The 55,790-nt window shown below is 70.7% G+C and carries 53 protein-coding genes, 3 pseudogenes and 1 riboswitch (1 of these 57 only partly in view); of the genes and pseudogenes, 34 read left to right on the forward strand and 22 right to left on the reverse strand.

Annotated elements, in window-relative coordinates:
• Window positions 1-691: the 5' portion of an acyl-CoA dehydrogenase family protein gene (locus DCW30_RS38000; RefSeq protein ID WP_076687948.1), read on the reverse strand. The gene continues 488 nt to the left of window position 1, outside the view; 691 of the gene's 1,179 nt are visible here — the first part of the coding sequence; its start codon is at window positions 689-691; its stop codon lies beyond the left edge, outside the window.
• 37 nt (window positions 692-728) lie between these two features.
• The gene (locus DCW30_RS34960) at window positions 729-2,384 is read right to left on the reverse strand and encodes a class I adenylate-forming enzyme family protein (RefSeq protein WP_076687950.1); all 1,656 of its coding nucleotides are present in this window, start codon (window positions 2,382-2,384) and stop codon (window positions 729-731) included.
• A 132-nt stretch (window positions 2,385-2,516) separates the two neighbouring features.
• On the opposite strand from DCW30_RS34960, the gene DCW30_RS34965 reads away from it, so the two are divergent.
• Window positions 2,517-3,113: a TetR/AcrR family transcriptional regulator gene (locus DCW30_RS34965; RefSeq protein WP_076687952.1), complete on the forward strand. Its 597-nt coding sequence runs from the start codon at window positions 2,517-2,519 to the stop codon at window positions 3,111-3,113.
• Here DCW30_RS34965 and DCW30_RS34970 read toward each other — a convergent pair.
• Complete coding sequence (locus tag DCW30_RS34970; protein ID WP_076687954.1) at window positions 3,080-4,453, reverse strand: MFS transporter; 1,374 nt, start codon at window positions 4,451-4,453, stop codon at window positions 3,080-3,082. The two genes, DCW30_RS34965 and DCW30_RS34970, sit on opposite strands and share 34 nt — an antisense overlap.
• Before the next feature lie 322 nt (window positions 4,454-4,775).
• On the opposite strand from DCW30_RS34970, the gene DCW30_RS34975 reads away from it, so the two are divergent.
• The 14 genes from DCW30_RS34975 (at window position 4,776) to DCW30_RS35035 (ending at window position 21,265) form a co-directional block, all read left to right on the forward strand.
• Window positions 4,776-5,621, forward strand: coding sequence for a tRNA-dependent cyclodipeptide synthase (locus DCW30_RS34975; RefSeq protein ID WP_079250269.1), 846 nt, complete (start codon window positions 4,776-4,778; stop codon window positions 5,619-5,621).
• Window positions 5,618-6,856, forward strand: coding sequence for a pentapeptide repeat-containing protein (locus tag DCW30_RS34980; RefSeq protein ID WP_076689774.1), 1,239 nt, complete (start codon window positions 5,618-5,620; stop codon window positions 6,854-6,856). Before DCW30_RS34975 ends, DCW30_RS34980 begins: the two co-directional genes overlap by 4 nt.
• A gap of 433 nt (window positions 6,857-7,289) precedes the next feature.
• A complete protein-coding gene (locus tag DCW30_RS34985) occupies window positions 7,290-8,192 on the forward strand; it encodes a helix-turn-helix transcriptional regulator (RefSeq protein ID WP_237283483.1) in 903 nt (300 codons plus the stop codon).
• A gap of 162 nt (window positions 8,193-8,354) precedes the next feature.
• Window positions 8,355-8,627, forward strand: a complete 273-nt coding sequence (locus DCW30_RS34990; protein WP_123985642.1) for a hypothetical protein — start codon at window positions 8,355-8,357, stop codon at window positions 8,625-8,627.
• A gap of 293 nt (window positions 8,628-8,920) precedes the next feature.
• Entirely contained in the window at window positions 8,921-9,091 is a 171-nt protein-coding gene (locus DCW30_RS36945) for a hypothetical protein (RefSeq protein ID WP_162933607.1), read from the forward strand.
• Window positions 9,092-9,205: 114 nt separating this feature from the next.
• Window positions 9,206-10,243, forward strand: a complete 1,038-nt coding sequence (locus DCW30_RS34995) for an asparagine synthetase A (protein ID WP_237283484.1) — start codon at window positions 9,206-9,208, stop codon at window positions 10,241-10,243.
• 63 nt (window positions 10,244-10,306) lie between these two features.
• Window positions 10,307-11,920, forward strand: coding sequence for a B12-binding domain-containing radical SAM protein (locus tag DCW30_RS35000; protein ID WP_103557561.1), 1,614 nt, complete (start codon window positions 10,307-10,309; stop codon window positions 11,918-11,920).
• Window positions 11,921-11,936: 16 nt separating this feature from the next.
• Entirely contained in the window at window positions 11,937-13,241 is a 1,305-nt protein-coding gene (locus DCW30_RS35005) for an MFS transporter (RefSeq protein WP_076687964.1), read from the forward strand.
• A gap of 52 nt (window positions 13,242-13,293) precedes the next feature.
• A complete protein-coding gene (locus DCW30_RS35010; RefSeq protein WP_076687966.1) occupies window positions 13,294-14,553 on the forward strand; it encodes an ATP-grasp domain-containing protein in 1,260 nt (419 codons plus the stop codon).
• Window positions 14,554-14,636: 83 nt separating this feature from the next.
• On the forward strand, window positions 14,637-15,482 hold the full coding sequence (locus tag DCW30_RS35015; protein ID WP_062768029.1) for a methyltransferase domain-containing protein: 846 nt from the start codon (window positions 14,637-14,639) through the stop codon (window positions 15,480-15,482).
• A gap of 22 nt (window positions 15,483-15,504) precedes the next feature.
• Window positions 15,505-16,695, forward strand: coding sequence for a cytochrome P450 (locus DCW30_RS35020; RefSeq protein WP_076687968.1), 1,191 nt, complete (start codon window positions 15,505-15,507; stop codon window positions 16,693-16,695).
• A 4-nt stretch (window positions 16,696-16,699) separates the two neighbouring features.
• The gene (locus DCW30_RS35025) at window positions 16,700-17,641 is read left to right on the forward strand and encodes a phosphotransferase (protein WP_076687970.1); all 942 of its coding nucleotides are present in this window, start codon (window positions 16,700-16,702) and stop codon (window positions 17,639-17,641) included.
• Between the two features lie 24 nt (window positions 17,642-17,665).
• Window positions 17,666-19,828: a S66 family peptidase gene (locus DCW30_RS38005; RefSeq protein WP_079250271.1), complete on the forward strand. Its 2,163-nt coding sequence runs from the start codon at window positions 17,666-17,668 to the stop codon at window positions 19,826-19,828.
• A 165-nt stretch (window positions 19,829-19,993) separates the two neighbouring features.
• Window positions 19,994-21,265, forward strand: coding sequence for a valine--pyruvate transaminase (locus DCW30_RS35035; protein ID WP_076687972.1), 1,272 nt, complete (start codon window positions 19,994-19,996; stop codon window positions 21,263-21,265).
• A 638-nt stretch (window positions 21,266-21,903) separates the two neighbouring features.
• On the opposite strand, the gene DCW30_RS35040 is transcribed toward DCW30_RS35035, so the two are convergent.
• Window positions 21,904-22,362, reverse strand: a complete 459-nt coding sequence (locus tag DCW30_RS35040) for a TIGR03618 family F420-dependent PPOX class oxidoreductase (protein ID WP_076687974.1) — start codon at window positions 22,360-22,362, stop codon at window positions 21,904-21,906.
• Between the two features lie 511 nt (window positions 22,363-22,873).
• On the opposite strand from DCW30_RS35040, the gene DCW30_RS35045 reads away from it, so the two are divergent.
• From DCW30_RS35045 to DCW30_RS38335, 4 genes and pseudogenes are all read left to right on the forward strand, one after another.
• Window positions 22,874-23,425 carry a YciI family protein gene (locus DCW30_RS35045; protein ID WP_076687975.1) on the forward strand — a complete coding sequence of 184 codons (552 nt, stop codon included), beginning with the start codon at window positions 22,874-22,876 and terminating at the stop codon, window positions 23,423-23,425.
• A 64-nt stretch (window positions 23,426-23,489) separates the two neighbouring features.
• The gene (locus DCW30_RS35050) at window positions 23,490-24,641 is read left to right on the forward strand and encodes a GDSL-type esterase/lipase family protein (protein WP_076687977.1); all 1,152 of its coding nucleotides are present in this window, start codon (window positions 23,490-23,492) and stop codon (window positions 24,639-24,641) included.
• A 228-nt stretch (window positions 24,642-24,869) separates the two neighbouring features.
• Entirely contained in the window at window positions 24,870-25,058 is a 189-nt protein-coding gene (locus tag DCW30_RS37800; RefSeq protein WP_237283485.1) for a nucleotidyltransferase domain-containing protein, read from the forward strand.
• Window positions 25,042-25,146: pseudogene (locus DCW30_RS38335) on the forward strand (nucleotidyltransferase domain-containing protein); the annotation flags it as partial. The gene DCW30_RS37800 and the pseudogene DCW30_RS38335, both read left to right, overlap by 17 nt.
• 52 nt (window positions 25,147-25,198) lie before the next feature.
• Here DCW30_RS38335 and DCW30_RS36950 read toward each other — a convergent pair.
• Entirely contained in the window at window positions 25,199-25,402 is a 204-nt protein-coding gene (locus tag DCW30_RS36950) for a hypothetical protein (protein ID WP_162933522.1), read from the reverse strand.
• 67 nt (window positions 25,403-25,469) lie between these two features.
• Entirely contained in the window at window positions 25,470-26,150 is a 681-nt protein-coding gene (locus DCW30_RS35060) for a TetR/AcrR family transcriptional regulator (RefSeq protein WP_076689779.1), read from the reverse strand.
• Window positions 26,151-26,251: 101 nt separating this feature from the next.
• Here DCW30_RS35060 and DCW30_RS35065 point away from each other — a divergent pair, with 101 nt between their 5' ends.
• The 3 genes from DCW30_RS35065 (at window position 26,252) to DCW30_RS35075 (ending at window position 29,005) form a co-directional block, all read left to right on the forward strand.
• Window positions 26,252-27,217, forward strand: a complete 966-nt coding sequence (locus DCW30_RS35065; protein ID WP_076687981.1) for an NAD(P)-dependent alcohol dehydrogenase — start codon at window positions 26,252-26,254, stop codon at window positions 27,215-27,217.
• Between the two features lie 100 nt (window positions 27,218-27,317).
• The gene (locus DCW30_RS37805; protein WP_076687984.1) at window positions 27,318-27,689 is read left to right on the forward strand and encodes a hypothetical protein; all 372 of its coding nucleotides are present in this window, start codon (window positions 27,318-27,320) and stop codon (window positions 27,687-27,689) included.
• A gap of 503 nt (window positions 27,690-28,192) precedes the next feature.
• Window positions 28,193-29,005: an SAM-dependent methyltransferase gene (locus tag DCW30_RS35075; protein ID WP_076687987.1), complete on the forward strand. Its 813-nt coding sequence runs from the start codon at window positions 28,193-28,195 to the stop codon at window positions 29,003-29,005.
• 92 nt (window positions 29,006-29,097) lie between these two features.
• On the opposite strand, the gene DCW30_RS35080 is transcribed toward DCW30_RS35075, so the two are convergent.
• Both DCW30_RS35080 and gad read right to left on the reverse strand, forming a co-directional pair.
• Complete coding sequence (locus tag DCW30_RS35080) at window positions 29,098-29,967, reverse strand: class II glutamine amidotransferase (protein ID WP_076687989.1); 870 nt, start codon at window positions 29,965-29,967, stop codon at window positions 29,098-29,100.
• Between the two features lie 76 nt (window positions 29,968-30,043).
• Window positions 30,044-31,474 carry a glutamate decarboxylase gene (gad, locus tag DCW30_RS35085; RefSeq protein ID WP_076687990.1) on the reverse strand — a complete coding sequence of 477 codons (1,431 nt, stop codon included), beginning with the start codon at window positions 31,472-31,474 and terminating at the stop codon, window positions 30,044-30,046.
• 201 nt (window positions 31,475-31,675) lie between these two features.
• Here gad and DCW30_RS35090 point away from each other — a divergent pair, with 201 nt between their 5' ends.
• The 3 genes from DCW30_RS35090 to DCW30_RS35100 all read left to right on the forward strand — a co-directional run bounded on the left by DCW30_RS35090 (window position 31,676) and on the right by DCW30_RS35100 (window position 34,221).
• Window positions 31,676-32,299 (forward strand): TetR/AcrR family transcriptional regulator, encoded by a 624-nt coding sequence (locus tag DCW30_RS35090; protein WP_076687992.1) that lies wholly within the window; start codon window positions 31,676-31,678, stop codon window positions 32,297-32,299.
• Window positions 32,296-33,159 carry an alpha/beta fold hydrolase gene (locus tag DCW30_RS35095; RefSeq protein WP_076687994.1) on the forward strand — a complete coding sequence of 288 codons (864 nt, stop codon included), beginning with the start codon at window positions 32,296-32,298 and terminating at the stop codon, window positions 33,157-33,159. Before DCW30_RS35090 ends, DCW30_RS35095 begins: the two co-directional genes overlap by 4 nt.
• 408 nt (window positions 33,160-33,567) lie before the next feature.
• Window positions 33,568-34,221: a hypothetical protein gene (locus tag DCW30_RS35100; RefSeq protein WP_241743569.1), complete on the forward strand. Its 654-nt coding sequence runs from the start codon at window positions 33,568-33,570 to the stop codon at window positions 34,219-34,221.
• Between the two features lie 13 nt (window positions 34,222-34,234).
• Here the strand turns inward: DCW30_RS35100 and DCW30_RS35105 are convergent, their stop codons facing one another.
• Window positions 34,235-34,483, reverse strand: coding sequence for an SCO4226 family nickel-binding protein (locus DCW30_RS35105; protein WP_062767985.1), 249 nt, complete (start codon window positions 34,481-34,483; stop codon window positions 34,235-34,237).
• Window positions 34,484-34,739: 256 nt separating this feature from the next.
• Here DCW30_RS35105 and DCW30_RS35110 point away from each other — a divergent pair.
• A pseudogene (locus tag DCW30_RS35110) lies at window positions 34,740-34,956 on the forward strand (IS5/IS1182 family transposase); the annotation flags it as partial.
• Between the two features lie 65 nt (window positions 34,957-35,021).
• On the opposite strand, the gene DCW30_RS35115 reads toward DCW30_RS35110, so the two are convergent.
• The 3 genes from DCW30_RS35115 to DCW30_RS35125 all read right to left on the reverse strand — a co-directional run bounded on the left by DCW30_RS35115 (window position 35,022) and on the right by DCW30_RS35125 (window position 39,077).
• Window positions 35,022-35,777 (reverse strand): class I SAM-dependent methyltransferase, encoded by a 756-nt coding sequence (locus DCW30_RS35115; RefSeq protein ID WP_076687997.1) that lies wholly within the window; start codon window positions 35,775-35,777, stop codon window positions 35,022-35,024.
• 67 nt (window positions 35,778-35,844) lie between these two features.
• A complete protein-coding gene (locus DCW30_RS35120) occupies window positions 35,845-37,458 on the reverse strand; it encodes an amidohydrolase (RefSeq protein ID WP_076689783.1) in 1,614 nt (537 codons plus the stop codon).
• Between the two features lie 107 nt (window positions 37,459-37,565).
• On the reverse strand, window positions 37,566-39,077 hold the full coding sequence (locus DCW30_RS35125; protein WP_079250273.1) for an APC family permease: 1,512 nt from the start codon (window positions 39,075-39,077) through the stop codon (window positions 37,566-37,568).
• Window positions 39,078-39,241: 164 nt separating this feature from the next.
• On the opposite strand from DCW30_RS35125, the gene DCW30_RS35130 reads away from it, so the two are divergent.
• Window positions 39,242-39,877, forward strand: coding sequence for a TetR/AcrR family transcriptional regulator (locus tag DCW30_RS35130; RefSeq protein WP_076687999.1), 636 nt, complete (start codon window positions 39,242-39,244; stop codon window positions 39,875-39,877).
• 159 nt (window positions 39,878-40,036) lie between these two features.
• Here DCW30_RS35130 and map read toward each other — a convergent pair whose 3' ends face one another.
• Window positions 40,037-40,819 carry a type I methionyl aminopeptidase gene (gene map / locus DCW30_RS35135; protein ID WP_076688001.1) on the reverse strand — a complete coding sequence of 261 codons (783 nt, stop codon included), beginning with the start codon at window positions 40,817-40,819 and terminating at the stop codon, window positions 40,037-40,039.
• Between the two features lie 90 nt (window positions 40,820-40,909).
• Between map and DCW30_RS35140 the strand changes: the two genes are divergently transcribed.
• Both DCW30_RS35140 and DCW30_RS35145 read left to right on the forward strand, forming a co-directional pair.
• Window positions 40,910-41,215 carry a helix-turn-helix domain-containing protein gene (locus DCW30_RS35140; RefSeq protein ID WP_062767974.1) on the forward strand — a complete coding sequence of 102 codons (306 nt, stop codon included), beginning with the start codon at window positions 40,910-40,912 and terminating at the stop codon, window positions 41,213-41,215.
• 263 nt (window positions 41,216-41,478) lie between these two features.
• A complete protein-coding gene (locus tag DCW30_RS35145) occupies window positions 41,479-42,189 on the forward strand; it encodes an N-acyl homoserine lactonase family protein (RefSeq protein ID WP_076688003.1) in 711 nt (236 codons plus the stop codon).
• Between the two features lie 71 nt (window positions 42,190-42,260).
• On the opposite strand, the gene DCW30_RS35150 is transcribed toward DCW30_RS35145, so the two are convergent.
• The 3 genes from DCW30_RS35150 to DCW30_RS35160 all read right to left on the reverse strand — a co-directional run bounded on the left by DCW30_RS35150 (window position 42,261) and on the right by DCW30_RS35160 (window position 44,906).
• Window positions 42,261-42,824, reverse strand: coding sequence for a dihydrofolate reductase family protein (locus DCW30_RS35150; protein ID WP_076688006.1), 564 nt, complete (start codon window positions 42,822-42,824; stop codon window positions 42,261-42,263).
• A gap of 158 nt (window positions 42,825-42,982) precedes the next feature.
• Window positions 42,983-43,813: an NmrA/HSCARG family protein gene (locus DCW30_RS35155; RefSeq protein WP_076688009.1), complete on the reverse strand. Its 831-nt coding sequence runs from the start codon at window positions 43,811-43,813 to the stop codon at window positions 42,983-42,985.
• Between the two features lie 196 nt (window positions 43,814-44,009).
• Window positions 44,010-44,906 (reverse strand): LysR family transcriptional regulator, encoded by an 897-nt coding sequence (locus DCW30_RS35160; protein WP_079250274.1) that lies wholly within the window; start codon window positions 44,904-44,906, stop codon window positions 44,010-44,012.
• A 132-nt stretch (window positions 44,907-45,038) separates the two neighbouring features.
• Between DCW30_RS35160 and DCW30_RS35165 the strand changes: the two genes are divergently transcribed.
• A complete protein-coding gene (locus tag DCW30_RS35165; RefSeq protein ID WP_062770372.1) occupies window positions 45,039-45,428 on the forward strand; it encodes a VOC family protein in 390 nt (129 codons plus the stop codon).
• Window positions 45,429-45,626: 198 nt separating this feature from the next.
• Here the strand turns inward: DCW30_RS35165 and DCW30_RS35170 are convergent, their stop codons facing one another.
• Window positions 45,627-46,232, reverse strand: coding sequence for a dihydrofolate reductase family protein (locus tag DCW30_RS35170; RefSeq protein WP_076688013.1), 606 nt, complete (start codon window positions 46,230-46,232; stop codon window positions 45,627-45,629).
• A 423-nt stretch (window positions 46,233-46,655) separates the two neighbouring features.
• Between DCW30_RS35170 and DCW30_RS37810 the strand changes: the two genes are divergently transcribed.
• Window positions 46,656-47,102 (forward strand): hypothetical protein, encoded by a 447-nt coding sequence (locus tag DCW30_RS37810; RefSeq protein ID WP_076688015.1) that lies wholly within the window; start codon window positions 46,656-46,658, stop codon window positions 47,100-47,102.
• Window positions 47,068-47,715 (forward strand): annotated as a pseudogene (locus tag DCW30_RS35180) (MFS transporter); the annotation flags it as partial. The gene DCW30_RS37810 and the pseudogene DCW30_RS35180, both read left to right, overlap by 35 nt.
• Window positions 47,716-47,870: 155 nt before the next feature.
• Here DCW30_RS35180 and DCW30_RS35185 read toward each other — a convergent pair.
• From DCW30_RS35185 to DCW30_RS35200, 4 genes are all read right to left on the reverse strand, one after another.
• Window positions 47,871-48,644 (reverse strand): ABC transporter ATP-binding protein, encoded by a 774-nt coding sequence (locus tag DCW30_RS35185; protein WP_076688017.1) that lies wholly within the window; start codon window positions 48,642-48,644, stop codon window positions 47,871-47,873.
• Window positions 48,641-49,756: a FecCD family ABC transporter permease gene (locus tag DCW30_RS35190; RefSeq protein ID WP_076688019.1), complete on the reverse strand. Its 1,116-nt coding sequence runs from the start codon at window positions 49,754-49,756 to the stop codon at window positions 48,641-48,643. The genes DCW30_RS35185 and DCW30_RS35190 overlap by 4 nt, the downstream gene beginning before the upstream one ends.
• The gene (locus tag DCW30_RS35195; protein WP_076688021.1) at window positions 49,753-50,787 is read right to left on the reverse strand and encodes an ABC transporter substrate-binding protein; all 1,035 of its coding nucleotides are present in this window, start codon (window positions 50,785-50,787) and stop codon (window positions 49,753-49,755) included. Before DCW30_RS35195 ends, DCW30_RS35190 begins: the two co-directional genes overlap by 4 nt.
• Window positions 50,788-50,817: 30 nt before the next feature.
• A riboswitch (cobalamin riboswitch) is annotated at window positions 50,818-51,016 on the reverse strand.
• A gap of 377 nt (window positions 51,017-51,393) precedes the next feature.
• Window positions 51,394-51,756 (reverse strand): winged helix-turn-helix transcriptional regulator, encoded by a 363-nt coding sequence (locus DCW30_RS35200; protein WP_076688023.1) that lies wholly within the window; start codon window positions 51,754-51,756, stop codon window positions 51,394-51,396.
• 207 nt (window positions 51,757-51,963) lie between these two features.
• On the opposite strand from DCW30_RS35200, the gene DCW30_RS35205 reads away from it, so the two are divergent.
• Window positions 51,964-52,842 (forward strand): NAD(P)-dependent oxidoreductase, encoded by an 879-nt coding sequence (locus DCW30_RS35205; protein WP_076688029.1) that lies wholly within the window; start codon window positions 51,964-51,966, stop codon window positions 52,840-52,842.
• Between the two features lie 118 nt (window positions 52,843-52,960).
• Here DCW30_RS35205 and DCW30_RS35210 read toward each other — a convergent pair whose 3' ends face one another.
• Complete coding sequence (locus DCW30_RS35210) at window positions 52,961-54,211, reverse strand: PP2C family protein-serine/threonine phosphatase (protein ID WP_237283487.1); 1,251 nt, start codon at window positions 54,209-54,211, stop codon at window positions 52,961-52,963.
• 910 nt (window positions 54,212-55,121) lie between these two features.
• Between DCW30_RS35210 and DCW30_RS35215 the strand changes: the two genes are divergently transcribed.
• Entirely contained in the window at window positions 55,122-55,634 is a 513-nt protein-coding gene (locus DCW30_RS35215) for an EF-hand domain-containing protein (RefSeq protein WP_076688034.1), read from the forward strand.
• Window positions 55,635-55,790 lie beyond the last annotated feature (156 nt).

Genomic DNA, 55,790 nt, shown 5'->3' on the forward strand with positions numbered 1-55,790 from the left:
CCGGGACGTGGCAGTCCTCCAGGATGATGTCGCTCTCGATGTGCTCGCCCGACATCGGGGTGGCGCCCTCCGCCACACGGCAACCGGGGCTGTCCAGGTCGACCAGGAACGCGGAGAAGGAGTTCTCCGTGCCCGCCGTCCTCGCCACCACGATCGCGAAGTCGGCGAAGGGCCCCGCCGAGCTGAACACCTTGTGGCCGGTCAGCCGGTATCCGTCCCCGTCCGGTGTGGCGGTGGTGGTCATGGACCGCACGTCGGAGCCGGCGTCGGCCTCGGTGAGGGAGAAACAACAGGCCCGCTCACCGCGTACGAGGGGCAGCAGATAGGTGGTGAGCTGGTGCTCCGTGGCGTACTTCAGGATGTCCCCGGCCCGCAGCGGTCCGCCCATGTCACCGAGCACCGAGTGCCCGAGGACTCGCCCGCAGGCGCTGATCTCCTCCTTGAGCGCGGCGAGCCGGACGTTGCTGAGGGCCTGGCCCCCGTACTCCTCGGGGAGGTGGATGCCGTAGAAGCCCAGTTCGCGACTGCGCCGCCAGACGGGTTCGAGGTCGGCGCGGGTGAGCCGGGTCTCATGCGTGATGCCCCGTTCCCGCTCGTAGCCGGCGAGTTCACCGTCCAGGTAGGTGCGCAGACGGTCGACGAGTCCGGCGAGCTGCGGGTCGTCGTAGGTGGGGCGGAACGAGAAGGTCATGTGCGGTCTCTCTTGATGAGTCTTGAGGAGGGTGTTGTCAGTGCACGCGTCGGTCGGCGCCGGCCCAGTAGGGCTCGCGCACGGCCTTGCGGTCGAGCTTGCCGTTGCGGTTGTGGGGGAGCGCGGTCACGAACTCCACCGACCGGGGCTTCTTGAAGCGGTCGAGGCGCAGGGCGCAGAAGTCGGCCAGTTCCCGCTCGCCGACGTGCTGTCCCGGGCGGGTCACGACGACGGCCTTGACCGCCTCGCCCCACTTCTCGTCGGGCACGCCGATCACACAGGCCTCCTGCACGGCGGGGTGCTCGTACAGGGCGGTCTCGACCTCGGTGCTGTAGATGTTGAAGCCGCCGGAGATGATCATGTCCTTCTTGCGGTCGACGAGGAACAGATAGCCGTCCTCACGCATGAAGGCCAGGTCACCGGTGTGCACCCAGCCGTCGCGGAAGGTCTCCGCCGACAGATCGGGAGCGTGCCAGTACTCGCTCACGCAGTCGGGACCGCGCACGATGACCTCCCCGATCTCACGTGGCGGCAGTTCGCCGCCGCGCTCGTCGACGACACGGACCTCGGAGTCGTACGCGGGGCGCCCGCACGACCGGAGGAGTTCCTCGTCCTCGGTCACCCCTCGCAGGACGTCAGCGCTGGAGAGTCCCGCGACCACGCTGGTGGTCTCCGCGAGACCGTAGCCCTGGGCCACCACCGGCCCGAAGAGGGCGACGGCGTCGCGCAGCCGCTGGGGCGACACCGGGGCCCCGCCGACGCGTACGCTCGTGAGGCTCGACAGATCGCGCTCCGCCGCGCCCGGGTGGGCCAGCACCATGTTGAGCATGGCCGGCACGAGGAACGTGGCGGTGATCCGCTCCCGTTCGACGGTGTCGAAGAAGGCCTCCGCGCTCCACGTCGGCAGGATGTGCGTCGTCGCGCCACCGAACACACCGGCCAGCAGCACCATGCCGGTGGCGTGGGTGATGGGCCCGCAGGCCAGGTAACGGGTGTGAGGGCCGGGCCGGGAATCCTCGCTCATCAGGGTCTTGCGCATGTTCGCGAGGCGGTTGCCGAACGTCTGCACCGCCGCTTTGAGAGCGCCGGTCGAACCCGAGGTGAAGTTGAGGACGGCCGGATCGTGTTCGGCGGTCTCGACGGCGACGACGCCGTCATCGCCCTCGGCCAGCAGGTCGGCGTACGGTACCGGCCGGGGACCTGCGCCCGGTCCCGCGTCGGCCGGTCCCGTGTCGACCACTCCGCCCTCGACTGCTGCTCCACCCTTGACTGGTCCACCCGCGGCCGGTGCTTCGTCGACCAGGGTGTCGAGCAGTACGGGCAGGCAATCCGTACGGGCCGCCTCGACGGCGGCCAGGGCGTCCTCCCGGTGCGCCGCGTCGAACACCAGGACGCGGACGGGTGCGTCCCGGAGGATGTGCTCGATCTCCGCGCGGCCCAGCCTGGCGTTGACCGGAACCCGTATCAACCCCGCCTTGTACAGGGCGAATTCGACTTCCACGAGTTCGGCGCGGTTCCACGCGAGTGACGCCACGGCTTCCCCGGGACGCAGCCCCCGCCGCCGCAGCGCGGAGGCCAGCCGGTTGGCCGCGGTCTCCAGCCGGTCGTACGACCAGGTCTGGTCCCCGCAGACGAGCGCGGGGTGCGCGGGCCAGTGGCGGGCGCTGCGTGTGAGGTACGTGCCGAGGTTCATCGGGCGGCTCCAGAGCAGGCTGTAAGTTTCCGGACAGTTTGTTCAGTAACGGTGGGACTGTCAAGGCTTCCGTACACTGAGCTGTCGCCCCACTCCAGGGGCTCGGGCACGGCAAGGAAATGGGGGACGGCGTTGGCCGAGGACAGGCGCGTCCGCAAGACACGCAAAGCGCTGCGTGACGCTCTGGTGGAACTCGTGATCGAGCGGGGGTTCACCGCCCTGAGCGTCGAGGACATCACCCAGCGGGCCGACGTGGGCCGCGCGACCTTCTACAGCCACTTCCGCGACAAGGACGAGCTCTTCGCCCGGGTGACCGCGGACCTCCTGGCCGAACTCGACGACCGGCTCCGACCCGTGGTGCAGGACAGCGCGGTGGGCTTCACCGGCAAACCCATCCTGCAGATGCTGCGCCACGCGCGGGACGAGCGTGACCTCTACCGGATCGTGCTGCGCGGTGAGGGGGACGGCAAACCGCTGCGGATGTTCACGGACGCCTGCGCCCGCGTCGCCGCGCAGGAGTTCCGTGGCCGCTCCGAGCGCAACGCGGTCGAACCGAGGATCGATCCCGAGCTGCTCGCCAGGGCCTGGGTGGGGGAGCAGGTCGCAGTCCTGCAGTGGTGGGTCGAGCAGGACGCGCCCCCCATGCCGGCCGAGGAGGTCGTGCGCATGCTGCTCGACCTCGCGCTGCGCGGCCGCTACTGGGCCACGGGCTTCGACACGCCCGCCTGACGGGGCGCCGGGACGGACGCCCCGGCGGGATTCAGCCTCCGGGCGTCCCGCTCGGGGTGGATGGTGGCGATCGCCAGGAGCCCGCACACGGCCATGACGCCCGCGGACAGCAGGAACGCCGCGGTGTAGCCGGTCGCCTCGGTGGCCGCGCCGTCGACGAGGTGACCGGTCAGGTACGGCACGAAGAGGCCCGGCAGGGTTCCCGAAGCGGCCACGACGCCGAAGACGGCGCCACGGCGGCCGTCCGGCACGACCGTCGCCGTCGTGACGTAGTGCAGCGGGAGGGCGACCGCGTGGCAGCCGAAGGCCACCGCGATCAGCAGGAGTTGGACCGGCCCTCCCGCGGCGAAGGGCAGCAGGGCCAGCGCGCCGCCCGCCACCAGGACAGCCATGCCCTGCGGGATGCCGTCCGCGCGCCTGCTGGACACGCCCCGGCGCTTGAGACGGTCGACATAGGCGGGCACGGACAGCAGGAGTGCCAGGCTGACCACCGACACCCCGCTGACGACGGACGAGGCGCCGGTCGCGGTCATGTCCATCTGCGTCTGCAGGTAGACCGGCAGCCACGCGCTGGACAGGGCCAGTGCCCAGTGGGACCCGAAGGCGCTGAGGATGCCGCCCGTCACGGTGCCGTTCGTCAGCAGGGCCCGCAGAGGCGGACCCGCCGCGCGCGGCGGACGGCTCGCTCCCCGGACCGGCTTCCGCTCCTCGCCGAACGGCCCGTCCTGTCCCACGAAGGGCCAGACCAGGCACCACGCGGCACTGACGAGTGTGAGGGCCACGAAAGCCGAACGCCAGCCGTGGTCCACGATGAGCCAGGTCAGCAGCGGGGCGGAGACGGCGGTCCCGAGCGCCGCGCCGCCGATCTGCAGCGCGGACGGCAGGCCCCGCCGCCCGGTCGGGAACCACTTGTACAGCGCGTGCATGGACATGGAGGCCGCGGGGCCCTCCGCCATGCCGAGCAGGACGCGCCCGGCGATCAGCGAGGGAACGGCGGCCACCAGCAGGACCGGGAGCTGGGCGACGGCCCAGAGCGCGGCCATGGCGAGGAGCAGGGCGCGGCTGGAGATCCGTCCCGAGGAGAACCCGACGACCAGCCCGGACAGACTGAACAGGAGGTAGAAGGAGCTGGAGATCAGCCCGTACGTGCTCTTGCCGATGCCCAGCTCCTCCATCAGCGGCACCGCCGCGAGACCGAGAACGGCCTTGTCGGCGTAACTGATCATCATGAAGACCACGATCATGACGAGGACCAGCCATGCCCGCCGTTCGGGGCGGGGTGGCACGTGGCCGGGTCGGGGCGGCGATGCGGGGGGCGCGATCTCGGTGGAGCGTGGCACGGGACTCCTTGCGGCGCGTGACGCGTAGTCGCGTAACTGAACAAGCTGTCTGTTAACTTGCTGTTGGTTCGGCAACGTAAACGGCTCGGCAGGGAAGGTCAACGGTTTCGACGCCGTCGCAATGCCGCCGCAACGCCGAGGCGACGCCCGGTTCCGAAGGGTGTGCGGGGCCCCGACAGTGTCGCGAGGGCCGATGACGGAGCGTGAGGCGCGCGCTGGGACACAGTCCTGCTGAGAACTACTCAGTGTCACGCCTTCAGGGACTGGACAACATGTTCGTCACTGTACGTGGGTACGTTGCCCGGCATGCGCGAAGAGCCTGATGCGAAGAGTCACGATGGCCGGTGAGGTCGCGGCGAGGGCGAGCGCCCTGCCCTTCGGGGCGAGCAGTGAACGTCTCGTCCGGCGGGGAGACCACGCGCTGTTCGGCGTGAGCACGGGCAACAGCTACTTCAGTTGCCGCCGGTTGGCCGAGGCGGTCGCCTGGGCGGTGGAGCGCTTCGCGGTCGTGGACGTGGTGCACGCCGACGTGGCCCTGCAAGCGACGCTCGAAGCCTTCGGCTACGAACCGGCCGCCGCGCGCAGAAGCGCGACGAAGCAACTGCGCGGCGTGCGGCGGCGAATCGACGGCGCCCTCAAGCACGTCGGTGCGTCGGCGGAGCGCGTGCGGTCCAGGCCGCTGTCCGACTTCCTCGACCAGCCCGGCTACCAAGAGGTGCGGGCGCGGGCACGCGCGGCACTCCGCGACGACCTGGAGATGCGGTCGGTCAGGGACGACACGGCGTTCCGGTTCCTCGCCGAGCGGCTGCGCCCCGACGGCCTGCCCGCTCCCGCCCAGGTGCAGGCGGCACTGGCCTACGTGGACGCCGAGCTGCCGTTCTTCCTCGACACCCCACGGATCCTGGGCGTCGCCTCGTCCGTCCACTGCTATCACTCCGTCCTCCCGCTGGGCCGCCTGTTGTTCGGCGGGCGGCCGAAGGGACCCCATGACGCCGGTCCACATCACCGTCAACTCCCGGGAAGTGCCGCCCGGTCCGGCGGCGCGCCCGCGGGCTCCGCCACGAGCGCCCGCGCACCTCCTGCGCCCACCCGACGGGGCCGGGGGCGGGTCAAGTGGACCGGCCGGCGTGCAACCATGCGCCGCCGCGCCCGGTCCTCACCGTCATGACAGCCAAGCGAAGGCCGCGTTCCGTCACGAGTGATCGGGAGTTGCGGCTGTGGCGGGTCGGCCGGGCGCTGACCCTCGCCTTCGTCGCCGCGATCCTGGTCGCGGGCGGCGTCTTCTACGGACTGGTGGTGCTGCTCGACTTCCAAGAGATCGACTCCACCACGAAACTTGATGCCAAGACGCTCTTCGACCTGGTGAAACTCTCCTTCGGAGTGGTCGCGGGGGCCGGCGCGCTCGTCGCCCTGGTCGTCGCCTACCGCCGCCAGCGCGTCGACGAGGCGGGCGCGCACCGGGACGCCACCCGGCTTCACACCGAACGCTTCTCCCAAGCCGTCGACAGACTCGGCTCCGACTCGCCCGCGGTGCGGCTCGGCGGAGTCCACGCCCTGGCCGGGCTGGCCGACGACGCCCCCGACGACAATCTGCGCCAGACGTGCATCGATGTCCTGTGCGCCTATCTCCAGCTGCCCTTCACTCCCGACCCCGGTAGCACCGAACCGGCCCACCAGGACGAACACCACCGCTACCTGGCCCTTCGCAAGGTCCGGCACACGATCCTCGGCCTCATCGCCGACCACTACCGACGCCCGCGGGGGACCCACCGCTCCTGGCAGGGCTGCGACCTCGACCTCACCGGCGTCACCATCGACTGCGACATGGACTTCAGCGACGCCGTCTTCTCCGGCGGCGCCGTGAACCTCGGCCGGGCGGTGTTCTCCGGGGGCGTGGTGTCCTTCACCCGGGCGAAGTTCTGCGGCGGCGCCGTGTACTTCGGCGACGCGGAGTTCTCCGGAGGCTCGGTCCACTTCAGCGGGGCGGTGTTTTCCGGCGGTACGGTCCACTTCGGCGACGCGGTGTTCTCGGGTGGCGCGGTGTATTTCAGCGGGGCGGTGTTTTCCGGCGGCACGGTCCACTTCGGCGACGCGGCCTTCTCCGGCAGCTCGGTCCATTTCAGTGACGCGGTGTTCTCCGGAGGAGCCGTGCACTTCGGGGACGCGGTGTTCTCCGCCGGCACGGTGAACTTCCGCGGAGCAATCTTCTCCGGGGCCACGGTGAACTTCCGGGACACCGTGTTCTCCAGCGGCGCGGTCTACTTCAGCGGAGCGGTGTTCTCCGGAGGCGCGGTCTATTTCACCAGGGCGACGGGCCCGGCCCCCAACGGGCTCGCCACCGCCGTCGGGACGCCCGCTCCCGCGACGGTCGTCCTTGCCTCCGTCTGGCTCCCCGGCGGCTAGGGAGGGGGACGGAGGGCAGTCGTTCCGTCCGCTTCGCTCCGGCGACGGCCGGTGTCGCGGCCCGGCTCCGCCGGATCGGCCCAGAGTGGCCCGGATCGGCACGGATCGCCCTGATCGATTCGGCCAGGTCTCGACAGAAGCGGTGGCACAGGCGTATACCACCTGTCGGGAGGAATGCCTTGCTCCGGGGGAGTGATCACGCCAGTTCATGGCGGTGAGAAGCGACCCCGGGTATTTTGGCCGACATCGGTGTGGCCGATGCGTGAATCGGGGGAACATGCAGACAGGTAGTAAGGTGCGCCCACTTGCGCCCATATCGGAACAGCTCGCACCTGAAGGGGACAGTTCGCTCGCGACGTTGATCGGGCAGGACGACCTGTGTGTGGCCGTTTTCCGTCTCGTCGTCTCAGGGCCGCAGCGGACCGTCGACGACTTGTCCCGGGAATTGGGGGTCTCCGAAAAGGAGATCCGCGACTGCCTCGACAAGCTCGCGGACCTTTCCATGCTGTCGCTGCCCACGGGCGACGACGTGCTCCCGGTGCCCGTGCACCCGGAGGTCGGGCTCGCCGCCCATATCCACCGGCGCGAGGCCGAGATCGAGGCGCAGCAGCGCGAGCTGGCCGTGGCGCGCGCGGCCGCGGCCGATCTGGCCGCCGCCTATGCCGCGAGCCAGGCAGGGCGCGGCGGACGCCTGGAGACGCTGAGCGGCATGGCCGAGGTGCGGATGCGGCTCACCGAACTCAGCCGGCACGCGCGCGAGGAACTGCTCGCCTTCATGCCGGGCGGGGCCCTGAGCCAGGCCGCGCTGGACGCCAGCCGGCCACTGGACGAGCAGAGCCTCGCCTCCGGCGTGCGGCTGCGGACGGTCTACCTGGACAGTGTCCGCAACGACCGCGCCACGATCGAGTACGCGCGCTGGCTGTCCACCCTCGGCGGACAGGTGCGGACCAGTCCGATGCTGCCGCTGCGGATGCTCGTGGTGGACCGCGCCTGCGCTGTCCTGCCGCTCGACCCGGAGGAGTCCTCCTTGGGCGCCGTCGTGGTGCGGGCGCCCGGCGTGGTGGCGGCCCTGGTGGCCCTCTTCGAGACCCTGTGGGAGCAGAGCGCGCCGCTGGACGGGCGGGCGCTGGCGGGCGGGGACGTCGAGGCGCCCACCCCGCAGGAGAGCGCCCTGCTGAGTCTGCTCGCGCAGGGTCACACCGATGAGGTGGCGGCGCGGAAGCTGGGCCTGTCGCTGCGTACCGTACGGCGGATGATGGCGGTCCTCACCGCCCGGCTCGGGGCCCGGAGCCGCTTCGAGGCGGGGATGCTCGCCGCGCGAGTCGGCTGGATCTGAGCCCGGGCGGCGGTCCTCTTGCTGCCACGGCCATAAGCTGTCACCGCTGGACCGCCCGGCGGCGAGGCTGGACTGGAATGGTCGGTGGCCGTGTACGCCATTCATGTAGAAGTGTCACCGCAGTCGTCCGCGACGGCCGCGGTGAGCCTGCGTCAAGTCGCCGTGGAGACGGCTCGTGTGCCGGGCTGCGCGGTGGAGCACGTCTATGAGGCCGTGCTGCCCCACCGGAGCCGCGTGGGCGTGCTCTTCGTGACCGCGGCCTCCCCGGAGGCCGCGGGGTACGGCGTGCTCCTGGCCGTGCGCGGCCTGTTGCGCCGCACGGAGGACCACGATCAGGTGCTGCTGCGCGCGCCCGGCCCGAGCGAGCCCGCCCTGTGCCACGGCATCGTCACCATGCCCGCGGACGCCCCTCTCCGGGAGATGCCTGTCGGTTAGACCTCGCGAGTGTGCCCCGCTCCGCGGGCCGCACCCTGCGGTGAAGAACCGCTGACTGCCCGTCGACTGCCCTGTGGCCGCGGCCCGTTGCCGCCGCCCGTGGTCGGCGGCTTTCGCATGCCCGCTCACCTGCCATCCGCAACCGCACCCCCCACAGGGCCCTTTGGTGCCAACGCACCTTGCTGCCATCCGCATCCCTTGCCCGGCGGGTAGCGGGGCCGAAAACTGTTCGCACCGACAGGAACCGCTGTGACCAGCAGGTTCTTTCGCACGACCGTCAGGAGATGAGCCACATGGCACCCAGACTCGCCGTCCTGCTGACCGCCTGCGCCGCCGCTGCCGCGACGGTCCTCCCCGTGGTCTCCGCCCACGAGGGCCCGGCGGCCGGCCAGGCCACCGTGACCTCTGCGGCACCGGCCCCCGACGTGGCCGACGCCACGCCCCTCACCTGGGCCTGGGACTGACCGGCCCCGGTGCCGCAGCGTGCCGCGCCGCCGAATGAGCGAGGCACAGCCGCCCGGATCCCCGCGGCCGGCCCACATCGCACCAACCCCGCACCGATGGTCCGAGGAGGACACGTGAGCACGTACATGACCCAGACGCAGCCGCTTACCGCACCGGGCACGTGGCGCACTCCCGACGAGCACTTCGAGGTGGCCCTGACACACCCCTGGTACCGGTTGCTGCTCCGGCTGACGGACGTCATGCAGCGGGCCACCGTGGAGTTCTGGGCGGGACGTGACGTCCGCGCCGCCTACCTGCCGGTGACCACGGGGTCGATCTCCAGCCCCATGGGCCTGGGCAGCGACTCGGTGCCGGTGCGCATCGACCTGGAGGGCGTGCCGACCTACCTCGCCGACTCCATGCAGTTCCTGCTGGAGTACAGCTGCCGCATGTGGGAGAAGGGCTCGTACTACGTGATGCCCTCGTTCCGCGGCGAGGCGCCCGACCCCACCCACCTCTGCCAGTTCTACCACTCGGAGGCCGAGCTCCAGGGCGACCTGGACGCGGTGATGGAGACCGTGGAGGCGTACGTACGCCACCTCGGGAAGGCCTACCTGGACGAGATGGGACCGGCCATCGCCGAGGTCGCGGGGGACACCGCGCACATCGAGCGGCTGCTGTCCCTGAAGGCCTTCCCCCGGGTCACCTTCAGTGAGGCGGTCGACCTGCTCGGCGACACCCCCGACCTCGTCACCGAGGTGGCCGACGGCGCCAGGGCCCTCACCCGCAAGGCCGAGGCCGCGCTGATGGACAAGTTCGGCGAGTTCGTCTGGGTGACCCACTTCGACCACCTCTCCGTGCCCTTCTACCAGGCCTACGAGCCGGGTGACACGTCCCGCGCCCGCAACGGCGACCTGCTGTTCGGGATAGGCGAGACGGTCGGCGCCGGCGAGCGGCACGCCACCGCCGAGCAGGTGCGCGAGGCGCTGGCCCACCACGAGGTCGCCGAGGAGGACTACGCCTGGTACCTGCGCATGCGGGAGCTGCGGCCGATGCAGACCTCCGGGTTCGGCCTCGGCGTCGAGCGGTTCTTCCTGTGGCTGCTCAGGCACGACGACATCCGGGACCTCCAGATGCTCCAGCGGGTGAACGGCCGCCAGATCAACCCCTGAACCCCCGACAAGTCCCCGCCGCTCCGTGCCCACCCAGGAGAGTGCACCATCGACGTCGTACTTGTGTCAGGACTCGGGCCGACACTGAAGAACTCGGACTACCTCGCCACCACCATGCTGGACCGCCAGAGCGGCGACGCGAACACGGCGGCCTACCTCAAGGGCACGGACCTGGAGGACTTCGGGCTGCGGCGCCTAGGCTTCCGGCACAACGGCACGGACTACCCGCTGCTGAGACCCCGCTACTACAACGTCCCGCACCTCACCACCTTCGCCGTCCAGGAGATCCTGGAACGGGCCGGCCACCACGTCGACACCTACGACGCCACCAATCTGTGGACGGACGACCTGCCCGCCCCGGCGCCCCAGGGCGACTACCGGGCGGCGCTGCTGTCCACGAGCTTCATCTGGACCGACCGCGACCTGCGCCACGCCGTCCAGTGGATCTCCGCGACCTACCCCGGTATCCCGATCGTGCTCGGCGGCCAGTACAGCAACCTCAAGTACACCTCGCTGATGCGGTCGATACCGGAGATCGACTACATCGTGCGCGGTGACGGGGAGGAGGCCCTGCCGGGGCTGCTCACCGCACTGGAGAAGGGCAGTGACCCCGAGACGGTGCCGAACCTGGTCTACCGGCACTCCCGGGAACTGCTCGGCTACCGGATGAGCCCCTTCGAGTACCTGGACCTGGACGCCTTCCCCTCGCCCTCGCCGAAAGGCCAGTGGCGCGTCATTCCGTACGAGTCGATGCGCGGCTGCCCGTTCAGCTGCAAGTTCTGCTCGTTCCCTGCCGCGAGCCCCAAGTGGCGCTACAAGTCCGCCCAGAAGATCGCCGACGACTGGCGGCGCTACGCGGACGAGAACGGGGCCTCCTACATCTCGGCCATGGACAGCACCTTCACCGTGCCGCCGACCCGGCTGCGGGAGCTGATGCGGCTGCTGCCCGACGTCGGGGTGGGCTGGGAGGGCTACAGCCGGGCCAACGTCCTCAAGACGCCGGAACTGATCGCTCAACTGGCGGCCTCCCACTGCCAGTTCCTGTCCATCGGCTTCGAGTCGATGAGTGACAGCACGCTGCGGTACATGAACAAGAAGGTCACACGGAAGGACAACCTGCGGGCCTTCCGGCTGCTGAACGAGGGCGGGCTCGGCTACCGCTGCTCGTTCATGGCCGGCTACCCGGGGGAGCGGCCCGAGGACTTCGCGGAGACACGGGACTTCCTCTCGGAGGAGTACGCGGGGCACTTCATGCTCAGCGTCTTCAGCATCTCCGACGAGACGATGCCGCTGTGGGAGGACAAGGAGGCCCTGCGCATCGAGGTGCACGACCCCGACGACCCGGACTACTCGTGGTCCCACATCGGCATGGACGTGCACACCGCCCGGCGGCTCAACCACACCACCCTGGACCGGGTCCGCCAGGTCAACGACCGGGCCGTGCTGCGCCTCTGGCAGGCCGACTACCAGCATCTGCTGATGCCCCAGCTCGGACGCTGGGAGAACATCGCGGTCGAGAAGGCGGTCGAGCGCATCGGCATGACGCCGCGCGACCACAGCGACCCCGCCGCCGCGGTCCCGCAGATCCGAAAGCAACTGGACGTCCTGTCGCGCTACGGGGTCGCCCTGTACCCCCGCGCGGACGTCCTCAGTGACCGCCCGCTCTTCCACACCTGACAGGACTCGACCCCCCATGAACAGTCTGCGGACGCTGCGGCAGCTCCCGCCCCGTGCCAGACGCCTGATCGTGCTCAACGCGGTCAACGCGGCCGGCAGCGGCGTCGTACTGCCCCTCCTGGTCATCTACCTGCACGAGATGCGCGGCCTCTCCCTGACCGCGGCCACCGGCGCGGTCGCCGCCACCTCGGTGGGCGCACTGGTCGGCGGCCCGCTCGCGGGGTGGGTCTCCGACCGCCTCGGGCGGGTGCCCGCCGTCTGGGCCGCGCTGGTGTGCGCCGCCCTGGGAGCCGTCGGCTACGCGCTGTGCGACACCCCCACGACGGCGCTGGCGGCCGGATTCGTGCAGGGACTCGGCGTGGGCGGGGCCATCACCTGGAACGCGCTCATGGCCGATCTGGTGCCCGAGGAGCACTGGCCCGTGCTCTTCTCCGCCGACTTCGCCATGGTCAACGCGATGATGGGCATCGGCGGACTGCTCGGCGGCCTCCTGGCGGGCATGACGGACTCGCTCGCCGTCTTCCAGGCACTCTTCCTGCTCGACGCGGCGTCCTTCCTCGTCACCGGCTGGCTGGTCGCCCGGGAGGTCCGCCGGCGCCGGTCGGTGGAGCCGCCCACCGGGGAGACCCCGCCGGAGGCCGCGGCGGCCGACCAGCCCCGCAGCAGCTACCGTGCGGTGCTGGGGCACCGCTGGCTGGTCGCCCTGCTGGTCGTGGTGCTGGTCCTGTTCACCGTCGGCTACTCCCAGCTCAACTCCGGCATGCCCGCCGCCCTCTTGGCCGACAGCCGCCTCGGCCCCACCGAGCTCGGTGTGCTCTTCGCCGCCAACACCGCGGCCGTCGTCCTGGTCCAGGCGGCACTGATCGGCCGGATCAAGCAGGTCACCGCGGGTGTGGCCCTCGCGCTGCTCGCCGCCAGCTGGGCCGCCTTCTGGCTGCTGATCTGGGCGGTCACCGGCCTCAGCGGCGGCCTGGTCGCCCTGCTCGTCGGCGTCATCGCCATGGTCGTCTTCGCGGTGGGGGAGTCCCTGCTGGCCGCGACCGGGCCCACCCTGGTCAACAGCTGGGCCGACGACTCCAACCGGGGGCGCTTCAACGCCGCCTACGGCTTCGTCTGTTCACTCGGCTTCACGGTCGGCCCGCTCGTCTCGGGGCGCCTGACCGACGACGGCCACACCACGTCGATGATGCTCGGCTTCACGGCCGTCCTCGCGGTCCTGGCGCTGATCACGGTCCGTTCCCGGTTCCTGCCGAGGACACCCCTGTCCGGCCTGGAGAGGACCGGCCACGAGGACGCCGCAGAGGAAGACGCCCGGGCCTGACGGCTGTCGCAGGCCCCGTACCACCCGCACCCACCCGAAGGAGACCCCTGCCATGTCCACCCGTGTTCTCGTCTGCCGCTGGGACCCCTACATCCTCGAAGCGCTGCGCGCGGAGGGAGCCGAGGTCGCCCTCCTCTTCGACACCTTCGAGGCCGCCCACTTCCACGTCGACGAGGAGGTGCTGAAGACCCTGCCATACGTCTTCCGCATCAACAGCTTCGACGACATGGACGAACTCGGCCAGGTCGCCACCCAGCTCAAGAACGACGGCTGGCTCCCCGACCGGGTGGTGAGCCTCTCGGAGTTCAGCCAGTACGGCGCCGGCTACCTCGCCCAGCTCCTCGGCTGCGCCCAGCCCACCCTGGAGATGGCCCTCAACACCCGCGACAAGCGGGCCATGAAGCAGGCGGTGCGCGCCGCCGGGGTCACCTGCACGGACTTCGTGTCGCTGCGCACCTCCGAGGTGGCCGCGAGCGTGCGCCGCACCGCCGAGGAGATCGGCTTCCCCGCGGTGGTCAAGCCCTGCGCGGGCCTGGGCACCCTGGGCACGAGCTGGGTGCACTCAGAGGAGGAGCTGACCAAGCTCCTCACCGACCTCGGAGCCGACAACACCGAGCACTTCCTGATGGCCGAACGGCCCGTGTCCGGCGACGAGTTCCACGTCGACGCGATCTGGGTGGACGGCCGCAGCAAGGTCCTGGGCATCATGCGCTACCTGCGGCCGCGGCTGGCCATCGAGACGGCCGGCGAGAGCAACGGCTCCGTGCTGCTGCCGCGCGAGGAGTGGGCCGAACTGTACGCGGACGTCGAGGAGGCCCACCGCCGCGTCAACGACGCCCTCGGCATCCGCGAGGGCATCACCCACCTGGAGTTCTTCAAGCAGCCGGGGGAGCGCGAGGTGGTGTTCTCCGAGATCGCCTCCCGGTTCGCGGGCGGCGGCATCACCGCGACCTACCGCGCGCTCGGCGACGACCTGCGCATCGCCTGGATCAAGTCGGTGGTCGACCCCGGCCGCCCGGCGCCCTACGCGGACGGCGAGCCCAGCCGGTACGTGGGCTGGATCAACCTGGCGCCGTCCGAGGCCGGCCGGATCACCGCCGAGCCCACCCAGGCCGAGATCGACGCGTTCGACTACGTCCTGGAGACGGTGCGCCCGCACGGCGTGGGCGACGACTTCTCCGACCCCCACCCCTCCGCGTGGTGCCTGCACCTCATCTACGGGGCCGACTCCCTGGAGCAGTTCGAGGAGCGTGGCCGGGAGCTGGAGAAGGCCCTCAACAGCAGCTTCCGCACCGAACCGACCGACGCCTGACCACCCCTCCAACCCGCGCACCGCTTACCACTCAGCCTTCACCACTCACCGCTTTCCGAACCGCAGACGAGGAAGAGACGAACATGACTGAGCCCACGTACGAGAAGGAAGTCCGCGGCTACTTCGCCGACAAGGCCGAGGCCTACGACGACGTCGACCTCCAGCCCTACTGGGTCCTCTCCGACCGCCTGCTCGCCGACGCCCTCCGCGAGGACGTCATCAGCGCCCTGCCGGAGGACTTCGCCTTCCTCGACGCCGGCGGCGGCACCGGCCGCTGGACCTCCTTCTTCGCCCAGGAGGCCCCCCGGAGCACGGGCGTCCTCTTCGACCTCACCCGGGAAATGATCAAGGTCGCGGAGGCGAAGGCCGCCGAACGCGGCTTCGCCGACCGCGTCCGCTTCGTCCAGGGCGACCTGGCCGACGTGGGGGAGACGCTGCGCGGGGAGTCCTTCGACCTGGCGTTCAACTTCCACAACGTCCTCGGCTTCGTGGCGGACCCCGAGCAGACCATCAAGGACGTCGCAGGACTGCTCAAGCCCGGCGGCCTGCTGGTGTCGTTCCTGCCCAGCGTCTGGCACACCGCGTGGTTCAACATCGCCGTCGGCAACATCGACGAGGCCGAGAAGGCGCTGACCCGCCGGGGCCGGTTCACCGACACCATGCCCGACATGCACCTGTACGACGTGCAGCGCATCGAGGAGATGCACGCCGCGGCCGGACTGGAGATCGACGCGCTCTCCGGCTTCCCCAACCTCATCTACCCCGGCTACCAGGAGACCCAGCTCCACGGCTCCACCGAACAGCTCGTGGACATCCTGGCCGGCGACGACTTCGAGCGCGTCCTCGCCATGGAGAAGCGGGTCCGCAAGGCGCCCGGCATCGCGGGACGCGGCAACAACCTCTTCGTCGTCGCCCGCCGCCCCGCCTGACCGCGACAGGGAGCACACCACCATGGCCGTCGACCTGCTGTCGGAGTCCTTCGCCCGGGACCCGCACCCGCACTACACCCACCTGCGCACGACCGACCCCGTGTGGTGGGACGAGGCGACACAGAGCTGGTACGTCACCACCCACCAGGACGTGAACGCGCTGCTGCGGGACGGTCGGCTGGCCGCGCGGATCGGAGAGGGGTTCCTGGGCGACCACGACAGGCACGTCCTGGACGACGTCGCCGACATCCTGTCGTTCTTCGACTCCTGGCCGATGTTCACCGACCCGCCCCAGCACACCGAGGTGCGCTCCGCCGCCGCCCCGGCCTACCGGCCGGGGGCGGTGCGGCCACTGCGCGCGGCCATCGCCCGTCACGCGCGCGAACTGCTCGACCCGCTCGACCCGGCCAAGGCCGACCTCCTCGGCGAATTCGTCCAGCCGCTCGCCGTGTCGGTCACCTGCGACCTGCTCGGCATCCCCCACGAACGCCGCGACGTGCTCCTCGCCTGGTCGGGGGAGATCATCGGTTTCATCGGCGTGCCCGTGCTCGACCCCGGCCGGGCCGGACCCGCGCGCACCGCCATCACCGGCCTGCGCGACCACCTGGAGCAGGTCACCCTGCCCGACGCCCGGGCCGGCCGCGGCCCCGCGCAACTGCGGGCCTTCCTCGACCTCGCACCCGACCGTGCCGTCGCGCTGTTCGCGCAGATCCTCACCGGCGGCATCGAGCCGGTGGTGGCGTGCCTGGCCTCCGCCCTGCCCCACCTCCTCGGCGACGCCCGCCCGCTCCTCGACGTCTCACGGTCCACTCCGGGCCTCGCCGAGGAACTGGCCGAAGAGGCGCTGCGCCTGGAGGCCCCGTTCCACTTCGTCCCCAGGACCGCCGTGGAACCGATCGCCGTCCGGGGGCGCGCCATCGCCCCCGGCGAGCGGGTGGCGCTGGTCGTCGCCGCCGCCAACCGCGACCCGGAGGTCTACGCCGACCCCGACTCCTTCCGCCCGCCGGACCCCGCGCGGAAGGAACCGCCGCACCTGGCGTTCGGCGCGGGGCACCACTTCTGCCTGGGCGCCGGGCTCGCCCGTCTGACGCTCGCCGAAGCGGTGCGCGCGGTCGCCGACTGGGCGGGCGACACACCCGTAGGACGACTCGACGGCGAGAGGGGCCCCGGCTTCGGACACACCGTATGGAAGCGGATGGGGCTCGGGTACTGACACCATGCAGTGGACACCTCGCCTGCCCTGGCAGGCCCTGCCCGACGACCTGCGCCGCCGCGTCGAGGAGCGGCTGGGAGCACCGGTCACCGGCGTGGACGCCGTCACCGGCGGCTTCTCGGCGGGCTTCGCCGGCGTCGTGCGCACCGAGCACGGACCGGCGTTCCTCAAAGCGACCTCCGAGACGGTCAACAGCCACGGCCGTGCCCTCTACCGCCAGGAACACAGCGCCTGCCGTCTCCTCTCCGCCACCCGGGCGTCCGTGGGTTTCCTGTGGGGCCTGGACCACCAGGACTGGACGGTTCTCGCCTTCCGCGCCGTGACGGGAAGCATCTGCGGGCCGGGCTGGCCCCCCGGACAGCTCGACGCGGTCCTGCGCCTCCTGCGGGAGACCCGGATCACCGCTCCGGCCGCCCTGCCGCCGGTGACGACGCTTCTGCGGGAGGCCTTCGACGCCTGGCCGGCACTGGCCGCCGACCCGGCCTTCGACGCCTGGCCGACGGACGCCACGGGAGCCGCGCTGCTGCCCGCACAGAGGTGGGTCGCACTCGCGGAGCAGGCGCGGCACGCCTTCACCGGCGACGAACTCCTCCACGCCGACCTGCGCGCCGACAACATCCTCTGGAGCGACACCGGACCGGTCCTCGTCGACTGGGCCTACGCCTGCCGGGGAGCGGCAGCCTTCGACCCGATCTACCTCCTGCTGGAGGTGGCCCGCGTCAACGGCCGACCGCCCGAGGCGGAACTCGCCCAGGTCGTCACCGCGTACGGATGCGCCGACGAGGACGCGACCGCGCTGCTCGCCGTGTTCGGCGGCTGGTTCACATGGATGTCCCGCATGCCGCCCATCCCCGCGCTCCCCACCCTCCGCGACTTCCAGAAGGACATGGCACGGACCGCGATCGAGTGGGTCGGCGCCCGCCTGCCGGACCGCACGCAGCCGTAGCCGCCCGAGAAAAGGACCCCTTCCATGACGCAAGGCACCACACCGGGCACGGCGCCCGCTGCCGACGACGCGCTCGCGCGGGAGCTGTTCACGACCACCAGCTCACTGGCGGAGTCCCCGGAGACCAGGGGGACGGTGCTCCGCTTCCTCGGCACCCTCCTCGACCGCGGCTACGAACTGAGCCCGGCAGCCCCGGTGACCGAAGGGGACGCCACCGTCGCCTTCGTCAACGCCACGGTCACCCCGTACAAACGACTCCTCGCCGACGGGCGCCCCATCGGACGGATCTGCCACTACCAGCCCTGCTTCCGCGCCCACGGCGAACGCCCCTGGCTCTTCGCCTTCGGCATGACCGGCCTGCTCGCGGACCTGGCCGACGACGAGGACCTGGCGCGCGTCACGCAGGACAACCACCTCGCCACCCTCGCCGCCCTGAGCGACCACCGCGCCGACCGGCTGCACGTCCTCGTCGACGAGGAGGACACCGACCTGATCAAGGCGGTGACCGAGGCGGCGGACCGGCACGGCGGCACCGTGCACGTACTGCGCGACCCCGAGGTGGCAAGCCGCTGGGAGTACGGCGAGGGGTACGCGCTGCGCGGGCGCGGCGTCACCTACTACTACCGCCGCCCCGGCGTCGGCTGCGACACCGACTGCCGCCCCGACTGCCGCTGCGCCCGCTGGCAGCCGCTGTCCAACCTGATCCTCGTCGAGTCCGGCGACCGCCGGTACGCCGAGGTCGGCTTCGGCGTCGAGATCACCGCCGCCATACCGCTCGGCCCTCACGCCTACGCCCTCCCCGAGCTGGCCGACCGCGTCCGGACGGCGGAACTCGCGGGACTCGCCCCCGGCGACGCGGCCGACGCCGTCAACCTCTACCGCGCCCTGGCCCTGCTGACCGAAGCCGGGGCCCGCCCCGCCGGCAAGGGCCCCGGCTCGATCCTGCGCAAGTTCGCCCTGCGCCTGATCGACCTGCTGAACCGTACCGGCGACCGCGACGCCCTCCTCGGCGGTTTCGGCGCCACACCCGCACTGCGCGCGCTGCTGACCGAAGAGGCCGACCGGCGAGCCCGTACGCTCGAACAGAACCTCAAGCGGGCCGCCGCGGCCCTCGACAAGCGGCCCGGGACGCCCGACAGCGACCTGTGCGCCACCTACGGCCTCGCGGACGAGCAACTGGCCACACTGCGCAGCCTGCGGCGGCGGCCCCGCCGACTGCGACGCGGGGACACCGTCGCCGTGGTCTCACCGTCCTGGCAGGGCGCCGACGTCTTCCCGGCGCGAGCGGAGCGCGGCATCGCCGACGTGGCGTCCTGGTCCGGCCTGCGCGTCGGCCCGGCGGCGACACCTGACGGCCACCCGGCCGGATCGCGCCAGGCCCGCGCCGCACAGTTCAACGCCGCCCTGCGCGACCGCGACACCAAGGGCATCCTCTGGATGATCGGCGGCCTCGCCGCGACCGAACTCCTCGACCTGATCGACTACGAGGCGTTCGCCGCGAACCCCAAGGTCATCTGCGGTTACTCCGACGCCACCGTCCTGCACCACGCGCTCTACGCCCGCACCGGCGCCACCACCTTCTACGGCCCGGCCGTCCTGTCGGAGTTCGCCGAGACCGGCGGCACCCCGCCGTTCACCCGGTCCTCCTTCCTCGACCTGACGATGCACGGCTGGACCGGGGACTTCCCCCGCTCCGCGGAGGTGTACGACGAGTTCGTCGACTGGGCGGGCGAAGAACGCCCCCGAGTCGCCGAACCCGCCCCGGCACGCACCGTCCTGCGCCCCGGCACGGCGCAGGGACCGCTCCTGCCGGCCTGCGTCCCCAGCGCGCTGCAGCTCCTCGGCACACCGTGGCTGCCCGACCACCAAGGGCACGTACTCGCCCTGGAGTTCGCCAATGACGACGGCTACGGCCCCGCCCACGCCGCGCGCGACCTGTGGCAACTGCGCCACGCGGGCCTGCTCGACGGGATCGAGGGCCTGGTCATGGGCAGGCCTCGCCAGTGGTCGGCCACCGCCCGCGCGGAACTGGACCGCATCCTGCTCGACGTCAGCCACGGGTTGACCTTCCCCATCGTGACGGAATTCGAGTTCGGCCACACCGACCCCGTCCTCACGCTCCCGGTGGGCGTGCCGGTGCAACTCGCCGGAGACAATCTGCGGCTGCTGGAACCGGCGGTGCGCTGAGGCGCGGGGCCGTCCCGAGGGAGACGGCTCATGGGCCGGTGGACCGGCCTCGACTCACCGGGGCACTGGGGCCTCGCTCACCGGAGCGCTGGTCCTCGGCCCACCGGCACATCGGCCCACCGGTCCACCGGCACATCGGCCCACCGGCTCATTGAAGGAGAACAGATGCGACTGTCGCCGATCGGAACACGGATGGCAGGTCTCTCCGGCCTGCGCAGCATCATGGAGGACGTGGCGGCCAGCACCGCGGACACCTCTGCCGAGGAGTGGCTCAACCTCAGCATCGGCAACCCGGCGGCCATCCCGGCGGCCGGAGCGATGTGGCGGGAGGCGCTCACGCGGGCGCTGGAGGAGGACTTCGACGCGGTCTGCGGCCGCTACGGCCCCTCGCGCGGCAGCGCCGGCCTGATCGAGGCCGTGAGCGCCTACTTCCACCATGCCTACGGCTGGGACCTGGGCCCGGAGAACGTGGTGGTCGGCCCCGGCAGCCAGATGGTGTGCTTCGCGGCGGCAGCGCTGTTCTGCGGCCCGGAGCCGGACGGCGCCCACCGGCGGCTCGTCCTCCCCATGGTCCCGGACTACACCGGCTACCAGGGCCTGTGCATGCACGAGGACGGCATTGTCGGCGTGGCCCCGCAGATCGTCGAGGACGGCGAGCACGGCTTCCGCTACGCCCTCGACCTCGACGCGCTGGCTCGCCTGGACGGCATCGGCATGCTGCTGATCTCCACCCCCGGCAACCCGACGGGCCGTGCCATGGACCGGGCCGAGCTGGACGGTCTCATCACCTTCGCCGAGGCACGCGACATCCCGCTCGTCATCGACCATGCCTACGGTGCGCCCTTCCCCCGCATCGGGGAGGTGCCCGTCGAGCCGGTGCGGCACCCACACGTCGTCAACTGCTTCTCGGCCTCCAAGGCAGGCATGCCCGGCGAACGCGTCGGCTTCGCGATCGGCGACCCGCGGTACGTCGGTGCGATCGCCGCGTTCCTCTCCAACTCCGTCCTGCACGCGGCCCAGTTGCCGCAGGCGGCACTTGCGACGACGCTGCGCGAAGGCACCTTGGACGAGGTGACCCGCGACGCCATCACTCCGTACTACCGGGGCAAGCGCGAGCTGATGGACGCCCTGCTCATGGAGCAACTGCCGCCGGACATCGCCTGGCGGAGCCACTCCGGCGCAGGGGGCATGTTCGCCTGGGTATGGATCGACCATGCGTGGTTCGACGACGTGGAGCTCTACCGGCGGCTGAAGGAGAAGCGCGTCTTCGTCGTCCCCGGCCGCCACTTCTTCGTCGACGCGACGACCACGGCCCTCCCACGCGGCCACGCCACCCGCTGCTTCCGGATGAGCCTCAGCGCCCCGGAGAAGACCCTGATCGACGGCGTCTCACGGGTCGCGGAGACGCTGGAGGAGATGCGGGCGGAGGCGAACTGAGACCTGCGGCTTTGCGGGGCTCGACGGGGGTCGGTGCTGGGGACTGCGCCCCGGCGCGGCCGACGCGGAGGCCTGTGCGTCCGGCACCGCCGACGGCACGCTGACGCCCAGCCGCGAGCCGTCCCTCGATGCCCGGACCCGTCGGTGCGGTGGGCGGGTGGCCTCGATGCGGGTGGCCGCGTTCGCGGTGGCCTCCACGCTGCAGGCGCTGATCCTCGACGAGGGAGCGGCCTCGCCCCACCCGCTCCGCTGTGACAGAACGAAGACGTCGCGGGGGGTGGTTGTGACCGCACGGGAGCGGTCAGGTCGGTCGGCTGTCGCGGTCGCCAACTCGCGCCAGGTCGCCTGGCTTACCGCAATTGCGCGCCGAAAAGTTGCTCCCACCACCTGTAGACGCAAGCCGCCGAGCCCCGACGTCCGGTTCGGTCGCTTCGCCCCCTACGGCGACCCGGCGGTGAGGGGTGGTGCGGGTCCTCGCCGTCGAGGACTTCGAGACCCTCGCCCGCTCCGTCAACCGGGCTGCCGCAGCCCTGGTCAGACAGCCAAAACCGGCCGTCCGCCGCCTCTACTGGTTCTCCGTCGCCGCGACCGTGCTGGTTGCAAGGCCTAACGAGCGGCTATGGCCGGCACGGTCGCCCCTAGCCGTTGATGTCCAAGGCCGTCCCGTACAGCCGCTCCACCCTCAGCCGAATGACGATCCTGCGCTCGGCGACCAGCTGCTTGAGGAACGCGTCCTCGTCCTCCGGCTTCGCGGCCGTCGGGAGCATCGCGAGAAGTTCCCGCCCGACCGCGTCGCCGGGAACCGTCGTGGTCTCGGAAGCCTCCGCCGCCCCCTCGGCGACGGCGAACGACCATACGTCACCACCCTGCACGTGCAGCGCCGCGTGCGGGCTACGCTGAAGGTGCTTGACCTTGATGCGGTCAACCGTGGTGGACAGCCTCACGATGCGCGCCTCCGGATCCCAGCTGTACAGCATGGTGGTCAGGTGCGGATGACCACTTTGTTTGACAGTGGCGAGGGTCCCGAACTGCTGCCCGGCGAGTAGATCAGAGAGGGCTGCATCGGACAGGGGGCGAGGCGCTGGTCCTTGAGTCACGCTGTGGCCAACTCCCTTGCGTTCTACGGTATTCCACGGTGCTCTTGTGCCTACTGGTGTGCCTACTGGCCCTTGGCCGCCACAGTGGCGAAAGGTCATGCCCGGCCTGCTGAGTCCTGCCGGGTGCAGCTCCTCCCGACGGTCGGTGGGCGGCGTGTGCGGTGTATCAGAGCAGCAGTTCCCCTGGGTGGGGGTGGCGCAGCCCTTCGCTGAGGAACTTCGACCTCCGTTGAAGTACCAGGGCATCTGTCGTCCCAAGGGAGTCAGGGTGAGGGCCAGGCAGCCGATCCATTCGCCGTCGTCGAGGTGTTGGCCCCGCCCCTGCCCGACGGGAGATGAGGTCCCGCTCCAGGCCTGCGAGGCGAGGCAGATCTCGGGAGGTGAGCCCACGCGGTCGCGATGGCTGTGCTGGCTGCGCCGGTCGACGGAATGCTGCCTCCTTCGGAACGCCGGGCCATCGTTGCCGAAAGCTGGTTGAGACGGTGCACCCGGTAGGGGAGAGTCTGTGGTCATGGAGTTCTTCTGTTACCACCGTGATCGGCCCGGATCCCTCGCTCTGCGCGAGGAGTTGCTGGAGGAGCACTGGTCCTACATGGATCGGTACGCGAAGGAGCTGATCGCTCGGGGCCCGACCTTCGCCGACGATGGTGAAACCCCCACCGGCAGCGTGCACATCGTCGACCTGCCCAATCCTGCCGCTGTCCGCGCGTTCGCCTTCGACGAGCCCAACTACCAGGCCGGCGCGTACCGGGACGTGCTGCTGCGCCGGTGGCGCAACGTGCTGGGGCGCACCATGTGGGAGTTCCCCGGCGGCCGGGCCGGCGGCAACCGGTACCTGGTGCTCGGGTTCGGCGAGGGACCGGCCGCCGATCTCGCCCCGCCGCTCGACCGGGAGGAGGACCTGGTCGCGTACGGGCCGCTGCTGTCCGACGACGGTGACACCTGGCTGGGTACGGCGGCGCTGCTCAGGGCGTCGGATCCGGATACGGCACGAGCCGTCCTGACTGGGGACCGGTACGCGGGCATCGAGGTCCACGACTGGGAGTTCGGCGGGCGTCGATGAGACACGATGGAGCGGGAACCGGCTTGATGCCGTCTCCGGAACACGTTGGCCTGGGGCAGGAGCGGTGACGGTGGAGCTACGGACGGTTCCACTGGTGGGCGGGCCGGTGGAGTTGCGGGGCGCGCTGAACCTGGAGATCACACAGGCAGGGGTGATGCCGTGCCGGTTGCCCGCGTGGACCAAGGAGCAGTACCAGGAACCATCGGTCCACGGGGTGACCCTGATGCCCTCGGGAGTGCGGCTGGTGTTCCGTACCGATGCGCGTGCATTGGAGTTCGAGGTACTCACCTCCACCGGCCAGCTTTACTCCGACCCCCATCCTCGCCCCACCGGGATGGTGGAGTTGATGGTCGACGGTACCTTGGCCGGGCGTCAGCAGGCTCCGGTGGGCAACGTCCTGCGGATGGCGGGCCCCGGAGCAGCACAGCGACTCATCCCGGGCGAGCCAGGGACCGTACGGTTCGCCGGGCTACCGGCCGGCATGAAGGACGTCGAGTTGTGGCTGCCCCAGCAGACCCCGACGGAACTGGTGGCACTGCGCGCCGACGGCGACGTGCTGGCACCGCTGCCGGACGGGCGACGCCGCTGGGTGCACCACGGCAGCTCCATCAGTCACTGCATCGAGGCCGACGGCCCGACCGGGACCTGGCCCGTGGTGGCAGCGGCACTCGGCGGGGTGGAGGCGATCAACCTCAGCCTGGCGGGCAACGCGCTGCTGGACCCCTACGTCGCCCGGACGATCCGCGACACGCCCGCCGATTTGATCAGCCTCAAGGTGGGCATCAACATCGTGAGCCTGTGTGCTTTCCGGCTGCGGACGTTCGGCCCGGCGGTACACGGGTTCCTGGACACGATCCGGGATGGCCACCCGGACACTCCGCTGCTGTTGATCTCTCCGGTGAGTTGTCCGGCCCTGGAGGAGACCCCCGGCCCGACCGTGACCGGCCCGGACGGGCGGTTGGCTGCCCTCGGCGATCCGGCAGACGTGGCCGACGGGACATTGTCGCTGGCGGTGGTCCGTGCCGAGCTGGCCCGGATCGTCGCGACACGACGGGCGTCCGATCCCCACCTCCACTACCTCGACGGACGTGAACTGCTCGGTCCGGACGAGACAGAGGACTTGTCCGACGGCCTGCACCCCACCGCCGCCGCTTATCGTCGAATGGGCAAGCGCTTCGCAGCCCATGCCTTCGCGACCGACGGCCCCTTCCGCTGAGTGGGCAGCTCCACACCCTGCGTCTGGTGTGGAGCTGCCGCCCTGCGGTTCGACGGGGGTGAAGTCGACCCGCCAGTGCGGGACGGCAGTACGTGACTGAACTGAACCTCGCGGCTCACCGACCGCCGGTTACCGGCCGCGCCCACCACAGGCTGAAGCGGGAAATGGTTCGCGGCCCCGGCCGGGCGGTTCTAGCCTGCGTCAGGTGATGACAGGTGATGACAGGTGATGACAGGTGATGACGTGTTGTTCGTGCTCACCCTGCTTCGACGGGCCAAGCTGGACGTCTGGAGCGGTGGCGGGTGGGGTATCGACGCTCTGGTCGGCGAGCAGACGAGAGATCACCGCGACCTGGATCTGATGCGATCTGACGCACCGGCAGGAGCAGGAAGAAGTGGTGGTGGCAACCCTGCATGAGGCCGGTTTCGTGGAGACCCTGAACTGGAGGCCCATCAGGTTCGTCGTGACGGCACCGGACGGACGCGAGCTCGACCTCCACCCGCTGGTCTTCGCCGATGACGGCGCAGCGGTGCAGGCGTCACCTCCGGGCGCGACCGTCACGACATGGAACAGCTCCGCCGCGTTTTCGGGATCGCCACGCACGACGTCTGCCGGGTGCTGCTCGACCGGAGGGGCGCGACCGGGTCGGTCACGGTGACCGGAGAGTCGGCGGGGACGGTGGCCGCGGCGCCGAAGACGACGCCGACCAGCACCGCGCCTCCTTGGACGGCGAGCAGCCCGGCGCCGTGCAGCCAAGGCACCGTGCCGAAAGTCGCCGTGCCGAAAGTCGCCGGGCGGGCCGCCCCCTGGGGCGAGTTCCGCTGCATGTCAGCCCCTAGTGGGCCGCTGCCCCGGGAGACTGTCGGTTGCGATCGGGAGGCTGCGCAGTGTCAGTGCCGCCGGCGGGGGCAGCGGTTTGTTGGCCGAGTCGGTGCGGAACGACTGGAGCAGATAGGCCACCAGGCGCCGGGACGCCGCATCATCATCCGGTAGGGCGGCCACCAGACCGCAGTGTGCCAACAGGATCACGGCGAGGTCGGACGGGCGGAAATCGGCCCGCAGCGCGCCCGCCGCCTGGGCCCTGCGCACCAGGGTCGTGAAGTCCCGCTCGGCTTGTCGCCGGTACTGCGCGTGTTCCGACGTGCTTTCCGGGAAGGCCGCGACGAACGCGGCCGGGAACCCGCGTTGTTCCCGTTGCAGACCGCAGACCGACTCGACCAGATGCTGGAAGCCTTGCCACGGGTCAGGCGTGGCCAAAGCCTCGGTGAGCGCCCGCTCGCAGGCCTCCATCTGCTGCGCGAACACGCCGCGTACCAAGGCGTCCCGGGTCGGGAAATGCCGGTACAGCGTCGCTACGCCGACCCCCGCCCGTCGGGCCACGGTCGCCATCGGGGCGTCGATGCCGTGCTCCGCGAAGACCGCGCGAGCTGCGCCGAGGACGCGCTCCCGGTTGCGCCGGGCGTCCGCCCGTACCCCGTCTCGGGCTGTGATCCGAGAGGATTCCGCCATCACTGTCTCTCGCTTCCGGTCCAGGTGGACGATTGCGTCCACTCAGGAGCTTACGGTCGGTGCCAGATTCCCGTACGGCCCCCGGCGGCAAAGGCAGAACGATGAACGACCGCATGATGAAGGCAGTGCTCTACGACCGCTATGGCGGCCCCGACGTGCTCTACACGGGCAGCGTGCCACGCCCCGAGCCGTCCGCCGGCGAGGTCCTTGTCCGGGTGTCCGCGTTCAGCGTCAACGGCGGTGAACTGGCGGCCCGTGCCGGCCGGCTCCGCCTCCTGAGCGGCCGGAAGTTCCCCAAGCGCATCGGCTTGGACTTCACCGGCGAGGTCGCCGCACTGGGGGCCGGAGTCACACGGTTCGCGGTCGATGACCTCGTATGGGGAGTCCTGGGCCGCACCTCCGGGTTCGGCAGTGCCGCCGAGTACGTGACCGTACCCGCCGAACGGGTCGGCCGGCTCCCCGACGGCCTCGACCCGGTGGACGCCGCCGCGCTGCCGGTGGCCACCACGGCCATCACCGCGCTGCGGGACAAAGCCGGGCTGCGCCCCGGCGAACGGCTGCTCGTCCGGGGCGCGGCGGGCGGTGTCGGCAACGCCGCCGTCCAGCTCGGACGGGCGTACGGCGCGGAGGTCACGGCCCTGGCCCGCGCGGCCAACCTCGACTTCGTCCGCGGGCTCGGCGCGCACGAGGCCGTCGACCACCGGACCGTGCGGCCGGCGGAACTGCGCCACTTCGACGTGGTCCTGGACACCGCGGGGACCGACCTACGGGCCTTTCGACGCCTGCTGAAGCCCGGCGGGCGCATGGTCACCATCGCCTTCGACCTGAAAAGGCCCGCTGCGTCGCTCGGTTACCTCGCGGCCAGCACGGTTCACGGACACGGCCGGGTGCGCTTCTTCAGCGGCAACCCCAGGCGGGCGGACTTCGACGACCTCGCCCGCCATGTGGCCGAGGGCAAGCTGAGCCCTGCGGTGGACAAGGTCTTCGCCCTGGAGGAGACAGCAGCGGCCCATCAGGCGCTGGAGGCGGGCGGTGTCCGGGGCAAGTACGTGGTCAGGGTCGCGTAACGCAGCGGATCGACGAGGTCGACGTCGTGGTCGAGGCGGGGCAAGTCCTGCCATCTGGCCGTCCCTGGTCAGTGAGGGCGTGATCGGAGAGTCTGGGGGCATGCTGCTGCCACTGACGCATGGGAAGACCGAGCGGTTCGAGGTCTTCCGCATCACCGATCCCGTCAGGCACCTCACTTCTGAGGACCTGGCGGGCGACACCGCCGCAGTCCGGGTCGGCGACCAAGTCCAGCAGGCCCTGTCTCTGATCGCCGATCTGCCGGGCAGCGAGATGTACCGTTGCTTCCTCCCAGGCTGGGGTGTCCGGGCGCACGGCCCCACCGATGTGCTCTTCGAGATCGCCTTCTGCTTCCGCTGCCACGGCGCCCGCGTCTGGGGGCCGGATCTTCCTGTCGAACAACAAGGCCAGACATTCGACGCCGAGAGCCCTGCCGCCGTTGAACTGCTCCGCCGGTTCCGCTCCTGCGTATGAGGGCTCCCACTTCCCGGCCCTCAGCCCTTTCCGAAGTGCACCTGGGCAGGCGTCCACGGTGTTGAGCGTTCCCGCCGGTTCGAGCAGCGGAATCGAGGTCTGCTCATGGGCGGCCGGCTGCCGTAAGACATGAGGCCGGCGTGTTCGTGGCATGGCTCTACCGCTGCCTCATCGGCGAAGGGATAGCAGGCCCCGACTCCTCCGCTGTCAACGCCGGCCCTGCGGATGTGCGGGCTTCCGATGACCGCCGACGAACGGCCAGAACCCTGGAGCAGGCCGGACCGCGGCATGTGAATCCGCCCTGCCCTGCCCTGTCATGCCTGGACGGGCAGGGCAAGCCGGCCACATGTGACGGGTACCTGCTCTCCTGACTCCCTCTGAACAGCCGATTCTCCGGACGCCGTGGCCCATGACAACGACAATGGCCCCACGGACCGATGACGCCATGAAGACTGCGCACTCAGGACAGACGTCCCAGGCGTGCGCGCGGAGAGGGAAAAGACGTGAGTGGGAACCAGTACCCGTCTGCTGTGCCGGACAAGCTGAACACCGGAGTCGCGCACAACGCACGGGTGTGGAACTACTGGGTCGGCGGGAAAGACCACTATGAGGTCGACCAGCAGGTCGGCGACCAGGTCGCCGCGATGTTCCCCGTGATCCGGGACGTGGCTCGCGCGGACCGCGACTTCCTCGGCCGCGCGGTCCGATTCCTGGCCTCCGACCGCGGAGTGCGGCAGTTCCTGGACATCGGCACCGGACTGCCGACCCTGGAGAACACCCACGAGATAGCCCAGAGGATCGCACCCGAGTCCCGGATCGTCTATGTCGACAACGATCCCATCGTGCTGGTGCACGCCCGCAGCCTGCTCGTCGGCGCCCCACAGGGCGCCACCGATTACATCGACGCCGACGCCCACCGCCCGGACAGCATCATCGAGCGAGCCTCGGAGACTCTCGACCTCGACCGGCCCGTCGCGGTCATGATGCTGGGAATCCTCAACTTCATCCTTGACACGGAACAGGCGCTGCACACCGTGCGCCGGATCATGGCCTCGGTGCCCTCCGGCAGTTACCTCGTCATGACGCATCCCACCACCGACACCGACCTGGGGGGCGAGGGCAACGTCGAGGCGATGAAGTTCTGGAACGCGAACGCGACGCCGCCGATCACCGCGCGAAGCCGATCGGAGATCAACGCGTTCTTCGAAGGGTTGGACCTCCTCCCTCCCGGCCTCGTGTCGTGTTCGCGGTGGCGTGCCGCATCGGAGTCTCCCGTCGTGCTCCCGCAGTTCGGTGCGGTCGCCGTGAAGCCCTGAAGGCACACGAACCCGAACGCCCTCAAGGCAGTCATCGGCCCCGACGGCGGGCCGGCACCGCGTATGACCGCACAAGGTCGCGCCTCACTCCTTCACGCCGTCTTCTGTGATGCGGCGGCGTCGGGGCGCAGGTCGTCGAGGGTGAGCTGGTGCGCGGGAGGGTCGGGCAGGATGTCGTGTCGAGTGGTGCGCAGGTCCGGGCCCACGTGGAGGAGTTCGCCCGGGTTCATGAGGCGCCAGTGGGGGTTGTCGTCGATGCGTTCGCTGGCGACGACGACTGAGGGGTGATCGGCCAGCCCGGCGGAGTGGACGCGCAGGTGTCCGTGGCTGCCGCTGTGGTCGAGGTGCCGGGTGCCGTGGTGGCCGCCCGCCGGACGTTCGAGGATGTACAGCTCGTGGGTGTCGGGATAGCGAAGCGCCCACAGCTGGTCAGGTGTGGTGAGGACGAGGTTGAGGGCGTAGAGGGGCAGGTTCTGCGCGATCCATCGGGCGGCGTGCTCGATGCCGGCGGCGACGTCGCCGCCGGCATCGCGGGTTTCCCGGGTGATGAGGGCGAAGAACCGCTCGGAGTCCGTGTCGCCCTTGGTCAGCGCCCGGTCCTGGCCGAGGTGGTCGTCGAGCCGGTCGAGGCCCTCGATGACCCCGTTGTGGGCGAACAGCCGCCCGTCCTGCTCGAAGGGGTGGGTGTTGCGGGCTTCCAGGCTGCCGGTAGAGGCGAAGCGGATGTGGGCGAGGAAGGTCGTGGACTCCACCTGCCGGGCCTCTTCGGCGAAGGCACGGTCCTGGTAGGCCGCGATCGGCGCCTTGTCGACGTGCGGGGTGCCGTCCTGGGTGTAATAGCCGAGGCCGGTGCCGTCGGGATCGCGGTGGCTCTGCTTGCTGAGGCTGTCGGGGGCGTCCAGCAGCCAGAACGTGGCATGGGTGCGCCGCGGGGCGCTGCTGAGGCCGAACAGACGGCACATGGGTCCTCCTTGCTCGCCGGACGGTCGCCGCGCTCATGGCTGCGTGTGGGCCGGCGGTCCAGTGGTCGCGGTGTGGTCAGTGGCGGCCGGGACGGACGGGGTTCTTGGTCTCCGCGCCGTGGGCGAAGCCGCCGGCGTCGTCCTCGCCGCGGTGGGGCTCGCCCTGCTCGTCCAGCCGGGGAAGAACACGCCGCAGGTCGTCCAGGAGCAGGTCGGCCAGGTCGTGGCTGAAGCCGTTGCGGACCACGACGCGCAGGACGGCCAGGTCGGTGCGGTTCTTGGGGAAGGTGTACGCGGGCACCAGCCAGCCGCGCTCGCGCAGTGCGGCGGAGACGTCGAAGACGCTGAAGTGGTCGACGCCGTCGCGCATCCGGAAGGCGAAGACCGGGAGCCGGCTGCCGTCGGTGATCAGCTCGAACGGGCCGAGCCCGGCGATCTCTCCGGCGAGCCGGGTGGCCACGTCGCGGCAGGTCTGCTGCACCCTGCGGTAACCGTCGAAGCCGAGACGCAGGAAGTTGTAGTACTGCGCGACGATCTGCGCGCCGGGGCGGGAGAAGTTCAGCGCGAAGGTCGGCATGTCGCCGCCGAGGTAATTGACGTGGAAGACGAGATCGTCGGGAAGGGCGTCCTCATCGCGCCACAGGGCCCAGCCGACACCGGGCATGACCAGGCCGTACTTGTGCCCGGAGGTGTTGATGGAGGCGACCCGCGGCAGCCGGAAGTCCCATGCGAGATCGGGATCGAGGAACGGGGCGATCATCCCTCCGGAGGCGCCGTCGACATGGATGGGGATGTCCAGGCCGGTGCGGGACTGCAACTCGTCCAGGGCCGAGGCGATGTCGGCGACGGGCTCGTAGGAGCCGTCGAAGGTGGAGCCGAGCACGGCGACGACGCCGATGGTGTTCTCGTCGCACAGCTCGACCGCCTTGTCGGGGGTGAGGTGGTAGCGGTCGCCCTCCATGGGTACGTAGCGCGGCTCGACCTCGAAGTAGTCGGCGAACTTCTCCCAGCAGATCTGCACGTTGATGCCCATGACGAGGTTCGGCCGGTCGGTCGGTTCGCCCTTGGCGCGGCGCCGGTGCTGCCAGCGCCGTTTGAGGGCCAGGCCGCCCAGCATCGCCGCCTCACTCGACCCGGTCGTCGAGCAGCCCATTGCCTGGTGGGGCGCCTCCGCATGCCACAACCGGGCGAGCATGTGCACGCACCGGCGCTCCAGCTCGGCGGTCTGCGGATACTCGTCCTTGTCGATCATGTTCTTCTGGACGCACTCGCTCATCAGCCGCCGCGCCTGGGGCTCCGCCCACGTCGAGACGAAGGTCGCCAGGTTCTGCCGGGCGTTGCCGTCGAGCATCAGCTCGTCGTGGATCACTTGGTAGGCGGTGTCCGGCTCCATCTCGCGCTCCGGCAGCGCGTACCGCGGCACCCGCAGGGGCTCGCGACTGAATACCGGGTTGATCTCCAGGTCCCGGCTCTCGCCGCGATCGTGGTGGGGCTGCTGCACGGGCATGCGGGTTTCACCTTCGCTTCGTTCCGTGGCCTGTTCCGGCCGGGCACACGTTGTTCGCAGTTCCCGCCCCGCCATGGGGAATCCACCTGGCCCAACCATCTGCCAACCCGGGTTCCGCTCCATATCTAGAGAGGCATCTAAAATTTGGGTACTCTCTAAAAAACACCGGGGCGATGCGGCTAGGGCGAAGGGGCGGTGCGTATGCGGACAGTCGAAGGCGGCCTACGCGAGCAGCACAAGGCCAGGCGGCGATCCCGCATCCTTGAGGCGACGCGTGAACTTCTGCGCGAGAGCCCGGAAGCGGTGATCAGCACCGAGCGGATCGCCGAGCGAGCGGAGGTCTCCCCGGCCACCGTGTACAACCTGATCGGGCCGCGCGACAAGATCTGGGAGGCGCTCGCCGCCGGATTCATGGACGAACTCGAACGCCGCCTGGTCGCAGCGGGAGCCGCTGGTCCGCGGGAGGTCGTCAGGTCGACCGTCCAGTTGTTCGTGGAGGACCCGGTCGTGTCGCGCCGCATGGCGAGCGCCTGGCAGGGGAGCGGCCTCCTGCTCGACCGCACTCCGCACAGGCACCTCCGCCGAGCGATGACGGACGCACGGACCGAGGGCCTTCTGCGCGCCGACATCGACACCGACGCGTTGGCCGCCATGGTCAGCAGCTCGTGCTCGGGCGCGCTCCATCAGTGGGTGGCCGAGTCGATCGACGACGATCGGTTCCTGGCGCGTGCGCTGTTCGCGCTGGACGTCGCCCTCGCCGCCGCGGCCGCGGACCCCTGCCGTGACCGACTCCTGGCACCGCTGAGGGACCGAGGCACGAGATGACGGCCGATGCGCCGCCGCGTCTCCGTACCTTCCTCGGGCACGGCGGGATCGTACTCACGGCGGACACGTGGGGCGCGGCGTCCTCGCCCCCGCTCGTCCTGCTGCACGGCGGCGGCCAGACACGACACGCCTGGGGTCGGACCGGCCCTCGGCTGGCCGCACTGGGCTGGCGGGTCATCACCCCCGACCTGCGTGGACACGGCGCCAGCGCTTGGTCGGCCGACGGTGACTACGACCTCGACCTGTTCGCCGCGGACGTCCGGGCACTCGTCGCCGAACTCGATGACCGCCCCGTGCTCGTCGGCGCCTCACTCGGCGGCCTGAGTTCGCTGCTCGCCGCCGGAGAGGCCCCCAGGGCTGCGGCCCGCGCTCTGGTCCTCGTCGATGTCGCCCACCGGCCCGATCCCCGCGGGGTCCAGCGGATCGTCGCATTCATGCGCCGCGATCCGGACGGCTTCGCCGCTGTCGAGGAAGCGGCCGCGGCGGTCTCCGCCCATCTGCCGCATCGCCCACGCCCGCGTGACTGGAAGGGGATACGGAACAATGTGCGACGCCACGGTGACCGCTGGGTCTGGCATTGGGACCCCCGGCTGCTGGACAGCTTCGAGGGCCGGATGGACCCCCCGGGCATGGCGGAACGCCTCCTCGACGCCGCGCGCCACGCCGACGTACCGACCCTGCTGGTCCGCGGCGGGGTCAGCGATGTGGTGCGCGAAGACATCGCGGAAGAGTTCTGCGCCAAGGTCCCCACCGCGCGGCGCGTCGATGTGGCCGATGCCGGGCACATGGTGGCGGGTGACCGGAACGAGCACTTCATCGAGGCGATCGTGCCGTTCCTTGAGGGGCTGGGACAGCCCTGAAACCGGCTCGAACGAGCCACAAAAAAGCCACGCCGGGATCATCTACGTGGCCACCTCATACGCCACCGCCCTGCGCCTGGGCACCGCAAAGGCGCCGGGAGCTGAAGAGGCGGGCGCGTCTCCTTGGGGCGTCGCTCACGGGATGGTCACTGACCGGCCCCTCCGGGAGAGCGTGATGGCTCCGTCGGGGGTGATGGCCACCGTGGTGCCGCGGATGGGGAGGGCTGCCCTCCACGGTGAGACATGTCCGAACGCGGGCCAGCTCGTCCCATGGCCGCTGAGGTCCTTCCTGGTGCACGGTCGGGGAGTCCCAGCGCCGGTAGTGTGGAGGAGGTGGAGCGCAGTGCTCGCCTTCGGATGAGCGTCTGGCCCATCTCGGCCTGGAGGCTAACGATGCGGGTGACGAGCGTGGCGACAGCGGTGAACCGGATCGGCGACGTCCGGGCGTCGAGGCGCCGCCGACTGCGCTTCGACGGCTGGATCGCGGGCACCGGCACGTCCTCCGGCACGCGCATCGTGCTCGGGCACTGGCGGCGGTCTCCGTTCGGGACCTTCAGCGACGTGATGCTGGAACACGCCGACGGCACTCGCCTGTTGCTCGCCCCTACGCAGGAGACGGCCGACTTCGTCAGCGGCACGTACGCCTTCGACGCCGTACGTGTCGTAGCGGTCGAGGTGGATGTCGCGCACGACACCTGGACCGTCCGGGCGGGCCCGCTCCGTCTGCGGTTCACCGTCGGCCGTCGCGGCCCGCTGGGCCTTCTGCTGCGCGCCGTCCCGGCCGTGATCGCTCGGCAGCCGGCCTGGAGCGTGGTCACCGACTGGCCCGCCCGGACCCTGCTCAGCGGCGTACGCACCCGCGGCAGCGCGGGCGCGGGACGCAGGGAGTGGTACGGGGCGCAGGACCTGCGGCCGCTGCGTGCCGTCTCGGCCGTCTTCGAGGGGACGGATCTGGGGTCGATGGCGCCCGTCGTGCCGCCGGTGCGCTTCGGCTTCGGCTCTGTGCCGCGTGAGCCGGGCATCGCGCGGATCACCACGACGGTCGCGCTCGACCCCGGGTAGGACGGTCCGGCGGCTATGCGGTCAGCGGGACCGGGTGCACCTCGTCCGCCGGGTGACCGGCCCGCTCATGGATGCGCTGGACCGCTTCGGCCGAGGGAGCCTCGGAGAGGCAGTACACGGTCCCGGACTCCGGGTCCGCCCACGCCTTCTCGAAATGGACGCCTTCTTCCTTCTCGATGGCCAGGTCGGCCTGGTGGGCCTGCTTCAACTGGTCGCCGGTGATGCCGTTCATCCCGTGATGGACGTCCATGTACTGGGACATGACGGCGCACCTCCTTCTGACGTGCGCGGGGCGTTCAGAACTGTCGGGTCCACCGGTCAGCACCAACCCCGCTCTCTCCATCCTGCGCCTGTATGCCCGGGGCGGCGACCCTCGGCCGCCATGGAGGGTGCTCGAACCCTTTCCATTCCGGATGCCGCATTGCGGGAATCGTTCCGGCGGGTGGCGCCGGAGGCGTCGTCGCGGCCACGGGGCGGTGGCCGGCGTCGGTGCGGCGACCGGGAGGCGCCGACCGGGCCTGACAGGTCCGAATCCTGTCGACCGAGGAAAGGGCGGCTCGAAGATCCACCTGATCACACAACGGTCGGGCCTGCCCGTACTCCTCGGGTTCTCCGGTGCCAACCTTCACGACAGCCAGGCGCTGATCCCGCTCGTAGGGCATCCCGCCGATCCGCTCGCTCCGCGGACGGCGACGGCACACACCTGGCAAGCTCCACGCCGGTGCGGGCTACGACTCAGTAGCGGGTGTCCCCCCCGCGACGTAGCAGGTTCCGCCACCCACGACGAGGCTGTCCGCCTGTCAGAGCACGTCGGCCGTCCGGCAGACGGAGACATGCGAACGCGACTCCGCGGTGAACTCCTCCCCGGTCCAGTCGGCGTGCCGCGACTCCAGCGTCATTCCGGCCAGCTCGGCCATCAGGTCGAGTTCACTCGGCCAGATGTAACGGTGCGGGCTTCGAAACAGCCTCGCCTCGCGGCCGGCCCCGGCATCGAAGTGGAAGTGGTGCGAGACGACCTGCTGGCGCAGCACGTCGTAGGTGTCGAGCCCGATATAGCCCGCGGCCGTGGCCGACTCCCAGACCACGGCCTGCTGACCTGGCGGCAGCTTGCGAACCTCGGGGACCCACAGTTCGACGACGAACCGCCCGCCCGGCGCGAGGTGGCGTGCGGCGTTCCGGAAACAGGCGACCTGCTCGGCCTGCGTGAGCAAGTTCGAGATGGTGTTGTAGACGAGGTAGACGAGCTGGAACTCACCCGGGACGCGCGCCGTGGCCATGTCGCCGACGACGACCGGGATCGCCGCCTCGTCCGCCTTGGTGCGAAGCTGTCCGATCATCGGCTCCGACAGCTCGATGCCACTGACCGGGACTCCCCGCTCGGCGAGTGGCACGGCCACCCGCCCGGTCCCGATGGCGAACTCCAGCGCCCGACCGCCCCCGGCGAGCTCCACCAGGCGGTCGACCGTCGGCCCCAGCACCTCCGGTGCGAACATGCCGGTCCCGGGGGAGTCGTAGCTTTGAGCGACCTCGGCATCCCACATCTCACCTTGCAGCATGAGCAGCGATGATTGACCCCTATCGAGGAAACGTCAACGCACTTTTCCGTGATCGAGGCGCCCGGCTTCAGGCGCGATGCACGACCGCACCTCCTGTCATCGTCAGCGTGACCGGAGCCTCGCCCAGTTCGTCGGCGGGTGCGGTGACGGGGTCCACGGCGAACGCCGTCAGGTCGGCCCGGTAGCCGGAGGCGATCCGTCCCGCCACGTCCTGCTCGCCCACCGAGCGCGCGGAGTGCGAGGTGTAGCCCTCAAGGGCCATCAGACCGGTGAGCGCCTGCCCGACCGTGACCGGCTCGGTCTCCGGCTGCCCGGGCAGTCGGCGCAACCGTGCGGTGGCCAGTACCTCACGCGGGTCGTAGTGGGCGATGGGCCAGTCCGAACCGAGCACCAGGACCGCGCCGGCGTCCCGCAGGTCACGGCAGCGCCAAGCGCGGCCCGCCCGCTCCTCGCCGACCCGCTTGGACCATTCGTCGCGGTGGTCGGCGCGGGTGTACGCGAGGTGGGTGGGCTGCATGGAGGCGGCCACCCCGAGCCGGGCGAAGCGGGGGATCTGACTGTCCGGCGCCGTCTCGATGTGCTCGATCCGGTGCAGCGACCGCAGCGCGGGACCGTCGAGGAGCTCCACGGTGTCCAGGACGTGGCGGACGGCCGCGTCACCGATGGCGTGGGTGGCCGTACGCACCCCGGCGCGGGCGAGATGATGCACGGCCCGGGTGTACGCGGCGGGATCGGGCCAGAAGGCCTCCGTGCCCTGACCGTGGCAGTCGGGGTGCTCCAGCCAGGCCGTGCCGCCCTCGACGGTGCCGTCCATGAAGAACTTCACGCCGCCGACCCGCCAGCGCCGGCCGTGCGTGCCCTGCATCTCGATGAGGTGGTCCAGGCCCTCCTCGTCCGTGCCGGGCATGCACCAGGGGGCGATCCGCAGCCGCACCGGCAGTTCGCCGCTCTCCTCGATGCCGGCCAGGAGGTCGAGGACGCCGGGGTCCTGGAGGTCCATGACGTGGGCGCCGGTGAGCCCGGACGCGGCCATGTCGCGCAGCAGACCGAGGAGCCGTTCGCTGCGCACGGCCTCACTCTCCCGCGGCAGCACATGATCCATGAGGCTCATGGCGGCGAACTCGACGAGGTGCCCGGTGGGATGCCCGTCCGGGCAGCAGACGACGTGGGCCCGCTGGTCGAAGGCCTGCGGCCCGGTGATGCCCGCGGCCGCCAGGGCGGGACCGCTGGCCAGGGCGGAGTGACCGTCGTAGAGCCGGATGAAGGCGGGCACACCGGCGAGGGCCGGGTCGATCAGGTCGTGGTGTATGGGCCGGCCGCCGAAGGCGTTGTGGTCGAGGCCATGTGCCACGACCCAGTCGCCGGGGCCCGCCGCCCGGGCCGCGCCGGCCAGCGCGATCCGCAGTTCCTCCAGGTCACGGCAGCGGGAGAGGTCGAGCCCGGTGGCCATCTCCATGCCCAGAGAGGGGTGGCTGTGGCCGTCGACCAGGCCAGGGGTGAGGGTGGCGCCGGCCAGGTCCACGATCTCGGTGCCGGCGCCGCGCCAGTCTCGTACGTCGCTGCCGTCGCCGACGGCCAGGATGCGGCCGTCCTTGACCGCGACGGCGGTAGCCGACGGCCGGTCCGGGTCGAGGGTGCGGACGCGGGCGCCGGTCAGGATCGTGTCGGCGACGGCGGGCAGGGGCTGTGCGGGGTGTGCCACGGACGGATCATCCTTGCTGGTGAGGCGGGCGGGAGTGGGGAGGAGTACGGGTGGGTCGGTGGGCCGGTGGCGTCGCACGGGCCCGGTCAGTCGGCGGCCTCGCCGGGCTCGTCCGCCTCTTGCGCGAAGTGCGTGTACACCTCGGGCCTGCTGCGGCGCATGCGCAGGGAGACCAGGAGACCGATGACGAAGGCGACGGGCACCATCGACACGAGTACGGCGTTGGTGGTGGACGACGCTCCCGTCATCAGATCGATCTTGCTGATGATCAGCCAGATCGCGCCGGTCATCAGGACAGCGGCGGCCAGCGGCGTGATCAGGGTGCGCCAGCGGCCCTCCTCGTGGGGGATGCGCCGGAAGTAGCGGAGCACGGCGACGGCCGTGAGCGCCTGCAGGGCCACCAGGCCGAGGGAGCCCGGGGTGTTCATCCACAGCAGGAGCTGCCGGTAGGGGTCGGCGTCGGCCAGGGCGAAGGCCGTGACGCAGGCCAAAGCCAGGATGCTCTGCGCGATGCCGGCCAGATACGGCGAGCGGTGCTTGGGATGCACCGCGCCGAACGCCTTGGGCAGCACGCCCTCCTTGGCGAGCGAGTATCCGTAGCGATTGATCGCGTTGTGGAAGGCCAGTTGCGAAGCGATGATGCTGGTGACGATGAAGACGTGCATGAGGTCGGCGGCCCAGTCGCCGACGTACCGCGTCGTGGCGGTGAAGAAGAGGCCCGCCGGGTCGGTGGCGACGGCCTGTGCGATGTGTGAGCCGCCGTAGGCCTGGATGATGACCCAGACGCTGAACGCGTAGAAGAGGCCGAGGAAGCCGACGGCGATGTAGGTGGCCCGCGGGATGGTGCGGTGCGGGTCGCGTGCCTCGCGGCGGTAGATGGCGGTGGACTCGAAGCCGGTGAAGGCGGCGAACGCGAAGGCGAGTACCGCGCCGGTGCCGGGCACCAGGACGTTGCCGGGTGCGAAGGAGTCCAGGGCGGGTCCCTCGGCCCCGCCGTCGAGGAGCACTCCGCCGGCGAGCAGTACGAGGATGCCGGTCTCCGCGACCAGCAGGACGCCGAGGACCTTCGCGCCGAACTCGATGCTGCGGTAGCCGAGGAACCAGATGACGAAGACGCCCGCGAGCGCGATGGCAGGCCAGGGCACATGGACGCCCCACAGCGCGTCGAGGGCGTCCTGCGTACCGGTGGCGAGCAGCCCGTACACGCCGATCTGCATGCCGTTGTACGCGAGAAGAGCGACCGTCGCGGCGCCGAATCCGGCGGGGCGGCCCAGTCCGAGGGTGATGAAGGCGTAGAAGCCGCCGCTGCTGCGGACGTGCCGGGTCATCGCGGTGAAGCCGACCGCGAAGAGGGCCAGGGTGATCCCGGCCAGGAGGTAGCCGACCGGGGCGCCGATGCCGCCGGCGCCGAGGGCCAGGGGCGCCACCCCGGCCATGACGGTCAGCGGAGCGGCGGCGGAGATGACGAAGAACGCGATGTCGGCGACGCCGAGGCTGCCCCGGCGCAGTCCGGGGGAGTCGTCGCCCCCGGCCGGTCCCGGTCCTGGTGGTTCAGCGCCTTGTGGCGCCCCTGCGCGGGATGCGGACTCAACGGCCATGCGGCTCGGCCCTTCTTCGACGGAGGAGAGGGAGGGACGACGGCCGGGAGCCTTCGGGATACGGGCACACCTGGCGGGCCGCCGATTAATCTAAACCGTGTCGGTTTAGGCAATGTAGACGGCGGCCGTAGGATTCGGGAAGACCCCACGTGAGGAGAGTGAACATGGGCCGCCCGAGGAAGGCTCTGCTCGACCGGACGCGCATCGGCCGGACCGCGCTCGAACTCATCGACGAGACGGGCGACTTCACCGTCCCCGAAGTCGCCAGACGCCTCGGCGTGCAGACCGCCTCGGTGTACCACCATGTGGACGGGCGGGCGGGAGTCATCGAACTGGTGCGGGACCGGGTGGCGGAGGGGCTCGACGCCCACACCCTCGACCAACGCCCTTGGGGCGCGGCCCTGGAGGAGTGGGCCCGCTCCTACCGCGCCGCCTTCGCGGCCCACCCCCGGGCGATCCCCATGCTGACGACCTCACCGGTACGGGCGCCGCGGGTGCTCCAGCAGTACGAACGGGTGGCCGCCCTGCTGCTGGACACGGGGTTCGCGCGGGAGGTGGTCATGCCGATCATCACCGGCCTGGACAACATCGTCCTCGGCTCCGCCCTGGACATGTCGGCACCCGAGGAGATGTGGGTGGTCGGGGAGGGCGTCGATGCTCCACGGCTCGCCCTGGCCCAGTCGGCCACCGGGGCGGACCGCTCCGGCCAGGCCTTCGAGCTGGCACTTTCGGGGTTCCTGGCCCGCTGCCAGGAGCTCCTTGAAGACGGCGGGCCGGTCGGCCCCGCCGCTCACGGGTGACACGCGGGGGTGCGTACGGGCCAGTCCCGCATGTCCAGCCGACGTCTGCCGGACGGTTGGGCCGCTTCTCCTGGGCCGCCTCGCCGGCCACATGCGGAGGGCGGCGAGGCTGGGCGGCGGCGTACCCGACTGCGCTGGGCCGCTCGATATGGCGCCCTCTTACGATCGGCCCTGCGCGGGCAGGGTGAGGATCTCGGCTCCGTCCTCGGTGATGGCGATGGTGTGCTCGCTGTGCGCGGTCCGGCAGCCCGTCGCGCTGCGCAGCGTCCAGCCGTCGGCGTCGGTGACGAGTGCGGCGGTGTCGGCCATGACCCAGGGCTCCAGGGCGAGCAGCAGTCCGGGGCGGAGCTTGTATCCGCGTCCCGGCCGCCCGGTGTTCGCGACGTGGGGGTCCTGGTGCATCGTCGAGCCGATGCCGTGGCCCCCGAACTCGGTGTTGATCGGGTAGCCCGCCTCGCTGAGGACCGTGCCGATGGCGTGGGAGAGGTCGCCGATGCGCGCCCCGGGCCTGGCGGCGGCGATGCCGGCGGCGAGTGCGCGTTCGGTCGTCTCGATCATCGCGACGCTCTCCGCGGGCCTGGCCTTGCCCACCAGGAAGCTGATCGCGGCGTCAGCGGCCACCCCGCCCTTGGCCACGGCGAGGTCGAGAGTCAGCAGATCCCCGTCCTTCAGCGCGTAGTTGTGGGGCAGGCCGTGGAGCACTCCGTCGTTGACGGCCGTGCAGATGTAGTGCCCGAACGGGCCGCGCCCGAAGGAGGGCGCGTAGTCGACATAGCAGGACTGCGCGCCCGCCTCGGTGATCATCTCCTTGGCCCACTGGTCGATGTCCAGCAGGTTCGTCCCGACCGCGCTGCGCTGCTTCAGCGTGTGCAGGATGTTTCCGACCAGGGCGCCGGTGTCTTTCGCCCGCTCGAGCCGCGCGGAGTTCAGAATCTCGATCATGGGGACCTCTCGTGTGCGTCCAACAGCTGCGTCCGACAACTGTGCCCAATAACTATCCCGGTCTAACTGTACCGGTATTAGAATGGGTCCATGGTCAGGTTGCCACTCACTCCCGCCGAGGTAGAACGCGGACAGCGCCTCGGCGCCCTGCTCCGCCGAGCCCGGGGCTGCCGCTCGATGCTGGACGTGGCGCTCGCTTCGCGCATCTCGCCGGAGACCCTGCGGAAGATCGAATCCGGCCGTGTGGCCACGCCCGCCTTCCCGACCATCGCAGCGATCGCCGACACCCTCGGCTTGTCTCTCGACGCCGTCTGGGCCGAGATCAACGGGGCGGAGCGAACCGTCGAGGACCAGCCGGTTCCGTCTGCCGCACGGCGTCCGTCGCTGGTCTCGTAACGTCCACCGCGCAGCACGTACGCGCGTGGGCGATCTTGTCCGTCGTCGCGGTCGCCTCGGACGAGAGCTTCAGCGGCTGGACCGAGACCTGCACCGGGCTCCGCGCCATCATCACCCGGGCCTCGCGCCGCTGCCACGGGCTCGCCGCAGGCTGGACTCCGCACGTGAAGAACACGCTTCGCGTTGCTGGAGGGCGTCGGTGGTGGCTCTGCTCTCGGCAGACTCGGCGACCGGGACACACCAGAATCTGCCAGGCTGGCCGCATGGGGATGAACATGCCGGTGCGCCGGCTCGATCTCGGGTACTTCGTTCGTCCCGCATCGGAGACCGGCGGGCCGCAGCCACGGGTCGAACCGGCGCTCGCCTACCTGGTGCGACACGAGCACGGCCTGATCCTCCTCGACACCGGCATCGGCAAGGGGGACCCCGAGACCGAAGCGCACTACCGTCCCCGCCGTCGGGCTCTGCGGGATGCCCTGTCCGCGGCCGGGGTCGCCCTTGACGACATCTCACTCGTCGCGAACTGCCACCTTCATTTCGACCACTGCGGCGGGAACCCTCTCCTGGGCGGCAAGCCCATCCTGGTCCAGGACGTCGAGCTGGCCACTGCCCGCAACGGCGACTACACCTTCGACGAACTCATCGACTTCCCCGACGCGTCCTACGAGGAACTCACCGGTGAGGCCGAGGTCTGGCCGGGCGTCTGGATGATTCCGACACCGGGGCACACCCAAGGGCATCAGTCACTGGTCCTCCGGCAAACCGACGGCACCGTGGTCCTCGCCGGTCAGGCACACGACTTCGCCTCCCACTTCGCATCCGACCAACTGGCCCGCCAAGCCGCACTGCACGGCGTGGAACAGCCCCTCCCCACCTACCGGCACTGGCTGGACCGACTCGCCGACTTCGACCCACGACGTGTTCTCTTCGCCCACGACTGCTCGGTCTGGGAACCGTCGCAAAGCACCATCTAGAACACTTCAGGCGGACCCCGCTGTCGGTCGACCATGCCGAAGCGCCGCTACGGCCCCCGGGGGGCGGGGGTTCAGCGCCTCGTCTCGTATCTGGCCAGGGTCACACCGCAGGGGAACGTCCGCGTCTCCACCAGGTTCAGGTTCACCCAGCTGTCCAGCGCGGTGAAGAACGGCGTGCCGCCGCCCACCAGGACCGGCGCGGTGGCCAGCACATACTCGTCGATCAGCCCGGCCCGCATGGCCGCCCCGGCGAGTGTCGCGCCGCCGATGTCCATCGGGCCGCCGTCCTCGGCCTTGAGCCGGGTGATCTCGGCGACCGCGTCGCCGGTGACCAGGCGGGTGTTCCAGTCGACCTCGTCGATCGTCGAGGAGAACACCACCTTCGACATGTCCCGCCAGCGACGCGCGAACTCGATCTCCGCCGGGGTGGCGTCGGGCTGCTGGTCGCCGGTCGGCCAGTAGGAACTCATCGTCTGCCACAGCTTGCGCCCGTACAGCGTCAGCTCGGTCGCCTGCAACTGGTCGGACCAGAACTGGAACAGCTCGCCGCTCGGCACGCTCCAGCCGATGTCGTCGCCGGGCGCGGCGATGTAGCCGTCCAGGCTCAGGTTCATGCCGTAGATCAGTTTCCGCATGGAGCCAGTCTTCCGTGGGTCGGTCGCACGGGTACAGAGCGACGCGGTTCGATGTTCATGACCTGGGCGGCAGAGCTCCGGAAGGAGCAGCCGAGAGGATGAGCATCCACTGTGAGCGCCCTGCGAACTCGCCGGGCGCTCCACAGGCGCGGGGCGGGTCAGGAGGTGGCCAGCCGTTGGGACAGGAACCGTTCCAGGGTCAGCAGGCCCGGGTGCTCCTCGCGCAGTGCCGGGATGTCCGCCCGGTAGCCCTCCTCGGCGAACCACTCGAACATGCGGTCCTCGATGGGCTGCGGATCGAGGCGGGTCGGCGTGCCGGTGAGCCGCTCGTAGAGCGCGGCGACCTCGGTGAAGGTGATCTCGTCACCGGCGAGCGCGATCTGCCGGCCGATGTACTTCTCCGGATCGTCGAAGGCCTCGCCGGCGAAGTGACCGATGTCGTCGGAGGCGATGAACTGCATGGGCCGCTCGGGTCGCACCGGCAGTTGCAGCACGCGCTCCCCGTCGGCCCCGGCGAAGTGGAGCAGGTTGTTCATGAAGAACACCGGCCGCAGGATGGTGGCGGGTATACCGAGCGCCAGAACGTGCTGCTCGATATCGGCCTTGGTCTCGAAGTGGTCGATGCCGGAGCCGCGCTCACAGCCGTCGACGGAGCTGTGGACGAGGTGCGCGACGCCGTTCTCCTTGGCGACGTCGGCGACCGCCTTGCCTTGGCGCACCTCGGCGGCGAGTGTCTCCGGTTCGTACCCGAGCGCCTGCACGCTGAACACGCCGTGCACGCCGACGGTGGTGCGACGCAGGCACTCGACGTCGTTCTGGTCGCCTTGGACGAGGACGGCGCCCTGCTCCTTGAGCGCCCGGGCCTCCGGCCTGCCGGGGTTGCGCACGAACGCGTGCACGGTCCAGCCACGCGAGAGCAGTGCGCGAGCCGCGGCGCCGCCCTGGTTCCCGGTGGCTCCAAGGACAAGGACGATCTTGTTGTCGCTCAACGTCGTACTCCCTGGCCGCGGTTGTGAGCCGAGTCTCGGGCCTCAAGCGCGCATGAGGTCAAGAGGTCGGGTCACGAGGCACGGGTCACGGGTCGCGGCCATTGCCAGCGGCTGGACCGTCCCGCCCGCGGCTCTCCGAGCCGACGGCTCGGACGCCTGGCTGTCGGGGAGCCGAGGAGATGGCCACCGCGTGCGGCTAGGTGCCGGACAGTGCCTGACCGTCCACCTCGGGAACGTCCAGCAGGGCGAGGAACGCCGCGGCCGCTGGGGAGGGGGTGAAACGGCTCCAGATGAGGCGCTCGACCCGTACCGGACCGTCGACGACCGGCACGCACCGCAAGCCGTGCAGTCCGGCGGCGAACGCCGAGGGCAGCAGCGCGATGCCGAGGCCCAGACGGATCAGCCGGGCCATGAGCTCGACGCCGGCCTCGAAGGCGACCTCGCGCCGCAGCCCGGCCGCGGTGAACGCGTCGTCGGACTGGGCGCGGGCGGCGGTGCCTGCCGCGAAGTCCACGAACACCTCCTCGGCCAGGCGGGGCAGGCCCACCTCACGCTCCCCGGCCAACGGGTGGTCCGGCGCGACCACGGCGACGTGCTCGCCGTGGGCGAGCTGCCGGTCGTTGACGCCCTGCGGCCGGTAGCCGGGCTGCACCCCGAGGAACGCGGCGTCCAGCGCGCCGTCGCGCACCTGCTCGATGAGGCGTTCGCTGGCGGCGGTCCGCAGGCTGATCCGCACCTGCGGATAGCGCCGGCGGTAGTCGCGCAGCACCGTCGGAAGGTCGACGGCCGCCACCGTGGGAATCGTCCCGACGGTCAGCCGGCCCCGGATCTCACCCGTGGCCGCCGCCACCTCCGCCCGCGCCCGCTCGGCCGCCTCCAGGGCCTGGCGGGCGGCGGGCAGGAACGCCTCCCCGGCGACGGTCAGCCGTACCCGGCGGCTGGTGCGTTCGAAGAGCCTCGCGCCCAGATCCTTCTCCAGCCGGGCCACTTGATGGCTGAGCGCGGACTGGACGACGTGACACCGCTCGGCGGCACGGGTGAAGCTCGCGGTTTCCGCCACCGCGACGACATACCGCATCTGCTGAAGATCCATCGATCCATCGTGAAACACGATGGATCGCATGACAAGCATGTGTTGGACCGATCGATGGCGGCTCGGCGATGCTGAACTCACCGGCCCGAAGCCACCCGGCGTCGCAGACGCCCCGCACCCACGGAGTCCCCCATGCGCGTGATCGCCTTCGACCACCTCGTCCTGAACGTCGCCGACGTCGAGCGCTCGCTCGCCTTCTACACCGGCCCGCTGGGCCTTGAGCCCGTGCGGGTGGAGGAGTGGCGGGCCGGCAAGGTCCCCTTCCCGTCCGTGCGGGTCAGCCCCACCACGATCATCGACCTCATCACGGGCCCCGAGGACCAGTCGGCGGGCACCAACGTCGACCACATCTGCCTGGTGGTCGAGCCGCTCGACTGGCAGGAGGTCATCGACTCCGGCGTCTTCACGGTGGTGGACGGCCCGGGCAAGCGCTTCGGCGCGCGGGGCACCGCGCTCTCCCTCTACGTGCGGGACCCGGACGGCAACACGATCGAGCTGCGCTGGTACCCGCAGGACGCCTAGGGTCCGGCTGCCAAAGATCGTTCGGTACCACGGCATCGGCCGGGTCGGTCAGATCGACTCCTCCTCGTCCGCCTTCTGTGGGAAGGCGGACGAGGGAGGCGGCAGCCGAAGACTTCGCGGGTGTTGCTCCGTGCCCGCCGGTGCAGGGCTGCCGGCGCAGGCGTGGCGGCCGTCCGGACCGGCGCGGGCGGAGCGAGGTCACGCAGGGCCGCCGAGCGGCGGGTGCTCGAGCACGCGGGGCTTGTACTCGACCAACTGGATGCGGCCGTCGAAGGTGCGGTGGTCGATCATCTCCAGGGCAACGTCCGGGTAGCCGTCGTAGATGCGTTCCTCGCCCGTGGCCCCGGTGATCACCGGGAACATCACGACCCGGAAGCGGTCGACGAGTCCGGCTCGCAGCAGGGACCGGCACAGGCTGAGGCTGCCGATCGTGCTGAGGAGCCCCGAGCCACTCGACTTCATGGCGCGGACCGCCTCGACGGCGTCGTCGCGGACGAGCGTGGAGTTGGCCCACGTCAGTGGCTCCTTGAGGGAGGACGAGAACACCACCTTGGACGCTTGCGTGAGCTCGTCGACGGACGCCTCTTCCTCGGGCCTGAACTCGTCTTGGCCACTCGGGACCTCGCCTGCGGCGAAGCCCGACATCAGGCGGTAGGTGTTCGCTCCCATCAGGTAGGTGGCCTCGGGCTGCTCGCCGAGCCACGCGAGGTACTCCGGGCCTTCCAGGCCCCAGAACCCGGGCCACCCCTCTCCCGACGCGTAACCGTCGAGGGAGGTGATGAAGTCGATGAGAAGCTCCGACATGGTGGTGTCCCTTCCTGGGGTGTCATGAGTTCCTGGCGTTTCCTGGCGTGTCATGAGTGTGGACCGGCCGGGAGCCGCAAACTCATCGGCCGCGCTGTTGAGGAACGAGAGAACCCCACGAGCCACAACCGTTGACGTCAGCGGAGCGGCACTGTTTCGCGAAGCCTGGCCAAGGCCGGGCCCGCCTCGCCGGTACCGTGACCCGACTCGCCGCAGCCACGCCCGCCAAGCCCCAGCGTCTGTCCGTTGCTGTCCGTTGCTGTCCGATACAGCCCGAAGCAGCGCGACGAACAGGCCCTCTGGTTCCTCGGTAAGCGCCCCGCGCCACAACGACGTTATGCGCGGACCGAGCCGGGCAGCCAACGGCGCACGATCAGCGCGACGTAGCGCGAAGGGAGGCGTCGGGGACCCGCCAGCGAGCGGGTGACCGCTTGCCTCACCGGCCATACCGGCAAGGTGAGGTGGGTGGCGATCGCAGCCGACGGCACATGGCTCGCGAGTGCCAGTGACGACACGACGGTGCGGATACGGGAACGAGCCACCCGCCAGGAGCTCAGCCGCTTCACCTGTGGTTGTGCCTGCCGCGTTGTTCCTGCGGTTCCCCGCCGCGTGAGCGCCTGCCTGGTCCTTCCGGAACGGTCAGATCCCGTCCGAGACCGTCTGGGGACTGTCGGGGCCTGGCTGGGCCCGTCTGGGTACGGCTGGTCTGTCCCGGTGAGTCCGGGCTGCCTGGGCAGGCCGGGTCTAGTCCCCAGAGCGGATCCGGGAGCGCGCGGAGCCAAGAACGACGCGCAGCCCGGCACTCCCGGGCCGGACGGCACTTTTTGGACGTCCGCCGAAAGCCCCTCGGCCCGCGCCAGAGGCACGTGAGTCGCTGCTCCGGCAGGCGCGGGCCGGGGCCGCCCACGTCTTCCGGGACCGGCTGCTGCTCGGGCTGGCGCTCCGCCCGGCGGTCGGGAACATCGCCTTCCTCGCCATGGAGACCGTTCTCGCCCTCTTCGCGCACGACCGCCTCGGCATCCACACCTATGGCTTCGGCCCGCTCCTCACGGCCGAGGCCGTCGGCGGTCTGCTCGGTGCGGGCATCGCCTCCAGCCTCGGCCGACGACTCGGCATCGGCACCGCACTGACCTGCACAGCCGCCGTCGAAGGGCTCGCCATTCTGGGCCTGGCCGCTGCCCCGAACCCGTACGCGGCCGGGCTGTCGCTCGCCGTCTGCGGGGCCGGGATGGGCGCCACGATGGTACTCGGGCCCTCCCTCCGGCAGGCGATCGTCCCGGCCCGCCTCATGGGCCGGGTCGCCTCCACCTCCCGCATGCTGGCCATGTGCGCCGCCCCCGTCGGGGCCTTCCTCGGCGGCTGGCTTGCCACCACGTACGACATCCGCACCCCGCTCTACGCCGCCGCACTCCTCCTGGCGATGACGGCCGTCACGGCATCCATGACCAGCAACCGCCGGGTCGAAGCGGCGCTCCGTGCCGCTCCGTCCAGGAGACGGCGGCCGACGTGGTGTGACGCCTGCCGCGATGGGCCCCCGGGACCGCATGCTCGGCAGCCACGCCGGGCCGCCCAGGACGCACGTCGTCTCCCCACCCGCTCTCCGACACGTGACGATCCGGCGCCGGCCCGGGGTGCCGATCACTGCGGGAGGAAGGTCACCTGGGGCGCGCCCGTGCGTGGATGGATGGTGACCTCGCTCAGCACGCCGTATACCTCGGCCAGGAGGTGGGGCGTGAGGATGTCGGCGGGCGGGCCCGAGGCGCTGACCTTTCCGTCGCACAGCACGTAGAGGCGGTCGCAGTAGTACGCGGCGAGGTTCAGGTCGTGCAGGGCCACCAGGACCGTCGCGGGCAGCCGCCGCAGGGCGCCGAGGACCTCCAACTGGTGGCGTATGTCGAGGTGATTGGTCGGTTCGTCAAGGACCAGGAGGGACGGCTGCTGGGCGAGGGCGCGGGCGATGAGCACGCGTTGGCGTTCGCCGCCGGAGAGCTGGTCGAAGGGGCGGCGGGCCAGGTCGGTGGCGTCCACCGCGGCGAGCGCCGACCGGATCAGGTCGGCGTCTTCGGAGGTGTCCCCGTCGAGCAGCCGTTTGTGCGGGGTGCGGCCCATCGCGACGACCTCGCGCACCGTGAGGTCGAACTCGGCGCTCGATTCTTGCACCACCGCCGCCACGGTCCGGGCGAGTCGCCGCACCGGCAGCGACCAGGCGTCGGCGCCGTCGACACTGACCTGTCCCGTCGCGGGGCGCAGGACGCGGTAGACGGCGCGCAGCAAGCTGGACTTGCCGCTGCCGTTCGGTCCGACGAGGCCGATGAGCTCGCCGGGGCGGGCGGTCAGGGAGACGTCCTCGACCAGGCGGTGCGCGCCGGCGGTGAGGGTGACTCCGTCGATGTCGAGTTCGGCCGCGGTCATGATCCTCCTCGGTCGGTGGCCCGCCGGGCGTCGCGGCGCATCAGCCACAGGAAGAACGGGCCGCCGCACAGCGCGGTGAGCACGCCGACGGGTATCTCCGTGGGCGCGGCGACCACGCGTGCGGCGATGTCGGCCCAGATGAGGAAGACCGCGCCGCCGAGTGCGGCTGTCGGCAGGACGCGGCGGTGGTCACCGCCGACGGCGAGGCGGACGATGTGCGGCAGCATCAGGCCGACGAAGCCGATCGGTCCGCACGCGGCCACGAGGATGCCGGTGACGAGGGAGAGGAGCACGAACATGCGGGCGCGGAAGCGGGCCACGTCCAGCCCCATCGTGGTCGCGGCTTCCTCGCCGGCGAGCAGCAGGTTCAGGTTGCGGGCCTGCGCCATGAGGATGCCGATGCCCAGGAGCAGGGCGGCGCTGGGCAGCCACAGGGTGCTCCAGCTGACGCCGCCGAGGCCGCCGAGTGTCCAGGCGAGGACCGCGCGGGCCTCGTTGCCCCGGTCGGTGGTGAGCAGGAGCAGGTGCAGCACGGCGGTGAGCACCGCGGCGATGGCCACGCCGGACAGGACCAGCCGCGTCGAGGTGATCCGGCCGCCGGTGCGGGCGGTGGCGTAGACGAGGAGCAGCGCGCCGAGCGCTCCCGCGAACGCGGCGACCGACAGCGACACCGGCCCGAACCAGGTCACCCCCAACACGATCACCACGACGGCGCCCAGGGATGCCCCGGAGGAGACGCCGAGCAGGTAGGGCTCCGCGAGCGGATTGCGGATAAGGGCCTGCAAGGCGGTGCCCACCACGGCGAGCCCGGCGCCGGCCACCGCGCCGAGCAGCACCCGGGGCGCCCGGATGTCGAGCACGATGGTCTCCCGTGCCCCGGACCAGTCGGGCGTCGACCAGTCGGCCCCTAGCGCGTGCGTCAGGATGCCCCACACCTGCCCGGGCGGCACCTGGACGGAGCCGATGGCCAGGCCCATGGTGGCGGAAACCACCAGCAGGACGGTCAGGACGACCAGTGTGACGGCGAGGTTGGCGGGCCCCGTCCGCCTGTCGCTCTGCTGTCGGCCTCGTACGGCCTGTTCGGTGCCGGTCTCGTCGACCGGGGCCGTCACGCGAAGCTCTCGGGGTGGATGTGGCGGGCCAGGCCCTCGACCGCGTAGGCCGGGCGGATGCCGACCAGGGTGGCGGTCAGCGGCAGGACGACGAAACGCTTGTTCTTGATGGCGGGCACGTCCTTGAGAGCGGGCTGGGAGAGCAGGAACTTCTTCTTCTGCTCGACGCTGCCGGCGCCGGCGTAGTCGTAGATGGCGATGACTTCCGGCTTGCGCTCGACGACCTGCTCCCAGGAGACGTCGCCGAAGACGTCGTCGAGGTCGGCGAAGACGTTGCGTCCGCCGGCCAGTTGGATCAGCTCGGTACCCAGGCTCATGCCGCCCGCGGTGAACGCGGCCTTGTCGCCGCTGTCGTAGACGAAGACGGGCACCGAGGGCTCACCCTTGACGGCGGAGGTGGCTTTGCCGACCCGTCTGCGCAGATCGGCCACGAGTTCGTCCGCGCGGTCCGAGACACCGAAGATCCGGCCGATGGTGCGGATCTCGTCGTAGGTGTCCTTCATCGTCACTCGCTTCTTCCCGCAGTATTCGCGGTTGAGGTGGGTGTCGATGCCGGCGTCGGCGAACGCCTCGCGGGAGCGGCCTTCGTTCTTGGCGAAGGCACTGCCGTAGCCTCCGTAGACCAGGTCCGGCTCGGCCTCCAGGACTGTTTCGAACGACGGCTCCTTCTTGGCCAGTTCGGGGATCGCCTCGTAGCTCTTCCTCAGCTTCGGCAGGACCGCGGAGTCGGGGAAGGCGGTGCCGACCATGCGGTCCTTCAGGCCGAGGGCGAGCATCAGTTCCGCCGGGTGCTGGTGGATGGTGACGACGCGGGCGGGCGGCTTGTCGTACGTCGTCTTCACCCCGCAGTTGTCGATGGTGACGGGGAAACCGGCGGCCGACGAGGCCGTGGACTTCGCGTTCTGGGCGGTGTCCTGCGACGATCCGCAGCCGGCGGCCAGCAGGGCCGCCGACAGGGCGACGGCCGCAGCCGTCGCACGCAGGGCGAGCCGCCTGCGGGCAGGGGAGAACAGCGGGGGACGGTCGTACACGTAAAGCCTCCTGGGGAGTCCGCGCTCCTCGGAACGGGCCCGCGACAGGCCAGTGTCCTGACTCCCGGATCGACTGTCCTCCCTCGGCCTTCGCGCGCGGTGCGCAGTGGCGTGTTGAGAACGCACTCCCCGGTCACAGTGGCGGGACCGTGCCGGATTCGCACCGGCTTCCTGTCTCCCGTCGCGGCGATGACCCGCTGATCCTACGACCCGTCCGGCTCAGGTCAAAAGGGCACAAGGGTTCGCCGTACGGCGGAGAGCACTTGGTCCTGCCCGCGCGCCCGGACACGACGTCTTTCGTGAGCCTCGCCGGGGCGACGCAAGGAACTGCTGCGACGCCGGTCTGCTGAAGGCTGTTCCAGAAACCTGGCAGCGTACGAGCCGTCTGCGCCGGATCCTGCGGCATCCACTCACGACCGAGTCCGTCGAGGTGGACGGCGCGAGCGCGTGCACGCCGGGCGGCGCGGTTGCGGAGAGCGCCCCTGCAGGGGGAGGCCGAGGGCGGCGTCGACCCTGCCGAGCTGCGGGGGTACGAAGCGGGCACCTCCCCGCACGGTGAGGCGTGCGCGCGGCGCGAGGGCGGCGAAGGCCCGGCAGGGGCCGAACCTAGGCGACTTCGACGGTGATCTTGTCCGCGCCGATCCGTTCGATTCGTTCCCGCCCCCACACCGCCAGGGATTCCAGCGCGGCGTTGAGGGAGACGCCGTGCTCCGTCAGGGAGTATTCGACCTTCGGAGGCACCACCGGGTACACCTCGCGGTCCACGAGGCCGTCCTCCTCCATCTCCCGCAGGTGCTGGACGAGCATCTTCTCGCTGACACCCGGAAGGCCGCGCCGCAGTTCCGCGAAGCGGCGCGTTCCGTGCTCATGGAGCTCCCAGAGGATCAGGGACTTCCACTTGCCGGAGACGACGTCCATCGCCGCGTCGATACCGCAGAAATAGGGGCCCTGTCGTGCCGATGTCGCCATGCGAGCCTCCGCGTCGCCCGAGGTGCTCACCTCCGGGTGAGTACCGCACTAAATAGTCCGTACTGGTCAACCCTACTGACTCCGCACAGGATTGAGCCATCCACGAACTCGACGGGACCAACGGTCCCGACGGGCTCAGCGGGCTCGATGGGATCAGCGGGCTCAATGCGGTCCATGGGCTCGACAAAGATTTGACGGAGGAATGACATGACGGAGAACCACCACACCCACATGAGCGTCCTCGGACTCGGCGCGATGGGCAGCGCGCTCGCCGAGGCACTGGTGAAGGCCGGTCTGCGGACCACGGTGTGGAACCGCTCCGAGGGGAAGGCCGACACGCTCGTCGAGCAGGGCGCGACGGAGGCCGCCTCGGCTGCCGAGGCGGTTCGGGCGAGCCGGTTGGTGATTGCCTGCCTCTTCGACCACGACTCGGTGCACGAGGTGCTCGACCCGCTCGTCGGCGACCTGGCCGGACGGACGCTGATCAACCTGACCACGACCAAGCCCGAGCAGGCACGACAGCTCGCCGCCTGGGCCGCCGAGGCCGGGATCGCTTACCTGGACGGCGGCATCATGGCGGTGCCGTCCATGATCGGGCAGCCGGGGGCATCGATCCTGTACAGCGGCTCGGAAGAGGTGTTCCGTGAGCACGCGGCGCTGCTCGACCTGTGGGCGACCAGTACCTACTACGGCGAGGACGCCGGGCTGGCGTCCCTGTACGACTTCGCGCTGCTCTCGTCGATGTACGTGATGTTCGCGGGGTTCATGCACGGTGCGGCCCTGCTCGCGCCGGCCGGGGTGTCCGCGGGCCGGTTCGCGAAGATGGCCGAGCCGTGGCTGACCGCGATGACCGGCGAACTCGCGCGGTTCGCCGAGGTCATCGATGGCGGGGACTACACGGTCCCGGGGCAGCAGAGCCTGGAGTTCTCCAACCTCGGGTTGTTCATCGAGGCGAGCGCCGAGCAGGGAGTGAGCGCCGAGCCGATCGCGATGGTCCAGCGGCTCATCCAGCGCCAGGTGGACGCCGGCCACGGGGAGGAGGGGTTCGCCCGGATCATCGAGAGCATCAAGCATCCGGACGCGTGACCGGGCGCCGGCGGCCGTCGCGACATCCACCGGCCCTGCGGCTCGGCGTGCGAAGCCCGGCGAGGAGCCCGGCACGGCGGTGTTCCGGCCGCCGTTGGCCGGCCTCGTGGAGATCGTGTCACGTCGAGTGCCGGGCCGTGATGCGGCGGAGGGTGAGGAGGGTGGCGTCGTCGGAGCGGTGAGGACCGTCGAGGAGGTGTACGACGCGTTGGGTGAAGGCTTGGAGCGCGTCGTGGCCCGGTGCGGGGGCTCCTTCCGCGCAGACGACTTCGACCGCTTCGAGAAGGCGGGCGGTGTCCTGGTCGGGGTCGCTGTCACGGCGTTCGACCAGACCGTCGGAGTAGAGCAGCACGATGTCGCCCGGTACGAGCGGTGTTTCGGCGGCGGTGTAGTCGATGTGGGGCAGGACCCCCAGCGCGGGCCCGGGCCCGCCGGGCGGGGCGGGCAGTTGGGTGGCCCGGCCGCGGCGCAGCAGCACGGGACACGGGTGACCGGCGCAGGTCCAGCGCAGCAGGGCGCGTTCGGGATGGTAACGGGCGATGATCGAGGTGGCTGTCGATTCGACGCCGTCGTCGCAGGCCACTTCGTTGAGCCACTGCGTGAGCTGCTCGACGGGCTGTTCGGTGTAGGCCAGCCCGGCCAGGGCGTAGCGGAGCTTGGCCATCAGGGTGGCGGCTTCCAGGCCGTGGCCGCGGGCGTCCCCCACGGCGACGAGGAGCCTGTCGTCCGGCAGCCTGCGGGCCTTGTACCAGTCACCTCCCACTCCGGCCTCGGTGGCGTCGGGCCGGTACACGACGGCGGCTTCGAGCCCGGAGGAGGTCAACTCGCCCTGGAAGTGGGGGAGCACCGCCTCACGCAGTACGTCGGCGACCTCGGCGACCGTCTCGGCGCGCCGGCGTTGCTGTCGTGCCTCGCGCTCGGCGTGTTCGGTGGCCGCGCGGCGGTGCCACTGCGAGGTGACGTCGATGAGCACCGCGCGAACGGCCCACACCAGGGCGCCGGGCGCGACCTGCTCGGGCTCGGCGACCATCCGGATCACCCGGTCAGCCCCCGTGCCGGTGCCGGTGTGCAGGAGCAGTTCACACTCGGCCGTGTGCTTGCGCAGGATGACGTCGTACAACAGCTGGTACAGCGCGCTGACGCTGTCCCGGGTGACGAGAGTGGCCAGATCGAACAGACTGGGCAGCGGCGTGGTCTCCTCCAGACCGAGTACGTCGCGAAAGCCGAGCGAGGGCTGAATGCCGGAGTCACCGAGGTTCCACTCGGCCCAGCACGTCTTGACCAGCCTCTGCGCCGCCAGGGCCATACGCAAGGGATCTCCGTGCTCCCAGGTGATCAGCAGATGCCGCCCGCACGGGATGACTCGCATCAAGATGTTGGACCGCGCGGGGCCGCCTGGGGTACTGCGGAACCACGCGATGCTCTCGGGCCCCTGAGTGACCCCGTCGTGGCAGGCACGCTCCAGCATTCCGGGCAGCGCGGTGCCTGCCAGAGCGGGAAACCGGTCGAACAACGACGCCGGACCACTCCACGCGGACAGACTGCTGCTCGCGGACTGCCCCTCGCCCGGGTGGGCGCGTGCGGCAGCGTTGTGGCCCAGGTGCACGAAGTCTCTGATGCCCCCTTCGTGGTGGCGAACGGGGGCGATCAGGAGCGCCGGGATCGGCATGGCCTCAAGGAGGTCGTGCCCTGACGGCGACGCCGGGAGATCCTGTGGCACGGGCGGAACAGGAGATGGGGCCGGTCCCGGAGTGTGCTGTTCGGCGTAGGCCCGCACGCGCTCGTACTGGGCCTCCAACAACTCCCGCACGGCCCGCAGCTCCAGACGCGACCGTGCCGGCTCATGCCCGGGCGGAAGGGGGACCATCACGGGGTGGGCTCTCAGGCGTAGGCGGCGGCGGGTCAGAACAGTATCCGCGCGGGGCCTCTGGATCGCCGGGCGACATACCGCAGGCGCCGACAAGCAACCTTGCGGGTGGCGTGGGTCCGCCCGAAGCACGATGATCCGCTCGTCTGGCTGGGATGCACCCGCGAGTACGCCGACACCACCGCCCGTGAGCCCCCGGTGCAACTGCGGCAGGTGGCCGCACCCTGCCGGCTCACCGAGCGCACGGCCCAGGCCGTCATGTCCGCCCGAGGTCACCCGCCACCAGGAGCTGGGACGGGGCCCGCGTCTGCTTCCGCTCGGAGTACGGTGACCTGGTGCCGCAGGTGATCGTTTCCACGGGTGGGAGCGGTGTCCGCCGCTTCTTCGGCTTCGCGCAGGAACGAGGGTTCGAGTGGACACCACCACGGCCAAGCGGCACATCTTCTCGATGCTGGACGTCGACGGCGACGGGGTCATCTCCCGCCAGGAATATCTCACCCGGCCCGAGCGCGCGGCGCAGGCAGTGGGCCGGTCCGGCGATGACCCGCTGCTGTCCGTGGCGCGCACCACGCACGAGCAGGTGTTCGCGTCGATGGACGCCGACCAGGACGGACGGGTGACCTTCGCGGAGTACGAGGCATGGGCGGGCGGCCAGTCCTTCGACGAGGTGTGCAGGCCGGCTCTGGGATCGCTGTTCGACCTGGCCGACACCGACAACGACGGGCACCTCGACCGAGCGGAGTTCACCGCACTGCGCCACGCCCTGGGCAACCCCGTCGACAACGCCCGTGCGGCCTTCGACGCGTTGGACGAGGACGGTGACGGCCGTATCGACCGCGACGCCTACCTGGCGCAGATCCGTTCCTTCGTCACGGACGGGTCCTCCTCCATGGCGCAGGCCCTCCACATGCAGTCCCACAGCTGAGCGTGAGCACCGCTGCGTAGCCATGGCTCGCGGACGGCGGCTCGCGGACTGGGGACTGCGGACCGCAGGCCCGGCCAGGCAGGTGGGATGGCGGCCTCCTGGTATCGGGCCGCACCACCACCAGCAGCAGCACCGGTGCGTGGAAGAAGACCGACT

This window comes from Streptomyces alfalfae (assembly GCF_004127445.1).
GTDB classification, from domain to species: domain Bacteria; phylum Actinomycetota; class Actinomycetes; order Streptomycetales; family Streptomycetaceae; genus Streptomyces; species Streptomyces alfalfae.

What these genes read in the sequence shown, in the direction of transcription:
- DCW30_RS34960 (WP_076687950.1), bottom strand. Translation starts at nt 2,384, where the DNA reads ATGAACCTCGGCACGTACCTCACACGCAGCGCCCGCCACTGGCCCGCG.
- DCW30_RS34975 (WP_079250269.1), top strand. Translation starts at nt 4,776, where the DNA reads ATGCGAAGAGTCACGATGGCCGGTGAGGTCGCGGCGAGGGCGAGCGCC.
- DCW30_RS34980 (WP_076689774.1), top strand. Translation starts at nt 5,618, where the DNA reads ATGACAGCCAAGCGAAGGCCGCGTTCCGTCACGAGTGATCGGGAGTTG.
- DCW30_RS36945 (WP_162933607.1), top strand. Translation starts at nt 8,921, where the DNA reads ATGGCACCCAGACTCGCCGTCCTGCTGACCGCCTGCGCCGCCGCTGCC.
- DCW30_RS35005 (WP_076687964.1), top strand. Translation starts at nt 11,937, where the DNA reads ATGAACAGTCTGCGGACGCTGCGGCAGCTCCCGCCCCGTGCCAGACGC.
- DCW30_RS35010 (WP_076687966.1), top strand. Translation starts at nt 13,294, where the DNA reads ATGTCCACCCGTGTTCTCGTCTGCCGCTGGGACCCCTACATCCTCGAA.
- DCW30_RS35015 (WP_062768029.1), top strand. Translation starts at nt 14,637, where the DNA reads ATGACTGAGCCCACGTACGAGAAGGAAGTCCGCGGCTACTTCGCCGAC.
- DCW30_RS35020 (WP_076687968.1), top strand. Translation starts at nt 15,505, where the DNA reads ATGGCCGTCGACCTGCTGTCGGAGTCCTTCGCCCGGGACCCGCACCCG.
- DCW30_RS35025 (WP_076687970.1), top strand. Translation starts at nt 16,700, where the DNA reads ATGCAGTGGACACCTCGCCTGCCCTGGCAGGCCCTGCCCGACGACCTG.
- DCW30_RS38005 (WP_079250271.1), top strand. Translation starts at nt 17,666, where the DNA reads ATGACGCAAGGCACCACACCGGGCACGGCGCCCGCTGCCGACGACGCG.
- DCW30_RS35035 (WP_076687972.1), top strand. Translation starts at nt 19,994, where the DNA reads ATGCGACTGTCGCCGATCGGAACACGGATGGCAGGTCTCTCCGGCCTG.
- DCW30_RS35045 (WP_076687975.1), top strand. Translation starts at nt 22,874, where the DNA reads ATGGAGTTCTTCTGTTACCACCGTGATCGGCCCGGATCCCTCGCTCTG.
- DCW30_RS37800 (WP_237283485.1), top strand. Translation starts at nt 24,870, where the DNA reads ATGACAGGTGATGACGTGTTGTTCGTGCTCACCCTGCTTCGACGGGCC.
- DCW30_RS35060 (WP_076689779.1), bottom strand. Translation starts at nt 26,150, where the DNA reads ATGGCGGAATCCTCTCGGATCACAGCCCGAGACGGGGTACGGGCGGAC.
- DCW30_RS35065 (WP_076687981.1), top strand. Translation starts at nt 26,252, where the DNA reads ATGAACGACCGCATGATGAAGGCAGTGCTCTACGACCGCTATGGCGGC.
- DCW30_RS37805 (WP_076687984.1), top strand. Translation starts at nt 27,318, where the DNA reads ATGCTGCTGCCACTGACGCATGGGAAGACCGAGCGGTTCGAGGTCTTC.
- DCW30_RS35080 (WP_076687989.1), bottom strand. Translation starts at nt 29,967, where the DNA reads ATGTGCCGTCTGTTCGGCCTCAGCAGCGCCCCGCGGCGCACCCATGCC.
- gad (WP_076687990.1), bottom strand. Translation starts at nt 31,474, where the DNA reads ATGCCCGTGCAGCAGCCCCACCACGATCGCGGCGAGAGCCGGGACCTG.
- DCW30_RS35090 (WP_076687992.1), top strand. Translation starts at nt 31,676, where the DNA reads ATGCGGACAGTCGAAGGCGGCCTACGCGAGCAGCACAAGGCCAGGCGG.
- DCW30_RS35095 (WP_076687994.1), top strand. Translation starts at nt 32,296, where the DNA reads ATGACGGCCGATGCGCCGCCGCGTCTCCGTACCTTCCTCGGGCACGGC.
- DCW30_RS35105 (WP_062767985.1), bottom strand. Translation starts at nt 34,483, where the DNA reads ATGTCCCAGTACATGGACGTCCATCACGGGATGAACGGCATCACCGGC.
- DCW30_RS35115 (WP_076687997.1), bottom strand. Translation starts at nt 35,777, where the DNA reads ATGCTGCAAGGTGAGATGTGGGATGCCGAGGTCGCTCAAAGCTACGAC.
- DCW30_RS35125 (WP_079250273.1), bottom strand. Translation starts at nt 39,077, where the DNA reads ATGGCCGTTGAGTCCGCATCCCGCGCAGGGGCGCCACAAGGCGCTGAA.
- DCW30_RS35130 (WP_076687999.1), top strand. Translation starts at nt 39,242, where the DNA reads ATGGGCCGCCCGAGGAAGGCTCTGCTCGACCGGACGCGCATCGGCCGG.
- map (WP_076688001.1), bottom strand. Translation starts at nt 40,819, where the DNA reads ATGATCGAGATTCTGAACTCCGCGCGGCTCGAGCGGGCGAAAGACACC.
- DCW30_RS35140 (WP_062767974.1), top strand. Translation starts at nt 40,910, where the DNA reads ATGGTCAGGTTGCCACTCACTCCCGCCGAGGTAGAACGCGGACAGCGC.
- DCW30_RS35145 (WP_076688003.1), top strand. Translation starts at nt 41,479, where the DNA reads ATGGGGATGAACATGCCGGTGCGCCGGCTCGATCTCGGGTACTTCGTT.
- DCW30_RS35150 (WP_076688006.1), bottom strand. Translation starts at nt 42,824, where the DNA reads ATGCGGAAACTGATCTACGGCATGAACCTGAGCCTGGACGGCTACATC.
- DCW30_RS35160 (WP_079250274.1), bottom strand. Translation starts at nt 44,906, where the DNA reads ATGGATCTTCAGCAGATGCGGTATGTCGTCGCGGTGGCGGAAACCGCG.
- DCW30_RS35165 (WP_062770372.1), top strand. Translation starts at nt 45,039, where the DNA reads ATGCGCGTGATCGCCTTCGACCACCTCGTCCTGAACGTCGCCGACGTC.
- DCW30_RS35170 (WP_076688013.1), bottom strand. Translation starts at nt 46,232, where the DNA reads ATGTCGGAGCTTCTCATCGACTTCATCACCTCCCTCGACGGTTACGCG.
- DCW30_RS35185 (WP_076688017.1), bottom strand. Translation starts at nt 48,644, where the DNA reads ATGACCGCGGCCGAACTCGACATCGACGGAGTCACCCTCACCGCCGGC.
- DCW30_RS35200 (WP_076688023.1), bottom strand. Translation starts at nt 51,756, where the DNA reads ATGGCGACATCGGCACGACAGGGCCCCTATTTCTGCGGTATCGACGCG.
- DCW30_RS35205 (WP_076688029.1), top strand. Translation starts at nt 51,964, where the DNA reads ATGACGGAGAACCACCACACCCACATGAGCGTCCTCGGACTCGGCGCG.
- DCW30_RS35210 (WP_237283487.1), bottom strand. Translation starts at nt 54,211, where the DNA reads ATGCGAGTCATCCCGTGCGGGCGGCATCTGCTGATCACCTGGGAGCAC.